This window comes from Achromobacter sp. UMC71 (assembly GCF_014170305.1).
Classification (GTDB): Bacteria; Pseudomonadota; Gammaproteobacteria; order Burkholderiales; family Burkholderiaceae_B; genus Achromobacter.
The window spans coordinates 1-41449 of record NZ_LZZT01000016.1 but is presented as its reverse complement, the minus strand read 5'-3'; the positions used below and the strand labels follow the sequence as shown (position 1 = coordinate 41449).

The following is a 41449-nucleotide window of genomic DNA, read 5'->3' as shown; positions in this document are numbered from 1 at the left end:
GGCGGGGGCGGGACGGTCGCCCGGGATGTCGGGCAGGCGGCGGGCCAGCGCGGGACTGACCTCGACCGTCATGTCCAGCAAGCGGAAAGACAGGCTCTTGCCGTGGGCATCCAGATTCAGCGCGTCGTTGACGCCGCCGTCCAGCACGCCTTCCAGCACGAAGTTCATGGCGTGCAGGGTGGGCAGCAGGTAGCGGGTGACGCGAACGGGATGGCGGTAGGCGAACCAGGCGGCCACGCGCGCCTCGGTTACCTGCTCGGCCAGCACGGCGTAGCACTCGGGGTCCCAGGCGATCAGGCTGAGGTTGGAGATGTCGCCCTTGTCGCCGGAACGGCTATGTCCCAGGCGATACAAGGGGACGGCGATCGGGGTTGCGGCGGCCTGTGCCGGGGATGCTGAAGACGTGCTCATGACTCGATCTCTTCCAGGAAGCGCCAGCCGCTGCGCACGGCGTCGCGGGCAATGGTGCAGGACACCATGTTCAGGCGCGGGCGCAGCGCGGTGCGCACGCCGCCGCCGCCCGCCGGTCCGCAGGTGTACAGCGCGGTGACTTCGCGCAGCACGCGTTCGGCCGTCGCGCGGTCGGCGTGTTCGCCGGCGATGCGCAGGCGCACGTCGCGGCCCCGGCCTTCGGCCTGCGCGCCACGCAAGGCGCCCGCGTCGTTGTCCAGGATGCTGAGGGTGCCGATCAGGTCGGCGCGCAGCCGCAGCGCCGATCCCAGGCGCTTTTGCACGATGTCGGCCGCCAGCCGCGCGCGGGCCTCGGCCTGGACGCCGGCGTAGGAAATCTCGGCTTCGGCCAGCCAGCCGCCGTGGTAGCAGACGTTGACCTTCAGTTCGTCGGGCCGCGCGTGGCCGGTGATGCCGCGCACCGCCACGCGGTTGCCGCCCAGGTCTTCGACGCGGGCCTGGCTCAGGTCGGCCACGACGTCGGGGGTCAAATAACGGGCGGGATCATGCACTTCGTACAGCAGTTGTTCCTTGACGGTGCGCGCGTCCACCGCGCCGCCGGTGTCGGCCGCCTTGCCGATGACGAATTCGCCGTCGGCCTGGATTTCGGCGATGGGAAAGCCGGCCGCGTGCACGTCGGGCACCTCTTTCAAACCCGGCACGCAGAAGTAGCCGCCGGTGACCTGCAGGCCGCATTCCAGCATGTGGCCGGCCATGGTGGCGCGGCCCAGGCGCGGCCAGTCGGCCAGGTCCCAGCCGAAGTGCGCCAGCGCCGGGCCCAGAGTCAAGGAGGGGTCGGCGACGCGGCCGGCCACCACGATCTGGGCGCCGGCGGCCAGGGCTTGGGCGATTTCGACGGCGCCCAGGTAGGCGGTGGCGCTGACCACGTCCACGCCGTCCAGCGCCGTGCCCAGGCGTTGGCGCAGCAGGTCGCGTTGAGCGGCGGAGTCCAGCGCGTCGCCGTGGATGACGGCGATGCGGGGGGCGGGCAAGCCCTGGCGCGCGGCCAGTTCGGCGATGCGGCGCGCGGCGGCCACCGGATTGGCGGCGCCGAAGTTGCTGACGATATTGATGCCATGGCGCAGGCAGTCGGCCAGTACCGGGTCCACCAGTGCGTCCAGCAGCGGCTCGTAGCCGCGGCGCGGGTCTTCGTTGCGCGCCAGCTGGGCCAGCGCCAGGGTGCGCTCGGCCAGCGTTTCAAAGATCAGCGTGCCGCCGCCTTGGGCGGCCAGCGTGCGCACCACGGCGGCGGCGCCGTCGCTGCGGTCGCCGGAAAAGCCGGAGGCGCAGCCGATGAGCAAGGGAGTAGCAGACATGAATGGTCCAGGCAGGGCGCGGGGCATCTCGCGATGGCACCGCGCGGGGAAAACCGGAGCCTCACTATAGGGAGCGTCCGATCATCCGTAAAATAGAAATATCGGATCAATTCATAAAGAAAAGCCATGAATCTGTCTGCCCGCCAATTGCGCGCTTTCGTGGCCCTGGCCGACGAAAAGCACTTCACCCGCGCCGCGCAGCGCTGCCATCTGACGCAGCCCGCCTTCAGCGCCCTGATCCGGCAGCTGGAAGATAGCGCCGGGCTGCGCCTGTTCGACCGCAATACCCGCAACGTCGAGCTGACGGCGGAGGGCAGGGTGCTGGACGCGTCAGCGCGGCGCCTGCTGGCGGACATGGACCTGGTGATGGAAGACCTGCGCGATCACGCGGCCCGGCGGCGCGGCCGGGTGGCGCTGGCGGCGCTGCCGTCCTTGGCGGCCGGGTGGCTGCCAGGCCTGCTGGCGCGGTTCCGCGAACAGCATCCCGGCATCCTGGTGGACTTGCGCGACGCTTTGCTGGATCCGTGCCTGGACATGGTGCGCGACGGCCAGGTGGATTTCGCGGTGGCCTCGCGCCGGCCGGACATGAACGACCTGGACAGCGAGTTCCTGCATGCCGACCGCTACTTCCTGGTGTGCCGCGCGGACCATCCTCTGGCGCAACTGCCGCGGGTGCGGCTGCGCGACGTGGCGCGGCATCCAGTGATCCAGCTGGCGCGCGGCAGCAGCGTGCGCAAGCACCTGGACGCCGCGTTCGGCGCCGAGGCGCCGCCGCCGGTCTTCGAGGTCGAACACCTGGCCACCGTCACCGGCCTGGTCCGGGCGGGGTTGGGCGTGGCGGTGGTGCCGGCCATGACGCTGTTCCATTTCGGCGGCGGCGACCTGCGCATCGTGCCCCTGGCGGGCAAGGCGCTGCTGCGGCCGCTGTATCTGGTCTGGCGTCAGGGGCGCAGCCTGCCGCTGGCCGCGCAGGCGCTGTACGACCTGCTGTGGGCCAGCCGGGCGGAGATCGGCGGCCCCCCGTGAGTGCGGGGCCGCCATTGCCAGGCCGTCAGAGTGTCGAGGGCTGGGCCCGGTGCGCGTCGTCCACCTGCTGCACGACTCGCGCCAGCAGTTCGGCGTGGCGATGCGTGATCTCCGCTTTGGCGTTGTCGACGCGTTCGCCGCGGGCCTCTGTGCCGATGGCGGTTGCCAGCGCGTCGCCTTCGAAGCTGAAGTGGCGGTCGATGTCGGCCAGCGCGTCGGCATGGACGGCCATGTCGCTGTAGGCCGCTACGACCGGCACGCCCCGATGCTCGCCGATCTTGACCAGGACCTGCCCGACCGCCATGTGCTCTCCTTCCGCGCGTGCCAGGTCGTTGTTCTTGCTGTGGGGAAAAACGAAGGCATCGTCGACGGAAATGACGTACATGGAGGGGGCCAGTGCTGCCAGCTTGTCAGTGACCGAGAGCACGCCGGCATCCGTGACGGGCACGGGCTTGGCCTCGGAGTCGGGTCCGATCTCCTCCATGTCGAGCGTTCTGAGCAATTCGGCGTTGTGGTCATTGGTAGCCAAGGTGCGCGCGTACACCCCGTGCTTGTCCGCCGGCGTAACAGGCACTGCCAGCACCCGCAGTTCCAGCCCCGCGATCAGCTTTTCCTTAGGCGTGTCCGGCGTGTCGCGGCTGCGGCCCGCGCCCGGGGTCAAGGGCGTATCGCCGCGCAACGCCTGATTGAAGTCGCGGCCGGTGAACGGATAGGGCGCCTGGGTATCATCCGCGCTGCCGCCTTCGGTGGGGGCTTGCTGGTACATCGTCATGGCCAATTCGGTTTCGGGTGGAAACTGATTGGCCAAGGCGGCGGGCACGCCGATCTCATTGGCGAGTCGTCGAGCGGACGTCTCGTAGCTGCGGTAGGTATCGACGGGGGAGCGTTGCCGCTCGGCGGGCAAATGACCTTGGTCGGGAAGATAGGCAGTGATCTGCCTGGCGCGTTCGGCGGATACGGTCGGTGAGGCAGATCCCGAGCCCAGCCCGAACAAGTTCGCCAGCGCATTCAGCGCCGTGCCCATCGTTGCGAGAAAGCCGGGGCCTTGCGACGGGGGCGTGCGGTGGTTCGACGTGCCCGAGGTACTGGCGGAGCGGACCCGGCCAGACGCGTTCTGGGTCATGTGCCCCGTGGGGGGGCGGTTGCCGCCGGTGGCTGTGGACATAGAACGGCGCGGCGCGGTCGCGCCGGAGTAGGCGCGAACGCGAACGGGGGTGGCCGGGGGGCGGGTGCGGGAGCTGGAGGTGAAGCTGCGTACGAATGGCTTTGCGGCGTCGCGCAGCGTGTTGCTGCGCAGGACGCGTGTCGTGCTGGCGAAGACTCTGGGCGTGTGGGTGGTGGCGATACGGGCGGTAATGCTCTGCATGGCGGCTCTCCTGGGTGTCAGGCGCGCATGGCGCCGTGGGGCAGGCCGGCCGGCTCTGCGACGGCGACGGCGACGGCAGGATCCGCCTCGATGGGCAGGGCATTGCGATAGGCCTCCAGCGCCCTGTCCGCCATCACAGCGAAATTGCCCAGCACGTTCTGGAAGGTGGTGTCGTCCATGCCAGGCAGATCCACCGTCCAGCGGTACAGCACGATCTGTTCCTGCGGTTCCAGGGCGAAGGCGCCAGGCAGCAGGTCGGGTTCGCAATTGAGTTGCAGCACATTGCGCAGCAGCGTCGGGTGCGCGTTGGCATCCAGTGCGTCGATCTGGACGGCCAGAACAAAAACCTCACTGTTTTCCGGTGGATGGGCCAGGATGATGGCCTCGGCGAACGGGGTGACGCTGAGTACGGCGAGGCCGGTCTGTTCAAACTCGGAGGCGTCTTCCGCGCTGGTTGCCTGACGAATCCAATCCTTGATGGTGACGCGATAGTCCTGGGCCATGATGATTTCCTCAGATAGGTGCCGATGAGCAATGCCTGGACGGGCTGCAATGCGTTTACCCGTGCCGAAGTGTGGGTAACATGGAAGGTTCCGAGGTTCCTTTCGCGACTAGCCTTTCGCAAAACCCTATTGCCGATTAAAATCCGATAGTTGTAGCTATTATCCGTCACCTGAAGGATTCCGCCCATGAGCAAGCAAATCATCCATACCGACGCCGCGCCCGCCGCCGTTGGCCCTTACTCGCAAGCGGTTGCCGCTACCGGCGCCAAGACTGTGTACCTGTCCGGCCAGATCGGGCTGGAGCCCGGCACGGGCGACCTGGTTTCCGAGAACTTCGATGCCCAGGTGCGCCAGGCATTCGCCAATATGGAAGCCGTGGTCGCGGCCGCCGGCGGCACGCTGAACGATGTGGTCAAGCTGACGCTGTTCCTGACCGACCTGGGCAAGTTCACGGCCGCCAATGCCATCATGGCCGAACTGATTCCGCAGCCGTTCCCGGCGCGTTCGACCGTCGGCGTGGCCAGCCTGCCCAAGGGCGCGCAGTTCGAAGTCGAAGCGATCCTGGTCCTGTAAAGCCCGACCACGCGCGATTTGCCAGGGGTTTCATCCCATATGCCGGCCGCGGCCGTGGCAACCAAGCGATCCGGCGCCGATACCAAAGGCGCCGGCAAAGCCATGACGGATACGGAGCGCAAGCTCCGCAACCTGGGTTTGGTGCTGCCCGAGGACTTCGTGCTGCACCTGCCGCTGCGCTACGAGGACGAAACCCGCATCGTGCCGATCAGCGACCTGCGGCCCGGCTTTCCCGGCCAGGTCGAAGGCGAGATCACCAAATCCGAGGTCCTGTACCGGCCTCGGCGCCAGCTCACCGCTACCCTGGTGGACGACAGCGGCGAACTGCAATTGCGCTGGCTGAATTTCTATCCCAGCCAGCAAAAACAAGTCAGCGTGGGCAAGCGGCTGCGCGCCCGCGGCGAGGTCCGCGGCGGTCTGTTCGGGCGCCAGATGGTGCACCCGCGCATGACCAACGCCGACGCGCCTCTGCCCACGGCGCTGACGCCCGTCTATCCCAGCACCGAAGGGCTGCCGCAGCTGACGCTGCGGCGCGCCATCGCCCAGGCGCTGGACCGGGCCGATCTGTCCGATACTTTGCCGGCCGACGCCTTGGCGCGTTACGACCTGCCGCCGTTCGAGCCCGCGATCCGCGCGCTGCATACGCCCGGGCAGGGCGAATCCGAAGCCGCGCTGCTGGACCGCGTGCATCCGGCCTGGCGCCGTATCAAGTTCGATGAATTGCTGGCCCAGCAGCTGTCGCTGGCCGCCGCCCGCGCCGCGCGGCGTATCAAAGAGGCCGAGGCGCTGCCCGTGCGCAACGAGGCCGGCGGCCTGGTCGACCGGCTTTACCAGGCGCTGCCCTTCAAGCTGACCGGCGCGCAGCAGCGCGTGGTCGCCGAGATATCCGCCGACCTGGCCAAGTCCTACCCCATGCACCGCCTGCTGCAGGGCGACGTAGGCAGCGGCAAGACGGTGGTGGCCGCCATCGCGGCGGCCCAGGCCATCGCCGGGGGCTCGCAAGTGGCGCTGATGGCGCCCACCGAAATCCTGGCTGAGCAGCATTTCCGCAAGCTGGTGTCATGGCTGCAGCCGCTGGGCGTGAACGTGGCCTGGCTGAGCGGCAGCCTGACGGCCAAGGCGCGCCGCGAGGCCGCCGCCGCGGCGGCCGACGGCAGCGTGCAACTGGTGGTGGGCACCCAGGCCCTGATCCAGGACCATGTCGAATTCCACCGCCTGGGGCTGTCCATCGTCGACGAGCAGCACCGCTTCGGCGTGGGTCAGCGCCTGGCGCTGACCCGCAAGGGCGAGACCGTGCGCGGCCGCATCGTGCCGCACCAACTCAACATGAGCGCCACACCCATCCCGCGCACGTTGGCCATGACCTTCTTCGCCGACCTGGATGTGTCGGTCATCGATGAACTGCCGCCGGGGCGCACGCCAGTGCTCACCAAGCTGGTGTCGGAGGCGCGGCGCGAAGAAGTCATCGCGCATATCGCGCAGGCCGCGCGCGGGGGGCAGCAAGCCTATTGGGTTTGTCCGCTGGTCGAGGAAAGCGAGGCGTTGGAATTGCAGACCGCCGTCGATACCTACGAAGGGATGCGCGTGGACCTGCCGGACCTGCGCATCGGTCTGGTGCACGGCCGTTTGCCGCAGACGGAAAAGGCCGCGGTGATGCAGGCCTTCCGCGAAGGGCAGATCGACCTGCTGGTGGCCACCACCGTGATCGAGGTCGGGGTGGATGTGCCCAACGCCTCGCTGATGGTCATCGAACACGCCGAGCGTTTCGGTCTGGCCCAGCTGCACCAGTTGCGCGGACGGGTAGGGCGCGGCACGGCCGAATCGGTCTGCGTGCTGCTCTACCAGACGCCGCTGTCGCAGGTGGCGCGTGAACGCCTGCGTGCCATGTTCGAAACGTCGGATGGCTTTGAAATCGCGCGCCGTGACCTGGAGCAGCGCGGTCCGGGTGAATTCCTGGGCACGCGCCAGTCGGGCATGGCGCTGTTGCGCTTTGCCGACCTGGAAACCGACGCCGAAATCGCCGAACAGGCGCGCGATGCCGCAGTCTGGCTGCGCGCCGAACACCCCGCCGCCGTCGAGGCGCACCTGGCCCGCTGGATGCGGGGCAGGGAAGACTTCCTGCGCACCTAGCGGATGGGACCCACCATGACCTTCCCATTTTCCAGCGCCGCCCGCCGGGCCGGCGCTCAACTCACGGGGGCGTAGCCACCATGACTCTGACTGAACTCAAATACATCGTCGCGGTGGCGCGCGAGCGGCACTTCGGTCGCGCGGCCGAGGCCTGTTTCGTCAGCCAGCCCACGCTGTCGGTGGCGATCCGCAAGCTCGAGGACGAACTGGGCGTGACGCTGTTCGAACGCGGCGGCGCCGAAGTCGGCGTGACGCCCATCGGCCAGCGCATCGTGGCGCAGGCCCAGAAGGTGCTGGAGGAAAGCGCCAGCATCAAGGAAATCGCGCGCCAGGGGCATGACCCGCTGGCCGGGCCGCTGCGCGTCGGCGTGATCCATACGATCGGCCCCTACCTGCTGCCGCGCCTGGTGCCGGTGCAGATCGGCCGCACGCCGCAGATGCCGCTGCTGTTGCAGGAGAACTTCACGGTCCGCCTGGTCGAGCTGCTGCGCCAGGGCGAGATCGACTGCGCCATCATGGCGCTGCCATTGCCCGAGGCTGGGCTGGTGATGCAGCCGCTGTACGACGAGCCCTTCGTGGTGGCGGTGCCGCAGGACCACGAACTGGCGCAGCGCACGTCCATCGACGCACAGGACCTGAAGCAGCAGACCATGCTGCTGCTGGGCAGCGGCCACTGTTTCCGCGACCAGGTGCTGGAGGTGTGTCCCGAGCTGTCGCGCTTCTCGGCGGCCAGCGACGGTATCCAGCGCACGTTTGAAGGGTCGTCGCTTGAAACCATCCGCCACATGGTCGCGGCCGGCATCGGCGTGACGGTGCTGCCGGTGACGGCGGTGCCGCAACCGCCGCCGTCCAACAGCCTGTTGCGTTATCTGCCGTTCGAAGGCCATGTGCCTGAGCGCCGCGTGGTGCTGGCCTGGCGCCGCAGCTTCCCGCGCCTGGCGGCGATCGAAGCGCTGGCCCAGGCGGTGTACGAATGCGAGCTGCCGGGCGTGCGGATGCTGACCGATGAAACCGCCGCGGTGCAGGATTGATCCGGGCAGTGTTTGCGTTCGGTCAAGCTATCGCCAAGTCGTTGATTGGCCTGCCTTTTTGCCGCGAAATTGCCGGTTTCGCGGTGTTATCCTAGTTTTGTCCACCAACCCCTCAGGGAGCTAGCAATGGCAAAGACCTCCAAGAAGACCTCCACCAGCGCACCGCGCATCAATATCGGCATCTCGGACAAGGACCGGGCCGCGGTCGCCGGCGAATTGTCCAAGCTGCTGGCCGATTCGTACACCCTGTACCTGATGACGCACAACTTCCACTGGAACGTCACGGGGCCGATGTTCAACACGCTGCATCTGATGTTCATGACGCAGTACACCGAAGAGTGGAACGCGCTGGACAGCATCGCCGAGCGCATCCGTGCCCTGGGCCACTACGCGCCGGGTACGTACCGCGAGTATTCCAAGCTGTCGTCCATCTCCGAACCCGAGTCCGTGCCGGAAGCGCTGGAAATGGTGCGCCTCTTGGTCAGCGCCAACGAGTCGGTCGCCAAGACCGCGCGTTCGGCCTTCGAGAAGGCAGATGCCGCCAATGACCAGCCCACGGCCGACCTGCTGACGCAGCGCCTGGACGTGCACGAAAAGAACGCCTGGATGCTGCGCAGCCTGCTGCAGTGATCCCCACGGCGCCGTAACCGGCGCCGTCAGCAACCCGCCCCCGGCGCCGCGCAAGGAGCCGGGGGCTTTTTCATGCGCGCGCTGCGCGCGGCGCCCATCCGCGCCATTCCCATGCCGCGCGGATGATAAATGGTCAATAGGTTTTGATTTTTCCTGATACACGGCTGGCACGATATTTTTCGGTGATTCCGACGCGATCAGTGACGTGAGGTTGCAATACCGAGCAGTCTCCGGGGGCATTTACAGATAACCCCTGATTCCATACTCATTCCTTGCGGTTTTATTAAATCAAGATAAGAAAACGACTTTATATATTTGCTAACAAAACAAACGATCTAATCTATTTCTATTTGTACGGATAAAGGGGTTATCTGAGGGATTTCCCCTGGTTTATTGCAATATTTCCGATTTATTTCCACAGCGATGCAAACTTTTAGAAAGAAATTCGCTGTCGGCGGGGCCTACCATTCGTTGGCTCGCTACCCACGCGTATAACGGGGTATCGAGATGTAATTAATTCTGATCGGCGCGTCCACCCCAGGCGGGAATAGTCATTCGATTCCCCATCGATTAATCGGTTCCTGGGTGTCGGTCTTTTTATGTACTCGACACGACGAAAACAGTGAGGTCCCCCGTGGTAAAGAGAATCGCAGTATGCGGTCTTGGATATGTCGGCCTGCCCGTGGCCGTGGCATTTTCCAGGCGCTTTGATGTCGTCGGCTTTGATGTAGACAAGCGGCGGATCGCCAGCCTGAAGCAGGGAGAGGACTGGACTGGCGAGATCGAACGCGAAGCATTGCTGGCTTCCCCCATGCAGTTCACTGACCAGGTTTCCGAGCTGGACGGTTGCGATTTCTTCGTCGTTGCCGTGCCGACGCCCGTCGACGAAAAGAACAATCCCGATTTTTCCCTGCTGGTGCGGGCCTGCCATTCGATCGGCCCCGTGCTACGCCCCGGTTGCATCGTGGTCTTTGAATCCACCGTGCACCCCGGCGCGACCGAGGAAATCTGCGGACCGGAGCTTGAAAAGGTATCGGGCCTGCGTTGCGGCATCGACTTCAAGCTCGGCTACAGCCCCGAACGGATCAATCCGGGCGACCGCGAGCATCCGCTGGAGAAGATCGTCAAGATCGTGTCCGGCCAGGATGCGGAATCGCTATCGATCATCGCGGGCGTCTACGAACAGATCATCGACGCGGGCGTGCATCGCGCCTCCTCGATCAAGGTGGCCGAAGCGGCCAAGGTACTCGAAAACACGCAACGCGACATCAACATCGCGCTGATGAACGAGATGTCGAAGATCTGCGATCTGGTTGGCATCCGCACCGCGGAAGTACTGGCGGCCGCAGGCACCAAGTGGAACTTCCTCAAGTTCACGCCCGGTCTGGTCGGCGGCCACTGCATCGGCGTCGATCCCTACTACCTGACATCCAAAGCGCAGGAACTGGGCTACCACCCCGAAGTCATCCTGTCGGGCCGCCGGATCAACGACGGCATGGCCAGCCATGTGGCCTCGCGCGTGGTGCAGACCCTGGCCCGCAACGGCCGTCTGAACGCCTCGACCCGGGTCGGCATTCTGGGCATGACGTTCAAGGAAAACGTGCCGGACATCCGCAATTCGAAGGTGGTGGACCTGTATCGCGCCCTGGGCGATTACGGCATTACGCCGGTGGCCTGCGATCCGATGGTCGACGTTGAACAGATGCAGCATGAGTACGGCATCAGCCTCGTGGATCGCGACCAATTCCGTGACATGGATGTGCTGATCCTGGCGGTGCCGCATCGCGAAACCATGGACACCATCTGGGAAGACCTGCCGCAGCTGGTCAAGAGCGGCGGCATGGTGTGCGATCTGAAGTCCGTGCTGGATAGCCGCCGGCTGCAGCCCGATCTCTTGTACTGGACGCTCTGAGTCCAGGTTCCCGCAATCCATCTACACAGGAGAGGCCCGCAATGACCGCCTTTACCATCGCTCCGATTGGCACCTGCCGCATCCATACGCCGTTGCGTGATGCCGTGGGACGCTACCCGATCAAGCAGCAGCTCGGCCGCAATTACGGTTTTGTCCACACCAGCGCGGAGGCGCTGCAGCAGGCCCGCTTCATGTTCGGCCAGGCCGAGATTCCCGCCGACGTGCAGCGCCTGATCTTCCGCCCGTCCAATGGCGAGCAGGCCCGCCGCGGCACGCACAAGCCGGCCGACCTGTACATGGTCGAGCTGTCCTCGCGCAAGCTGCTGACCATCGACGGCCTGCCCATCCAGTCCAACTACCTGGTGCGCTTCTTCAGCGAATTCTTCGCCGACCGTGCCCGCACCCGCATGTTCTGGTCCCAGGCCAGCGACGACCGGCTCGCCGAGCGGCGCGCATGGCTGGACAAAGACCCCGTCTTCAAGAGCCTGTCGCCGGACAACCGCGACCTGCTCGCCCGCATCGTCAAGCGTGAACAGCCGGACGACGAGATCGAGCAGCAAATGCATGAGCTGGTCGACCTGCTGGGCCGGGACAAAGTCGTGTTCGTCACCCACGTCAATGCCATGACGCCCGACAATGTGCCGATCGAACAGCGGGCGCAGCTGATTGCCGCGGTGGCCGCCGGCGCGCAGCGCATCGGCGTGCCTTGCTACGACCCGACGCCGCTGATGAACAAAATCGGGCAGGCCGACGCGATGGAAGACGGCGGGCTGGACCTGACGCACTACACCCCGCTGTTCGCCGAACGCCTGTACACCGAATGGTTCAAGACCTTCGTGCGTCCGCGCATGAGCGCCTCGACGCCGCAGCCCTCCGTGCCCAAGCTGGGCGCCGACGAAAGCGCCGAGCGCATCGAGAAGATCTGGGACGCCGGCGATCTGCGCGAAGCTTCGCGCCGCCTGCGCGACGTGCTGCGTCGTCATCCGGGCCTGCCCGATCACACGTTGCTGTTCGCACGGATCCAGGAAGAGCTGGGCGACTACGAAGGGTCGCTGGCGCTGCTGGGCAGCGCGGATGGCACGCTGGCCACCGGCAGCAAGGCCGAGCAGATACTGATGCGCAACCAGTTCAAGCTGGGCCGCCATGATGTGGCCCACTCGCTGGCCGCCGGCCTCTTGGGCGACGAAATCGAGACCCCGGAAATCGTGCGCATCGCGGCGATCTCCGCCGGCCATCTGGGATTCGTGGACGAAGCCCTGGGCAATTGGAAGCAGCTGTTCCGCATTTCCTCGCCGCAGGATGCGACGGCCACGGAAGCCGCCGACATCGTGCTGTCGCTGCTGCAGGCCGGCAGCGACATGGACGCGACCTTGCGCTGGGTCCATGAAGTGCGCGCGGCCATTCCGTCTCACGGCCGCAGCTTCGCCACGCTGTGGCGCGACCGGCTGATCGCGGGCGACCGCTCGGGCCTGCGCGCGCTGGCGGCCGAAGCGCCGACGCTCAAGGATGTCGAGGCGCTGGAATTGGTCAAGGAAGCGTCTTGGCGCGGTTGCATCATGGCCGCGGCCGCGCTGGCCGTGTCGTGCAATCTGGCCGGCAGCGAGCAGGAAGACATTGCCGCCTGGCTGAGCACGCAGTCCGCGGCCTGGTCCGAGGAGGGCGCGCAGGCGCTGGAGGAAGGCCGTCTGCGCGATGCCGCCGAGCGCATCTGCGCGCACCGCCTGCTCAACCCCGATGCCCTGGCCGGCGTGCGCGCCAAGCGCGCCTTCGAGCGTGCGATGCGCCTGGGTGTGCGCGCCGCGCTGGTGGCGGGCAACCACAAGGAAGTGATCGACCTGACCGACATCGCGCTGGACACCGAGGTCGAGTTCCCCGAACTGCACGCCATGCGCGGCCGCGCGGCCGACGCGCTGGGCGACAAGCAGACCGCCATGCGGCACCTGGAGCAGGCCGCCGCCAACGAGTCCGCGCCGTTCAGCACGCAGCTGCATTTTGCGCGGGTGGCGTTCAACGGCGGCTGGTATGGCGAAGCCATCGACGCCTACAAGATGGTCCTGGCGAATCCGTCGGCCGACCAGGGCGCCAAGGAAGAGGCCGAGCGCCAGCTCGGCAGGCTCGGACCGCGCGCCATCCGCGGCGCCCGGGAAATCCTGTCCGCAGGCGATCCCAAGGCCGCCTGGAACCTGCTGGAGCGCGTTGCGCAATCCTGGCCGGCGATGACGGAAGTCGATCACGAAAAGCGGCGCATCCTGGCCGTCCTGTACGCCGAGTCGCGCGCGCTGGATGCGTCCAGCACCACCGAGCGCCTGGCGTTGGGCGAGCGCATCCTGCAACTGGTGGCGGACGATCCCATCGGCCTGCGCCTGGCCGCCGTCGGCGCCATGCGCCTGCACCGCTTCGAGCAGGCCCTGCCTTACTGGCGCGCACTTAAGGAACGTTCCGACAATCCGGCCCAGTACGACCACTACATCCAGCGCTGCCTGGTGTGGATCGACAAGGTCAACCGTAGGAAGGCCGCATGAATCCGCCCCTGATCACCGAACGCACGGACGCCGCGTCCGACCTCCAGGCGGTGCAGGCGCGGCTGGAGGAAATCGTCGCGGCGTCGGGAAGGGTGCAAGTCGCGCAGACGAACCTGGCCGATGCGCAGGCGCTGGCGCGCGGCCACCTGGACGACTCCAAGGTCCGCTTCCTGCTGCTCCGGCTGAAGGAAGCGGCCGGCCTGAACGAGGGCATGGCCGAACAGTGGGCTACGCTGTTGCAGGAGTGCCCCGATGACCTGGAGATCGTCCGCTATTGCGCGACCCGCCTGGTCAAGGAGCGTCACCTTGCCGACGCGCTGGCCCTGGTCGAGCGCCACCTGCCCGAGTCCACGGACAACCCCGCGCGGCTGTTCGCCCGCGCCAAGCTGCTGAGCGATATCCGCGCGTACGAGCAGTCGGACGAGCTGTTCCGCCGGCTGATCCTGCAACACACGGATCGCAACATCCGCGTGGAATTCGCCAAGCGCCTGCGCAAACGCGGGCTGCTGGCCGACGCATTCGACGTGATTGCGCCCGTGGCGCGGCACCTTGCGCCGGGCAGCAAGGCGGCGGAACTGGCCAATGGCCTGGCCAACGACTATGCCTTCTATCAGCGCCTGGAGCCCGAGGCCGCCCTGGCCGGAAAAGACATCCGGATCGTGTCGATGAAGCACGCCATTCTGCACTTCCGCAACCGGCAGATCCCGGAATACTCGCCCGACAAACCCGTTTCGGTGGCGCTGGTGACGGGCAGCCTGGGGCCGGGCGGCGCCGAGCGGCAGCTGACGCGGCTTGCCGGCGAACTGGCCCGCATGGCGGACGCGCCCAATCCCCGTCCCGCCGATGTGCCGTTGAAACCCGAGAAAGTCGAAGTGCTGGTCAAGCAGCACACCGAGCCCGCGGGTTCCACCAAAAAGCAGGGCCTGGACTTCTTCCTGTCCGTGCTGGTCAAGGCGCAGATTCCGGTCACGGAAATCAACAAGCTGCCGGCGATCTCGGTGGCCCACCAATCCGTGCCGGACGGCAGCCTGGGCCGCCTGCTGGAGCAGTTGCCGCCGCCGGTCCACTATGGCGTGACGCGCCTGGCGCCCGTCTTGCGCGCGAGCACCTTCGACGTGGTGAGCCTGTGGCAGGACGGCACATGCCTGTTCGGCGCCCTGGCGGCCTTGCTGGCCGGCGCACCGACCATCCACCTGGTGTTCCGCGGCTTGCCGCCGAACATCCGCAAGGATCGCTTCCGCGAAGAATATCCCGAGCTGTACCAGGCCCTGGCCCAGGTGCCCGGCGTGCATTTCGTCAGCAACAGCCGCAAGGCCGCCGAGGCCTACGCGGAATGGCTCGGCATTCCCATCGTGCGTTTCCATGTGCTGTACAACGGCGTGCCGGACTTGAACACCGATGCCTCGGCGACGGACCAGGAAAAGTGGCTGGCCTTCCAGGAAAGCACGGCCGACGCCACGGAAACCATCGGCGGCGTGTTCCGCCTGGAGCCGGACAAACGGCCGCAACTGTGGATCAAGCTCGCGGCGCTCTACCTGAAGCAGCGGCCGCAGGCGCGCTTCGTCATCGTCGGCGACGGCCGGCTGCACGACAACATCGTGGCGCTGGCAGAAGAGCTATGCGTGATGGACCGCTTGCTGCTCGTCGGCTTGTCGAACCACGTGGGCTACTGGTATTCGCAAATGGATGCCAAGGTCCTGTTGTCACGCTACGAAGGCCTGCCCAACGTGCTGATCGAAGCCCAGCTGCTGGGCGTGCCGGTCGTCTCGACGCCGGCCGGCGGTGCAGGGGAGTGCTTCGAGGAAGACCAGACGGGCCACCTGCTGGGCGATGTCGAACACCCCGACCTGCACGAGGCTTGCGGCAAGGTCGCTTCGATCGTGGACCGGGTGCGCGCCGACGAGAGCTTGAAGGGGCAAAGCCGCCATCGCGCGCAGACCTTGTTTTCGCTGGAGGCCATGCTGGCCAAGTTCCTGAGCCTGTGCATGCCGGTCATGGCGGTGTCGGAGAACGACGAAAGCATGGAATTGCCGCCGATGCGTCTGATGCAGGCTTGAACGGCCCTTGCGGCTGATCCTTGTTCTGAAAAAAAGGAAGTTATGCAAATGAACGTCCCGGCCGCGGGCCCGCGCCGCTTTGCGGCGCCGGCCTTGCTGCTGATTACCGTGCTGACACTGAGCGGCTGCCAATTGCCGCGTTCCGGGCCCATGCTGGCCGAGATGACCGGCGCGCATGACGCCAAGGACGTCATCGTGATGCCTGCCTCGCGCGAGCTTGCGCGCGAGAGCCGGGTTCCGGAGGTCTCCGATTTTCCCGTGCGCTACCGCGATCTCACCGAGGCCGGTTTCGACAGCCTGGTGCCGGGCGACGGCATCAACGTCAAGGTCTGGGAACGCGGCGGACTGGGCGTGTTCGCGGCGGATCCGTCCGGCGTGAGCGACCTGGGCAACCAGGAACTGGACCGCAACGGCAATGTGTCGTTTCCCATCCTGGGCAAGTTCCAGGCCGGCGGCAAGACGCTGGGCCAGCTGCATGACGCCATCGTGGCGCGCCTGAGCCGGCTGGTGGCCGGGGCCGACGTCAGCGTGACGCGCGCGGCCGACGCCCGCGGGCAGATGGTGACGGTGCAGGGCAACCTGACCAAGCCGGGCATGTATCCCATCACGCAGACCGCCCAGCGGCTGAGCAGCGCGCTGGCGCAGGCCGCGCCGGTGCAGACCAATCCCGAGCAGCTCGTCGTCAGCCTGCGGCGCGACAACCAGGTGGCCTCGGTGCGCCTGTCGGACATCTACCGCAACCAGAACAACGACATCCTGCTGCGTTCGGGCGACGTTATTACCGCATACGAATCGCGCGAGTTCCTGACGGTGCTGGGCGCGGCGGGCAACCAGGGCCGCGTGGCCATCAGCAAGCGCAATTACAGCGTGCTGGACGCGTTGGCCGATTCCAAGGGCCTGGATGACCAGACGGCGGACCCGCGCTCGGTCTTCCTGTTCACGCCCGCGCAGGCGGGGGTGGACGGCAAGCCCGACCTGCTGCCAGTGGTGTACCAGTTCGATCTCACGCGCCCGGAGCAGGTGGCGTTGGCGCGCGAATTCACTGTGCGGGAGGGGCAGGCGATCTATATCTCGGATGCGCCGTTCACGCAGGTGCAGAAGGTGCTGTCCGCGTTCCGCGTGACCATGAGCGCCGGCTTCAGCGCCACGCGAGCCATCGATTCGAACTCCGGCGGCTCCTCGAGCGGCGTCAGCCAGTAGCGTGTCGATGAGTAACGAGGATCGGATCAAGGGTTGGCGCGCGCGCAAGAAAGACAGCAGCTACGCGGTGGGATCAGGTGTCGACGCCTGGCGCCTGGACCCCGCCAAGCTGTTCGAGGCCAAGGCCGAGCCGGCCGTCCTGTTCAAGCCCTTGCTGGCGCGCCTGCAGGGCGAGCCGCATGATTCCGTGGCCGCCCGGCGGGCGGTCTACGAGGCCGTGCAGGCCGAACTGGAAGCGGAGATCGAGCGCGGCAAGGTGGACGAGGCGCTGGCGGATTTTTCCCGGCGGCGCCTGCGCATCATCGTGCGCCTGCTGGAGCAGGACATCCGCGCGGGCATCGAGGTGTTCGCGCCCGGTTACATGCCTGCCCGGCTGGTGGCGGAAGACCAGCGCCTGGCCGAGGCGCACGCGCGGCGCGAGCAGCGGCGCAAGCAGGACGAGGCGCGCGATGCGCGGCGCCAGGCCTCGCGCGACGATGTTCCGCTGGAAATGGAACTGCCGCCGGGCGAGGCTGGCGACCTGGCGATCCTGCAGGATCGCTTGCGAGGCCTGCACGCCGGGCATCACCCGCGCGTCGCCGGCCGCGGCTGGCCGGGCGGGCGCACGCTGCTGGCGCTGTTCGTCTACCAGTTGAACGTGATGCATGGCGAAAGCCGGATCGCGCTGCTATGGGCGCTGGTGGGGCCGGTGGTGCTGCTGACGTTGATTTCGTCGCTGTACATCTTGATGGGCACGCACTACATCCTGGGGATGGACGTGCAGACCTTCTCGCTGTTGGGCGCGACGACCTGGATCATGTTCCGCCAGATCATCTTCCGCAGCAGCACGGCCTACGTCTCGGCGCGCGGCCTGTTGAATTTCCAGGGTGTATCGCCCTTGATGTGCGCGCTGGTGCAGGCGCTGCTGTATGTGTCGGTGTACCTGGTGGTGTTCGTGGTGCTGATCAGCGCCGGCCATGCGCTCGATCTCATCACGCTGCCCAAGAGCTGGCCGGGCTTCATGCTGTACGTGGCGCTGATGGCGTGCTGCGCCGCCGCGATGGGACTGCTGTTCGGCGCGATCGCGACGTTCTGGCACTTCTTCCTGCGGCTGGCGCCGGTGATCGAGCGCTTCCTGCAGATTTTCTCGGGCGTCTTTTTTGTCTCGGAACAACTGCCCGAGAATCTGCGGCCCTGGATGCTGTGGCTGCCGTTCTCGCATGGCATGCAGTTGCTGCGCTCCGCCTATTTCGACGCCTATACGTCGACGGATGCCAGCCTGGGTTACTTCCTGACCAGCCTGGTTTTCCTGATGGCGGTTGCGCTGGCGGCAGAGCGGCTGGCCCGTCCCAACATCCAGCCCATGTGAGGAACGACGATGATCCATCTCAATGGTGTAACGGACGATCCCACGGCCTTCGGCAGCCGGCAGGCGCTGCTGTCCCAAGCGCATCTCGACATTCCCGTCGGCCGCTATGCCTTGTTGTCGCCCGCGCCGGAGCTGCATCGGCAGATCATCGATCTGCTGTGCGGCTTGCGCCCGCCGCGCCAGGGGTTTGTCCACCACGAGGGCAATGTGTCCTGGGCGATCGGCCGGCAGGGCTTCATCCGCGGCAAAGCCAGCGGCGTGAGCATGATCGAGCTGGTCAGCCAGTTGTACGAGATCGACGCCGACGCCACGTACGAACTGGTGGCGGACCTGATCAGCGATCCCAAGGTCCTGGCCCGGCCGATGGAACATTGGCCGCTGTTTGCGCGGCAGGAGTTTTCGTTCGCGCTGGCCCTGGCGCCGGCGTTCGACGTCTACGTGATCGAGGGTGCCATTCCCTTCGAACCCTGCCGTTTCACCCGTCTCTGGCTGGCGCTCTTCGAAGAGCGTCTGGTCGGCAGGACGCTCATTCTTTCCAGTTACCGCCAGAATCAGTTGGCGGACTATTGCCTCAAGGGCCTGATTTATGAACGAAGCGCACTCCGCATCGAAGACGACCTCGACCAGTGCATCCAGAAGTTCCCTCCGCGACGATCAAGAAGCGATTCAGGAACAGGCGACGACGTCCTCGGCGGCTTCGATGAGGGACAGCTCGGCTTCTGAGAGCGGGTCCGAGATCGAACGCCGGCGGCGCGAACGGCAGGCCGCGCTGGACGAGCGCCGCCGGCGCCGCTGGATCAATGCCTTCATCGTCGTTGCCCCGGTGGCCCTGGCGCTGGTCTACGCGCTCTGCATCGCGACGCCGCGCTACGAGGCGGAATCGCGCTTCTTCGTGCAGTCGGGGTCCGGCCAGCAGGGCGGCGGCGGCATGGCGGCCAGCCTGCTCACCACGGGCAATTCGGGCGGCATGCTCGGCGGCTTCGTCGACGGCTGGGCGGTCAGCGATTTCCTCAAGTCGCGCGACTGCATGCGGCAGCTGGACAAGAAGGTCGGTCTGCGCCATTACCTGCTGAATGCGGGCATGGACCCCGCTAACCACCTGTCCGAGAACTCGAGCGAGGACGATCTCTATCGCGCCTACCAGGCGTCTGTGCAGGTTTCCTTCAATGCGCTGGAGCAGATCGACGTGCTGCGCGTGCGCGCCTATTCGCCGGAAGACGCCGAAACCCTGTCCAAGGCCCTGATCGGCCTGGCGGAAGAGTTCGTCAGCTCCATGAACGAAAAGGGCGTGGCCGATAAGCTGAAGGTCAGCGAGGAGTCGGTCAGGCAGGCCGAACAGAAGGCGCTGGGCGCGCGCGAAGCGCTGACGGCATGGCGCGTCACGCACGGCAACATCGACCCGACGGCCACGGTGGCCATGCTGCTGAACCTGTCCAGCCAGCTCGAAGGGGAACTGAGCAGCGCCCAGGTCAACCTGGACAAGATCCGCGCGCTGAACAACAAAGACCACTTCATGCTCAAGCCGGCCGAAATGCAGGTCGTGGCCCTGAAGAAGCGGCTCGCCACCTTGCGCCAGCGCTTGAGCGGCGAGGGCAACACGGAAGCGACGCAGCTGAAATCGTACGAAGCGCTGCGCAATACCCAGGCCTTCGCCGATTCGAACCTGACGCTGGCGCAGCAGTCGTACCAGCAGGCCGTGACGGACGCCCTGCGCCTGCAACGCTATCTGTCCATCATCGCGCAGCCGGTATCCACCGACCGGCCGAGCAGCCCGCGCACGTCCGTGTTGCTGTTGCAGGCGCTGGCGCTGGGTTTCGTGCTCATGTTCGTCCTGCGCGCGGCGATGGCCCTGCTACGAGGATTGCGCCATGGTTGATACGACGTTGGAACGACCCGCGGCCGCCGCGGATGATGCCACCTCCCGCCTGCGCGCGGTCATCCAGCAGATCCTGGAAGCGGACGATCCGTCGTCGGCGCTGGCCGCGTTCGGGCCGGCGCTGGCGCGGGTAGAAGAGGGCTGGCGCGATGCGCGCCGCCTGCTGGTGTCGCCGCTGGTGCGGGCGGGCCGGCTGGAACGGGCGATCGCCGCGCTGGAGCGGCTGGTCGAGGCCTATCCCGCGCGCACCGACGACCGCCGGCTGCTTGCCAGCCTGTTGGGCCGCACTGAACAGTGGGACCGCGCCATCGCCCAGGCGGATGCCGCCGCCGCTATCTCGCCCGATGCCGGGGCGCTGCAGGCCGCGCGCATACAGCTGCGCGTGCAGGCCGGACGCATTCCGCAGGCCGCCGAGATCGCGCGCCAGACTCATGCGCTGGCGCTCGTCGGCCCCGGCGACGCGCACTGGTGGATGCTGGCCTATTCGCGCAACGGCGACGCGGCCGAGGCGGCCGCCATTGCCATGGCCCTGCAGGCCGAGGACTTGCCGAACGCGCGCGTGGCGACGGTGGCCGTGCGCGTCCTGCTGGACGACGACCGGGTCGAGGCGGCGATCCTGCTGGGCAGTGCCGCGCTGGCGGCGGGACACGATGCCCCGGCGCTGCGCGCATCGCTGGGGCTGGCGCATTTGCGGCGCGCCACCGAAGACGACCGCAAGGTGCATGCCCTGGCGCACTTCGAGGCGGGCTTGGCCGCGGCGCCTGCCGACGTCCGGCTGTTGACGCTGCATGGCGAAACCCTGCTGCGCGCCGGCCGCTACAAGGAAGCGGTGGCGCCGCTGCGGCAGGCCATGGAGCTGGCGCCCGACCTGGAACAGACCCGCGCCCTGTATGCGCGCGCGCTGCGCTACACGCTGCAATACGGCGAGGCTGCCGATCAGCTGCTGCATCTGGTCGAGAAATCGCCCGACAAGCGGCTCTGGCAGCGCGCCGCCATTGGCGCGCTGTCGCAGGCGGGCCGCAAGCAGGAGGCCGAAACCCTGTTCGAGCGCTATGTCGCGCAACGCGGCCAGGCGCTGCCTTCGACCTTCCAGCAAGCGCTGGATCAGCTTGAGCAAAAGCTGGATACCGCGCCGATCCCGCAGGCCCGCCTGGACTGGGCCTGGTCGCTGCGCGGCGACGCCGCGGCAGACCGTGTGCAATGGGAACGGCGCGCGCGTTGGGGCCACCTGGTGGACCACCTGCTGTTCGATTGGCTCGAATGCCGCGAAGATAGCGTCGAGGAAGCCATGCAGGTGCTGGGCGAGCTGGACACCGGCGAGCGCTTCTTCGCGCCGCTGCTGGCATCGGGCCGGGGCGTGGTGGTCGCCACGGCGCACGTGGGGCCGATGTATGCGGGCTTGATGGCGCTGGAGCTGCTGGGCATCCCGTCCCGCTGGCTGGCGACGGCGCCCAGCATCGCCCAGAGCAGCTATGCCGCGGCGCTGATTTCCACCGCCGATCAGACCGAAGCGCAGGTCGCCAAGGCCTGCATGCGCGCGTTGGGCGCGGGCCAGGTGCTGTGCCTGGCCGTGGATGGCGCGGCCAACCCCGCCGCCCCGCGCACCGACTTCGAAGGGCAGGCGGTGACCTATTCCAGTTTCGCGGCCCACCTGGCCCATCGCCAGGGTGTGCCTTCGGTGTTCTACACGCCGCGTTGGGAAAACGGCCAGGTGGCATATACGCTGGAAATGCTGCCCGCGGTGGAACCCGGCGAGAGCGCCGATGCCTATGCGCGACGTTGGCAAGAGGCGTATTTCAAGCACCTGAAGGCGCATGTAGCCGGTCCGCCGGAGAACCTGCGCCTGAGTGGCGGCATCTGGCGCCACGTGCAGTCCGCGGACAGGTCCGCGCAGCGTTAAGGAGTGAATCCCCATGAAATCCCTATCGAATCGGCCGGCCTATCGCAGGCTGCTGCGCGCGCTGCCCTGGCTGCCGGCCCTGGGCGTGCTGGCGGGCGGCACGGCCGCCGCCAGTGAGTCCTGCGCCAGCCCGGACGAGCGTTGCGCTTTCGTTTCGGCGCTCTTGCAGCAGCGCGAAGGCTATGGGGCCCAGGCCACGGGCGGGCTGGGCGGCCGCTTCATCGAGGTCACGTCCGACCAGGACAGCGGGCCCGGCACGCTGCGCGCCGCGCTGGCGCAGGCCAAGAAGGGGCCCACCTGGATACGCTTCGCCTCCGACATGACGATCGTGCTGGACTCGCAGTTGCGGGTGCCGTCGAACACAACGATTGACGGCCGGGGCAAGCATGTGGCCCTGATCGACGACGGGCTGGGCGTGTACGGCAGCAAGAACGTCATCCTGACGCACCTCACCATCGATGGCCGCCTGAACCGGCTGACGCAGGCCGTGAACATCGCCAACGGCAGCCGCGACGTGTGGGTGGACCATATGGATCTGTCGCGCATGTCCGACCGGCTGCTCAACGTGAAGAACGGTTCCACGGACGTCACGATCTCGTGGACGAAGTTCCACAACTCGAACAAGGTCATGCTGCTGAACAACATCACCTCGAAGAACCTGTTCGCGAACTACGAGCGTGATTCGATTGCGCGGGTGACGCTGCACCACAATTATTTCTTCAACACCGTGCAGCGCAATCCTCGAGGGCAGTTCGGCACGTTTCATCTCTTCAACAACCTGCTGGAGAACTGGGATTTCTATGGCATGAGTTTCAGCCTGGAGGCCAAGGCGCTGGTCGAAGGCAACATCTTCAACAACGACGCGGCGCGCCAATGCGTGGAACCGGAATTCTTTCCCACGGTGGAAGGCGTGAAGGTGAATTACTGCCGCTACATTCCCACGGCCGCCAAGCGCAGCGCACTGGACAACGGCGCGTCCGACGAGGGCGCCTACCAGGAGTTGAAGGCCGAGCACGGCTATACGCGCGACTTCAAGGCGTTCCTGCGCCTGAAAGACAACCTCTACCTGGGGGACGCGAAACCCGTGTTGCAGGACTACCGCCCGGAAGCCGCGCCGACGCCGCCTTATTGCTACGGATACGAGAAGCCCTCGGCGGAACTGGCGGACAAGATCCGCAAGCACGCGGGCAATACCAGCGGCGATACGCCGTTGCCCGCCGCGCGGACGGGGCAGGGCTGCCCGCGATGACCGGCGGCGGGACGCCGCGCGGCCTCAGGCCTGGTGCGACAAGGGCCGGTCGGGAATCGGCGCGATGCGCTCGGGCGGCGGTGATACGCGCCACGAGGCCCGCCGGCGCAGTGCGCCGAACAATTTGAGGCCTTGCGGCCAGTCTTGCAGGCCGCTATCGGCGTTGAGGTGGCCAGCGCCGGGAATGACGACGACGCGGCTGCCCCAATCCTCGGCGAAACGGCGGGCGCGTTCGAGTCGACAATACGGATCGTTGTCGCTGGCCACGACCACGCTCTGGAACGGCAGTGACTGCCGCGGCACCGGTGCGAAGCCGCGCAGGCAGTCCGGCGCGTCGGGGCGCTCGACGTCCGCCGGGGCCACCAGCAGGGCGCCGGCGACCTTGGCGCGCAGCGGCACGGGCAGGGCCGCGCTGATCAGGCAACCCAGGCTGTGGGCGATCAGCAGGACCGGGCTGCGGGCGCTGTCCACTTGCGCGGCAAGGGTGGAAATCCATTCCGCGCTGACGGGATTTTCCCAGTCGCGCTGCTGCACCCGCACCGCGTGCGGCAGCAGGGCAGCCCAGCGCGATTGCCAGTGCTCGGGTCCGGAGTTTTTCCATCCGGGGACGATGATCGGTTGGAGTCTCATGGCGGCCATGATGCCGCGCCGCCTTAGTAACGCAAACGAATAAATTGTCTTTTGCATATACGGTAGCGGGCATAAGGCCGGCGCCCGGGCAAAGGCTGGCTGGTGTGTCCGTCTATGCGGCACTGCAATAACGAAACGCCGCTTAAGTCGGGCCGGAACCCCTCCAAAAGACGCTATTTTTCAGTGTATGCTTGCCGTGCAAATGCAAAGTAACCGGGCGTGACCAACAGATTTCCGGCCGTCCGCCTGGTTCACAAACTAACGACGACAAGCCATTCGAGGAGTCCACTCATGAAGCAAGTATTTCGTCTGACCCCGGTCATCGCGGCGCTGAGCGTCGCCGCGGGTTTGACGTTTGCCGCGGGAGCGCAGGCGCAGACCATCAAGATCGGCGTGGTGGGTCCCACCACCGGCGCGGTCACCCAATATGGCGACATGGTCCGCGAAGGCGTCGACACCGCGGTTGAACGCATCAACGCCGCCGGCGGCGTGAACGGCAAGAAGCTCGAAACCGTGGTCATCGACGACGGCTGCGAACCCAAGCAGGGTCCGGTCGCTGCCAACCGCGTGGTCAACAGCAAGATCGGTTTCGTCGTGGGCCACGTGTGCTCGGGCGCCACCATCGCCGCCGCCGACATCTACAACAACGAAGGCGTGGTCATGGTCACGCCCTCGGCCACGTCGCCGGCCCTGACCGACGGCAAGAATTACGAGTTCATCTTCCGCACCATCGGCCGCGACGACCAGCAAGGTCCCGCCGCCGCCAAGTTCGTGCTGGAAAAGATCAAGCCCAAGAAGGCCGCCGTGCTGCACGACAAGCAGTCGTACGGCCAGGGCATCGCCACCGCGGTCAAGAACGACCTGGAGAAGGGCGGCGTGCCCGTCGCGATCTTCGAAGGCATCAACGCCGGCGACAGCGACTACTCCGCCGTCATCACCAAGCTCAAGAGCCAGGGCGTGGACTTCGTCTACTACGGTGGTTACCACCCTGAAATGGGTCTGCTGCTGCGCCAGGCGGCCGAGCAGGGCGTGAAGGCCAAGTGGATGGGTCCGGAAGGCGCGGGCAATCCCGACATCAACGCCATCGCCGGCGACGCCGTCGAAGGCATGTTGCTGACGCTGCCGGCCGACTTCACCCAGAACGCCGCCAACGCCGACATCGTCAAGGCCTTCGCCGCCAAGAAGCGCAACGCCGGCGGCGCCTTCCAGATGACGGCCTACACGGCCACCCAGGTCATCGCGGACGGCATCAAGGGCGCGGGCAGCGAAGATCCGTCCAAGGTCGCCAAGTACCTGCACGCCAATTCGTTCGACACCCCGATCGGCAAAGTGGCCTGGAACAAGCAGGGCGACCTGACCAACTTCCAGTTCGACGTCTTCGTGTGGCACAAGGACGGCTCCAAGTCGGTCTACAAGTAATGCGCTAACGGGCCCGCCCAGGGGGCTTTTCCCCAGGGCGGACCGCCAGGCGCCAGACCCCGAACCGGGCCGGAAGCGACGTCTTCCGGCCCGGTTTTTCCTTGCGCATCGCCCGCCGGGAACCGATCGCCTGGCCCGCCCGTCGAACGCCGCTGGCGCCGTTTTGCGTAGAATGCGCCCAAATCGACCTCCTTTTTTCTGTCCGGACACCATGACCAAGGCCTTGCTAGTCGAAGATGATCCGAAGCTGTCGCGCCTGATCGCGCAGTTTCTGGAGCAACACGGGTTCAATGTCGCCCAGGCCTACCGCGGCGACCACGCGGTGGAGGCTTTCCGCCGCCATGACCCCGCCATCACCATCCTGGACCTGATGCTGCCCGGACGGGACGGCCTGCAGGTTTGCCGCGACCTGCGCGCCTTTTCCTCGGCGCCCATCCTGATGCTGACGGCCCGAGAGGACGATCTGGACCAGATCCTGGGCCTGGAGTCCGGCGCCGACGACTACGTCATCAAGCCGGTCGAGCCGCGCGTCCTGCTGGCCCGTATCCGCGCGCTGCTGCGCCGCCACAGCCAGCTCGAGGAACCGCCGGAGCGCCTGGAGTTCGGCCCGCTGGTCATCGACCGGCGCACCCGGGCGGTGATCCATGCCGGGGCCGAGGTCGACCTGACGACCATGGAGTTCGAGATGCTCTGGGCGCTGGCCAGCCAGGCCGGCCAGGTGCTCACGCGCGACGACCTGCTCAATGCCGTGCGCGGCATCGAATTCAACGGCCTGGACCGCAGCGTCGACGTCTGCGTCAGCAAGCTGCGGCGCAAGCTGGACGACGATCCGCGCGATCCGGCGCGCATCAAGACCGTGTGGGGCAAGGGCTATCTGTTCTCGCCCAAGGCGCACGAGGGCAGCGATGATTAAGTTCGTCCTGCGGCTCTTCGTGGTGCTGGCGGTGGGCTTCGTGATTTCGAACGAAGTCGTGGACCGATCCGCCAACTACCTGTTCGAGCCGGTCAGCGACGCCTATACCCGCGAGTCGGTGCGCGGTCAGATCCACAGCCTGGTGCAGGAACTGTCCAAGGTCGATCCGGCCGCCCGCGCGGCTCACATCGAGCAGCAACTGGCCCCGTACTACGGCCTGGGGCTGCGGGTGTTCAATGCCTCGGACTACAACGCCAGCGACAAAGAGCGCCGCATCGCCGCCAGCGGTGATTTTTTCATCCGCGACAAGATGCAGACCTTCGTGGCGGCTATTCCCGGCCCCGGCCACCAGTGGCTGGAGGTCAAGCTGCCGCCCGAGCCGTCGTTCGGCCCCTGGGTGATCGCGGCGGTGTATTCGGCCCTGGGCCTGCTGCTGTGCGCGTTCATGCTGGTGTGGGCGCTGCCCATCTGGCGCGACCTGGAAGCCCTGAAGACGGCCGCGCTGCGCATGGGGCAGGGCGATCTGCAGGCCCGCGCCCGCCTGTCGCGCCATTCCAGCATCGGCAACCTGGGCGACACCTTCAACCTGATGTCCGAGCGCATCGCCGCGCTGATCGGCAACCAGCGCGAGCTGACTAACGCCGTCTCGCACGAGCTGCGCACGCCCATCGCGCGGCTGACGTTCGAACTCGACATGATCGGCCGGGCCGACGAGCCGGCCGAGCGCAAGCGCCTGATCGACGACATGAAAAGCGACGTGGCCGAGCTGGACAGCATGGCCTCCGAACTGCTGATGTACGCACGCCTGGAGCACAAGAGCGACGGCGTGGCGCTGCAGCCGCAGGACGCGCGCAGCTGGCTGGATTCGGTGGTGCAGCACGCGGGTTTCGAGGCCGGGCAATCCGGCGTGCGCCTTGAAGTCGTGCTGTGCCAGGTCACCGAAGTGCACCTGCACCAGCGCTACATGACGCGGGCGCTCCTGAACCTGCTGCAGAACGCCATCCGCTACGCCGGCGGCCGGGTCCAGGTCAGCCTGGTTTCGCCAGCGCCGAAGGAGTACGTGCTGATGGTCGACGACGACGGCCCGGGCATTCCGCCGGCCGACCGGGTCCGCATTTTCGAGCCTTTCATCCGCCTGGACGAAAGCCGCGACCGCGTCACCGGTGGCACCGGGCTGGGCCTGGCCATCGTGAACCGGGTCGCGCGCTGGCACAACGGCACCGCCGAGGCGGCCGACAGCCCCCTGGGCGGCGCCCGTTTCATCGTCAGCTGGAAGGCCGCCTGAGCCTTCCTGACGGGCTGGGCTGCCGGGCAGGCGGCGCCACGTTAACAAACTTCACAATCTGCCCGGCCATTCTTCACAAACTCCCTACAAAGCGGGAAAGATCGCTGCGGCGTCCCTGACTAGCATGACGGCAGTTCTTCCAAGAGGAAATTGCGCCCGTCATGTTTTCGCTTACCCGCCTGGCCGCCGTCGCCATGCTCCTGATCGCCGCAGGCGGTTGCCAGGGCATGGCCCCGGCCGCGCCGCCCGCCATCGCCAAGGGCGATTACCCGGCGGTGGTGGCGTACCTGAAGCAGCGCATCGCCCACGACATGGGCGAGCAACGGGTGCCGGGCCTGTCGATCGCCATCGTCGACGATCAGCGCATCGTCTGGGCCACGGGCTTCGGCTACGCCGATGCCGCGCGCCACCGCAGCGCCACCGGTGACACGCTGTACCGGGTCGGCGCGTTGTCCAAGGTCGTGACCGCCGCCGGCGTGCTGCGCGCCGCCGAGGATGGCCGCCTGTCGCTCGACAGCCCGGCCGGCGACGCGCTGCCGCAATGGGAATTCGAACCGCGCCGCGCCGCCATGCAGTGGATGGGCTCGTATCCGTTCACCGCGCGGCGCCTGCTGGCGCTGCGCCCGGACACGCTGGAAGACACCATGGGCCGGGCCCGCGCCGATATGGGCTATGCCTTGCTGGGCGACATGATCGCGCATGCGGCCGACGAGCCCTTTGACACCTATGTGCGGCGCACGCTGCTGCAACCCCTGAACATTCCCCGCACGGGCTTCCGGCTCGCCGTCGAGCACGACGAGTCGCGCGAGCTGCGCGCGTCCGGCTACCGCCGCGGCGTGCCCTGGGTGGAAGCGCCGCAGTCCAACGAGGCCGCCGACGGCCTGTGGGCCAGCTCCGCCGAGATGGCGCGCTTTTCCAGCATGTTGTTCGCTGGCGGCACCTACAAGGGCCGCCGTGTCCTGAAAGACGAGTCCGCCAGCGCCGTGCTGAACCTCGAAACCGTGGCCAACGGCATGGACCTGGAGTGCCGCTTGGCGCTGTCCTGGCTGGCCGCGCCGTGCGACGCCGACTACATCGCCGGCGACGCGCTGCGCGAGCACAGCGGCGCGACCGAAGCGTTCCATGCGCGCTGGGTGCTGGCACCGCGCGAAAAGCTGGCGGTGCTGGTGATGAGCAATGCCGACACGTCCGAACCCCTGGTGGCCTCGGTCTCCAGCCTGGCGATGAATCTGATGCGCCAGGCCAAGCAAGGCCCGGCGCAAGAGTAAATTCGCGCCGCGTGGCCGCGGCGCACCCGAGTTTTTCCCCTCAACCTCGTTTCCTGGATGTACTTATGAAGCGATATCCCGCTCTGTCCTCGTTGCCGCGCCGCGCCGGCGCAGTGTGTTTGCTGGCGTGTCTGCCGGCCGTGTCGTCCGCCGCCGGCGAATTGGTCGCCGACAACTCGGTCTACAGCTCGCGCGGCGCCAGTTCGCGCGGCATCGATGTGCCTACCGGCACGGACAAGCCGGCCGACGAATGGAAGTTCTACGGCACCCTGGGCGTGGGCTATGCGCCGCGCTACAGCGGCAGCGATGAAAGCTCGGCGCTGCCGGTGTTCGGGCTGGGCATCCGCAGCCCGGGCGGTTTCTTCCTGGACACGGCGCACGGCCTGGGCTGGGAAACGCAGGCGCTCAGCAGCACCTTCCGCTTCTACGTCGCGCCCAGTGCATCGCGCAAGGACCACAAGAGCGGCTTCCAGGGCTCGAACAAGCTTCGCGGCCTGGGTGACATCAAGAGCCGTGCCCAGATCGGCATGGACGCCGAGACCACGCTCGGCCCGGTCACGCTGTCGGCCACCGTGGCGCACGCCTTCAAGAAGGGCGATGACCGCGACGTGGGCAGCGCCTACACGCTGTTCAACCTGGGCGCCAGCACCACGGTGTACGAAGGTTCGGCCGGCTCGCTGTCGCTGGCATTGACGGGCAACTTCGGCGATGGCAATTACATGCGCACCTGGTACGGCGTGAGCGACCGCCAGTCGCAGAAATCGGGCTATCGCCGCTACAACCCCAAGGGCGGGCTGGAAAGCGTGGGCCTGGGCGCGACCTGGGCGCTGCCGCTCAGCAAGGAATGGTCGTGGTCGGTCATGGCCGAAGCGCGCCGCCTTTACGGCGACGCGGCCGACAGCCCGATCGTGAAGGACCGCAACCAGTATTCGGTTGGCACGGCGGTGACGTACACGTACTAAGAGTAAGGACCTTGCCCGGAGGGGGGAAGGGGAGGCGGCCCCGGCGGGCAGTATGCCGCGGGCGCCGCCAGGAAGGACTTACAGGCCTTGCACGCGGCGGCCGGTATCGGCCTCGAACCAGTGCAGCGGGTGACGGCCGTCCGGGCCGACGTTGACGCGATCGCCCACCTTGGCCGAGGACTCGGACAACTGGCGGGTGGTGCAGCGCACGACCAGCGTGGTCTTGCCGCAGCGGCAGTGCACCAGCTGTTCGGAACCCAGCGTTTCGACCATCTCGACTTCAGCCGGCACGCCCTGCGTGTTCAGCAGCATGTGCTCGGGGCGCATGCCCATGATGATCTTGCGGCCGCGCACCTGCGCCGGCACCTGCAGCGGCGAGATCTCCAGCGCCAGGCCGTCGGCGGTCTGTACCGTACCGTCGCCGGACACGTTCACTTCCATCAGGTTCATGGGCGGTGAGCCGATGAAGCCGGCCACGAAGGTCGAGGCGGGCTTTTCGAACACTTCCATGGGGGTGCCGATCTGCTCGGGCACGCCCTGGTACATGACGATCATGCGATGCGCCAGCGTCATGGCTTCGACCTGGTCGTGCGTGACGTACAGGCTGGTGGTGCCCAGGCGGCGATGCAGCTTCATGATTTCCAGGCGCATCGCCACGCGCAGCTTGGCGTCCAGGTTCGACAGCGGTTCGTCGAACAGGAAGACCTTGGGTTCACGCACGATGGCGCGGCCCATGGCCACGCGCTGGCGCTGGCCGCCGGACAGGGCGCGTGGGCGGCGGTCCAGCAGGTGGCCCAGCTCCAGGATCTGCGCGGCGATGTCCACGCGCTTCTTGATCTCGTCCTTGGAGAACTTGCGGATCTTCAAGCCGTAGGCCATGTTCTCGAACACGGTCATGTGCGGGTAGAGCGCGTAGTTCTGGAACACCATCGCGATATCGCGTTCGGCCGGCTCCAGGGTGTTGACGACCTTGTCATCGATCACGATCTCGCCGCTGGTCACGGTTTCCAGGCCGGCGACCATGCGCATCAGCGTGGACTTGCCGCAGCCGGACGGACCGACGATGACGATGAATTCGCCGTCTTTCACATCCATGTCGATGCCATGGATGACCGGCACATTGCCGGCATAGGTTTTCTTTACGTTGCGAAAGCTGAGAGTAGCCATGAGTTATTCGTATTCGGAGTCGTTGTCGGGTGGGCGATAGCGGGCGAGCGTCACTTTTCAGTGTCGACCAGACCCTTGACGAACCATTTCTGCATCAGGATGACGACCAGCGCCGGCGGAATCATGGCCAGCATGGCGGTGGCCATGGTGATGTTCCATTCGGTGACGCTGTCGCCGCCGCTGATCATCCGCTTGATGCCGATGACGACGGGGTACATGTCTTCCTGCGTGGTCACCAGCAGCGGCCACAGGTATTGGTTCCAGCCGTAGATGAACTGGATCACGAACAGCGCGGCGATGCTGGTCTTGGACAGCGGCAGCAGCACATCGCGGAAGAACCGCACGGGCCCGGCGCCGTCGATGCGCGCGGCTTCGATGAGTTCGTCCGGCACCGTCAGGAAGAACTGGCGGAACAGGAACGTGGCCGTGGCCGACGCGATCAGCGGCAGGGTCAGGCCCGCGTAGCTGTTGAGCAGGCCCAGGTCGGCCACCACCTTGTAGGTGGGCGCGATCCGCACTTCGACCGGCAGCATCAGCGTGACGAAGATCATCCAGAAAAAGAACATGCGGCCGGGGAAGCGGAAATACACCACCGCGAAGGCAGACAGCAGCGAGATCGCGATCTTGCCGATGGAAATCGCCAGCGCCATGATCAGGCTGACGTACATCATGCGGCCGACCGGCGCGCCGGACGAACCGCCCGACGAGCCGCCGAACAGCGCCTGCATGTAGTTGTCGACGAAATGCGGACCGGGGATCAGCGACATCGGCGCTTGCGCGACTTCCTGGGCGGTCTGGGTGGACGCGACGAAAGTGACGTAAAGCGGAAATGCCACCATCGCCACGCCGCAGAGCAGGATGACGTGGGCCAGAATATCCAGCCAGGGACGGCGTTCAACCATTGTTATTAGCCTCGAACAAAATCAATACTGCACTTTGCGGTCGACGTAGCGGAACTGCACGACCGTCAAGGCAACCACAATGAACATCAGCACCACCGACTGGGCCGCGGACGAGCCGAGGTCCAGGCCGCGGAAGCCGTCGCTGTACACCTTGTAGACCAGGATCGAGGTCGACGTGCCCGGACCGCCCTGCGTGGTGGTGTCCACCACTGCGAAGGTGTCGAAGAAGGCATAGATGATGTTGACCACCAGCAGGAAGAACGTGGTGGGCGAGAGCAGCGGGAACACGATGCTCCAGAAGCGGCGCGCGGGGCTGGCGCCATCGATCGCGGCGGCTTCGATGAGCGAGCGCGGAATCGATTGCAGGCCGGCCAGGAAGAACAGGAAGTTGTACGAGACCTGCTTCCACACGGCGGCGACCAGCACCAGGATCATGGCCTGGTTGCCGTCCAGGCGCGGGTTCCAGTCTACGCCGGACTTGCGCAGCGCCACGGCCAGGATGCCCACGGAAGGCGAGAACATGAACAGCCACAGCACGCCGACGACGGCGGGCGCCACGGCGTAGGGCCAGATGAGCAGCGTCTTGTAGAGCCCGGCGCCGCGGATCACGCGGTCCGCCATGACGGCCAGCAGCAAGGACACGCCCAGGCCGACCACCGCCACCAGGATCGAGAACACGGCGGTGACGCGGAAGGAATCGAGATAGGCCTGTTGCGAGAACAGTTCCATGAAGTTGTCGAAGCCGACGAACTCGGACGACAAGCCGAAAGCATCTTCCAGGCGCATGGACTGCCACATGGCTTGTCCGGCGGGAAGGAAGAAGAAGACCACGGTAATGATGAGCTGCGGCAGGAGCAGCAGATAGGGCAAGGTCTTATGCCCGAAGACAACACGTTTTTCCATTGGGGGGACCTAATGGGTACTCATGAAAACACGATAGGCTTAAAGCCCTAAAAAAACCAGGGCTTTAAGCCTCGTTCGCTAGTGCCGGGCGCCTTGCAAGTCCTTGTCGCGAAAGCAAAATTCGCAAGCAAAGGGCGCGTCAAGGGCCCGGAAAGGGCGTTACTTTACACTCTTCTCGAACTTTTCCAGCAGTTCATTGCCACGCTTGACGATGTTTTCGGCGCCGTCCTTGGCCGCAACCTTGCCGGACACGATGCGTTCGATTTCAGCGTCTTCGATTTCACGGATCTGCGGCAGGAAGCCCAGGCGCAGGCCACGCGATTGCGCGGTGGTTTCGACGTTCAGCTGCTTGACGCCGACTTCGGTGCCCGGGTTCTTGTCATAGAAACCGTCTTTCTTGGTCAGCTCGTAGGCAGCCTTGGTGACCGGCACATAGCCGGTCTGCTGGTGCCAGCGGGCGGCGATTTCGGGGCTGGCCAGGAACTTGAAGAACGCGGTCACGCCCTTGTAGGTTTCCGGCTTCTTGTTGGCGAAGACCCACAGCGAAGCGCCGCCGATGATGGTGTTCTGCGGCGCGCCTTGCACGTCGGCGTAGTAGGGCACGGTCGAGGTGCCGAACTCGAACTTGGCGTTCTTGGCGATGTTGGCGCGCAGGCCGGACGAACCGGTGATCATGGCGCACTTGCCGCTGATGAACAGCGAGTTCGGCTCGTCGCCGCGCCCGCCGTACATGAAGATGCCTTCCTTGCCGAGCTTGGCCAGGTTTTCCAGGTGGCGCACGTGCAGCGGGGTGTTGATGGCGATGCGGGCGTCCAGGCCGCCGAAACCGTTGTCCTTGGTGGCGTACGGCACGTTATGCCAGGCCGAGAACGTTTCCAGCTGGACCCACGACGGCCACGACGTGGTGTAGCCGCATTCCTGACCGGCGGCCTTCAGCTTCTGGCCGGCGGCGGCCAGCTCTTCCCAGGTCTTGGGCGGCTTGTCGGCGTCCAGGCCGGCCTTCTTGAAGGCGTCCTTGTTGTAGTAGAACACCACGGTCGAGCTGTTGAAGGGCATCGACACCAGCTTGCCGTCGGCCGACGAGTAGTAGCCGGCCACGGCGCCGATGAATTCCTTCGGATCGATCGGGTTGCCGACTTCTTCCGACATCTGCTGCACCGGCTTGATGGCGCCCTTGGCGTACATCATGGTGGCGGTGCCGACTTCGAATACCTGGAGGATGTCCGGAGCATTGCCGGCGCGGAACGCGGCGATGCCGGCGTTCATCGATTCGCCGTAGTTGCCCTTGTAGACGGCCTTGACCTGGTAGTCGGGGTTCTTCTTGTTGAACTCTTCGACCAGGCCGTTCACGCGGTCGCCCAGCGCGCCTTCCATCGAGTGCCAGAACGTGATTTCGGTAGCTGCCTGCGCGGAAGCGCCGGAAAACGCCGCCATGACGGCGGCGAAGGTGAGGGCAATTCGGTGGGATCGCATGAGAGGTTTCCTCCAGTTGGGCGTGTATCGCGCAAGGGGTTGTCCCGGCGCGGAAAACACGTCACCTTATGAATTGTTTGTGACAAAACCGTGACTTTCACATCACTTAAAACGCCTGTCAAATTGCGCGTTTTAGGCGCGAACGAACATTTTCTTTTTTTTCCAGGGTGAGCCTGCCGGTTTACAATCGCTTCCTATGAAAAACGAACTTTCGATTGCGTTCATCGGCGGTGGCAATATGGCCTCCGCTCTGGCCTCCGGACTGGCTGGCAAAGTATGCCCCGCCGGCAGCATCCATGTCATTGACATTAACCAGGATTCCCACGCCTCCTGGCAGGCCCGCGGCATGACCACCGCGACGGCTCCCGGCGAGGCCCTGGCGGCCTGCCGCGTATGGGTGTTCGCGGTCAAGCCACAGAACATGAAAGACGTTGTGGCTTCCACGCGTCAGTGGTTGCGAGACGACACGTTGGTGGTAAGCGTGGCAGCCGGCATCCGCGCCGATACACTGGCCGGATGGCTGGGGTCGCCGGGCGCGCCGTGGCGCCGTCTGGTGCGTTGCATGCCCAATACGCCGGCGCTGGTCGGCGCCGGCATCACCGGCCTGGCCGCGCTGGACGGAGTGGGCCAGGAAGACCGCGAACTGGCCGCGACCCTGCTGGGCAGCGTGGGCGAGGTGGTCTGGGTGGCCGACGACGCCGCGCTGGATGCCGTCACCGCCTTGTCCGGCAGCGGCCCGGCCTATGTGTTCCTGTTTCTCGAAGCCCTGATCGCGGGCGGCCAGAAAGTCGGCCTGACCGCCGAGCAGGCCCGCCAACTGGCGTTGGGCACGTTTGCCGGCGCCACGAAATTGGCGGCGGAATCGTCCGACCCGCCTTCGCTCCTGCGCGAACGGGTCACGTCCAAGGGCGGCACCACCGCCGCGGCGCTGGCCGCGTTCAATGCCGCAGGCTTTGCCGGCATCGTCGAAGACGCCATGGCCGCGGCCGCACGCCGCTCGCGCGAGCTGGCCGAGGAGTTCGGCAAATGAACCAGGCGGTCTCGCGCTTCGCGCCCATGAGCCGGGCGCAGTTCGGCATTGCCGTGCTGTGCATGCTGCTGGTGGTAGTGGGCTCGAACATCCTGGTGCAGGTGCCGCTGAACAATTGGCTGACCTGGGGCGGCCTGTCGTATCCGGTTGCCTTCCTGGTGACCGACGTGCTGAACCGCCGTTTCGGCCCGGCCGCCGCGCGGCGCGTGGCGTGGTTCGGTTTCGCCGCGGCCCTGGCGGTGTCGGTGTGGGTCGCCTCGCCGCGCATCGCGCTGGCCTCGGGCCTGGCGTACATTTGCGCGCAACTGGTCGACATCCAGGTGTTCGACCGCCTGCGCGACCAGCGCTGGTGGCGCGCGCCGCTGGTATCCGGGGTGCTGGGTGCGGTGCTGGACACGGCCGTGTTCTTCAGCGTGGCGTTTGCCGCCACCGGCGCGCCGTGGGTCACCTGGATGGCGGGCGACCTGGCCGTGAAGCTGGCGGTCAACATCAGCATGCTGGCGCCATTCCGCGCTCTGATGTGGAATCTGGCCAAACCGGCCAACGCCTGATTTTATTGTCGAAAATCGTCCGGGATTATTAACGGGATAATCATTATCCGTAAGGCTCGCGTAAGTACTGTGTGAAAACGCGCGATCAAACGGCGTATCAATGATTATTCATATAAATCACCCGCCACGATTTACCCGCTGGCGCCAGTGGCTTTCCAAGGCGTCACGCGGATTTCTCCTGCGTTTTCACGGACTTGTCGCACCAATGCGTCACGATTAAAAGTTTGCCGTGAAATATTGGGGATTACACGCAGTGACAGTATGTCTGCTTGCTTCCAGAATACCGCCCACACTGTGTTTTTGCCCAAGAAGCCGGCGACGGGCGATGCGGATTTCGGGGTATCCACCTGATAGACCGGGTCGAACAGAGCCGCTCACAACCTTGCTGGAGAATTCCGCATGAAGTTTCTGCATCGCCTTACCCCGGTAGCTATGGCATTTGGGGCGCTTGCCCTGGCAGGTTCCGTGCACGCCGCCGATACGATCAAGATCGGCATCCCGCAACCCATGACGGGTCCCAACACGCAGTACGGCGACCAGATCCAAGCTGGCGCGCTGACTGCCATCGAGACCATCAACGCCAAGGGCGGCGTCAAGGGCAAGAAGCTCGAACCCATCCTCATCGACGACGGCTGCGAACCCAAGCAAGCCGTGCCGGCCGCCAACCGCGTGGTCAACTCCGGCGCCAAGTTCGCCGTAGCCCATGCATGCTCGGGCGTGACCGTGGCCGCGGTGAACGTGTACGAACAGGAAGGTATCGTCGGCATCACTCCGGGCGCCACGTCGCCCCTGGTCACCGACACCATCAAGCCGCACTTCTTCTTCCGCACGATCGGCCGCGACGACCAGCAAGGTCCGTACGCTGCCCGCTACATCGCCAACACCCTCAAGCCCAAGAAGGTCGCCGTGCTGCACGACAAGCAGACCTACGGCTCGGGCGTGGCCACCCAGGTCAAGGACACCCTGACCAAGGAAGGCGTGAACGTCGCGCTGTTCGAAGGCATCAACGTCGGCGACAGCGACTACTCGGCCATCATCACCAAGCTCAAGTCGGCCGGCGTCGACCTGGTCTACTTCGGCGGCTACCACCCCGAGCTGGGCCTCCTGCTGCGCCAGTCGCGCGAGCAAGGCCTGAAGGTCCAGTTCATGGGTCCGGAAGGCACGGCCAACCAGGATCTGGTGGCCATCGCCGGTCCGGCCATCGAAGGCCTGTTGGTCACGCTGCCGGCTGACTTCACCAAGCTGCCGGGCAACGAAAGCATCGTCAAGGCCTTCAAGGACGCCAAGCGCGATCCGGACGGCGCCTTCCAGATGCCGGCCTATGCCGCCGTCCAGATCCTGGCCGACAGCATCACCGCGGTGGGCGAAGACCCCGCCAAGGTGGCCGACTACATGCACAAGACCACGTTCAACACCGGCATCGGCAAGGTCGAGTACGACGCCAAGGGCGATCTGAAGAACTTCGAGTTCGCCGTTTACAAATGGGATAAGAACGGCAAGAAGACCCAGCTGTAAACTCCCGCGATTGTCGCCGGCGCGGTTGCCGGCGTGAAGGGCCTGTCGTTGTCGTTGTGCCGTAATCCGCGTAGCGATGCGCCAAAAGCGCTGTGCGGCCGGCAGACGCTGATGACAGGCCCTTATAAAATACGCCCAGGTTTCCGGCTCCGGGTCTCTCTACCGGAGCCGGAACTATTTGGAGCAAGAGAAATAATGTCCGACCTCATACCCCAACTTACCCAGCAATTCTTCAATGGATTGTCTCTGGGCGCGATCTACGCGTTGATTGCCATCGGCTACACAATGGTCTACGGCATCATCGGTATGATCAACTTCGCTCACGGCGAAATCTACATGATCGGCGCCTATGTCGGCCTGGTCACCCTGACGGCCATCGGCACGGGCAGCGGCCTGCCGGTACCGTTCATCATCGCGGCCATGCTGCTCGTGGCTATTACCGTTACCGGCATCTACGGTTTCTCGGTCGAACGCGTGGCCTACCGGCCCGTGCGAGGCAGCCCCCGCCTGGTGGCGCTGATCTCGGCCATCGGCATGTCGATCTTCCTGCAGAACTGGGTTGCCCTGGGCCAGGGGGCACGCGACATGGCGGTGCCGTCGCTGGTGTCCGGCGCGGTGCAATTCCACATGGGATCCGACTTCGACGTGACGGTGCCGTATTCGCGCATCATGATCATCGTGGTGACGGTGGTGCTGATGGTGGCGCTGACGCTGTTCATCAAGTATTCCCGCATGGGCCGTGCGTCCCGCGCCTGCTCGCAGGACATGCACATGGCCAACCTGCTGGGGATCGACACCAACCGCGTCATCTCCTTCACGTTCGTGATGGGCGCGATTCTGGCGGCCGTGGGCGGCGTGCTGATCGCCATCACCATCGGCAAGCTCAATCCCTTCATCGGCTTTCTGGCCGGCATCAAGGCCTTCACGGCGGCGGTGCTGGGCGGCATCGGCAGCATCCCCGGCGCAATGCTGGGCGGCGTGTTGCTGGGCCTGGCCGAAACGTTCGCGGCAGCCTATATCTCGTCGCAGTACAAGGACATCGTGGCGTTCTCGCTGCTGGTCCTGATCCTGCTGTTCCGTCCCACCGGGCTGTTGGGCAAACCTGAGGTGGAAAAAGTCTGATGTCGAACAACAACCTGAAAAACGCCACGATGGCGGCGGTGCTGACCGCTGTCATCGTCACCCCCGTCTTCGGCCTGCAACTGATCCGTCAGGGCGCGCGCACGTCGATGGAATCGCATTGGTCGCTGGTGGCCCTGGCCGCCGCGGTCGTGTTCGTGTTCCAGCTGCTGCGTCCCTGGATCGCCAAGCCGTTCCAGAAATTGAAGACGGGCCTGCCGACGCTGCCGTCGGCGCCGGCCAAGAGCAACAAGCTCCTGATGTTCCTGATCCTGGCGGTGGCGGTCACGTGGCCGTTCTTCGCCGGCCGCAGCTCGGTGGACATCGCCACGCTGGTGCTGATCTACGTGATGCTGGGCCTGGGCCTGAACATCGTGGTCGGTTTCGCCGGCCTGCTCGATCTGGGCTTCGTGGGCTTTTACGCCGTCGGCGCCTACACCTACGCCTTGCTGTACCACTGGGGCGGCTGGAGCTTCTGGGAAGCGCTGCCGTTCTCGGGCGCGATGGCCGCGCTGTTCGGCTTCGTGCTGGGCTTTCCGGTGCTGCGCCTGCGCGGCGACTACCTGGCCATCGTGACGCTGGGCTTCGGTGAAATGATCCGCCTGTTGCTGATCAACCTGAACACGCTGACGGGCGGTCCGGACGGCATCTCGGGCATTCCGAAGCCGTCGGTGTTCGGTCTGGAAATGACGCGCCGCGCCAGCACGGAGGGGGGCACGACGTTCCATGACTTCTTTGGCCTGACGTTCCAGAACCAGCACATGGTCATCTATCTGTACATGATGGCGCTGCTGTTGGCCTTGGTGACGCTGTTTGTGTCCACGCGCCTGATCCGCATGCCGGTCGGCCGCGCCTGGGAGGCGTTGCGCGAGGACGAGATCGCCTGCCGTTCGCTGGGGTTGAACCCGACCCGCATCAAGCTGTCGGCGTTCACGCTGGGCGCCACCTTCGCCGGTTTCGGCGGCGCGTTCTTCGCGGCCCGCCAGGGCATGGTGAACCCGGAATCCTTCACCTTCATCGAGTCCGCGCTGATCCTGGCGATCGTGGTGCTGGGCGGCATGGGGTCGCAGGTGGGCGTGATTCTGGCGGCCATCCTGCTGACGGTGTTGCCCGAGCTGGCGCGCGAGTTCGCCGAGTACCGGATGCTGATGTTCGGTCTGGTGATGGTATTGATGATGATGTGGCGTCCGCAGGGGTTGTTGCCCATGAAGCGTCCCCACGTGGAGCTGGCTAAATGAGCGAGGCATTGCTGAAGGTATCCGGACTGACCATGCGTTTTGGCGGCCTGTTGGCCGTGGACAGCGTGGCGTTCGAAGTCAAATCCGACGAGGTGTTCGCCATCATCGGCCCGAACGGGGCCGGCAAGACCACGGTGTTCAACTGCGTGGGCGGGTTCTACGCGCCCACGGCAGGCGATATCGTGATGGATGGCAAGTCCATCACGGGCCTGCCCAGCCACAAGGTGGCGCGCCACGGGCTGGTGCGCACGTTCCAGAACGTGCGGCTGTTCAAGCAGCTCACGGTGCTGGAAAACCTGCTGGTGGCACAGCACACGCAGGTGGAGTCGCGGCTGCTGCCGGGGCTGCTCAAGCTGAAGTCCTACCGCCAGTCCGAGGCCGATGCGCTGTCGCGCGCGGCGCAGTGGCTGGATTTCATGGGGCTGCGCGAGTATGCCAACCGCGAGGCGGGCAACCTGGCCTACGGCCACCAACGCCGGCTGGAGATCGCGCGCTGCATGATCACCAAGCCGCGCCTGTTGATGTTGGACGAGCCGGCGGCGGGTCTGAACCCGCAGGAAAAGCGCGACCTGCAGTCGCTGATCGACCAGCTGCGCCGCGAGTTCGGCGTGGCGGTGCTGCTGATCGAGCACGATATGAGCCTGATCATGGGCATTTCGGACCGCATTCTGGTGATGGAGCACGGCAAGCCGATTACGACCGGCACCCCCGAGCAGGTGCGCAACGACGAGCGCGTCATCAAGGCGTATCTGGGGGAGGAATGATGCTTAAGCTGGAAAACATACACACGTTCTACGGCGCGATCCAGGCGCTGAACGGGGTATCGGTGGACGTCAACCAGGGCGAGATCGTGACGCTGATCGGCGCGAACGGCGCCGGCAAGACGACGCTGCTGATGACGGTCTGCGGCAATCCGCGAGCCAAGGAAGGCAGGATCACGTTCGAGGGCGAGGACATCACGAACAAGGATACCCACCACATCATGCGCAATGGCATCGCCATTTCGCCTGAAGGGCGGCGGGTGTTCAAGGACCTGACGGTGGCCGAGAACCTGATGATGGGCGGCTTTTTCCTGAAGCGCGACGAGATCCAGGCGGGCATCGATCATGTCTATGGTCTGTTTCCGCGCTTGAAGGAGCGCTCGGCGCAACGGGCGGGGCTGATGTCGGGGGGCGAGCAGCAGATGCTGGCGATCGGGCGGGCGTTGATGACGCGGCCGCGGTTGTTGCTGCTGGATGAGCCTACGCTGGGCTTGGCGCCGCTGGTGATCGCGCAGATTTTCGACATCATTCGCGAGATCCGGGAGCAAGGCGTGACGGTGTTCCTGGTGGAGCAGAATGCCAATAAGGCGCTGCAGGTGGCGGATCGTGGCTACGTGTTGGAGAACGGGCGCGTCGTACTGCAGGATACCGGGGCGAATCTGTTGGTCAATGATCAGGTGCGTAAGGCTTATCTGGGCGGCTGATCGGTTTGGTTTATTCCCCGCGAAGGGAAATTGGGCGTATCTCGTGAGAGTGCGCCTTTTTTTTGCTTGTTTGGTTTGTTTGTGTTGCCTGTTGTTCTTCGTAGGTCGCCCAGGGGGGCCGGCGTACCGCGATCGCGCGCCAACGATTGCGGTCCGGAGCCTTCGCTCCGGACTTGCCTCGGCGGCCCCCCCCTGCGTCATCCTCGTGGCCGCCTGCCGGCGGCTGCCTTCGGATTCCCTTGGGCGCATCGACGGCGCGCGATCGCGGTACGCCGGCCCCCCTGGGCTACGGGTTTCGAGGATTGTGGCGCTGCCAGACGGGCTACGAAGAACAACAGGCAACACAAACAAACCAAACAAGCAAAAAAAAGGCGCACTCTCACGAGATACGCCCAATTTCCCTTCGCGGGGAATAAACCAAACCGATCAGCCGCCCAGATAAGCCTTACGCACCTGATCATTGACCAACAGATTCGCCCCGGTATCCTGCAGTACGACGCGCCCGTTCTCCAACACGTAG

At 65.8% G+C, this 41449-nt stretch carries 35 protein-coding genes and 1 pseudogene; 26 read left to right on the top strand and 10 right to left on the bottom strand.

The window, feature by feature from the left end; translation table 11 throughout:
* Together A9974_RS08620 and A9974_RS08615 are read right to left on the bottom strand one after the other, a co-directional pair.
* Window positions 1-411, bottom strand: a 411-nt coding sequence (locus tag A9974_RS08620; RefSeq protein ID WP_183003698.1) for a hypothetical protein, incomplete at its 3' end; no start/stop codon positions are given.
* Window positions 408-1766, bottom strand: a complete 1359-nt coding sequence (locus A9974_RS08615) for an acyclic terpene utilization AtuA family protein (RefSeq protein WP_183003697.1) — start codon at window positions 1764-1766, stop codon at window positions 408-410. The genes A9974_RS08620 and A9974_RS08615, both read right to left, overlap by 4 nt.
* A 126-nt stretch (window positions 1767-1892) precedes the next feature.
* Between A9974_RS08615 and A9974_RS08610 the strand changes: the two genes are divergently transcribed.
* On the top strand, window positions 1893-2792 hold the full coding sequence (locus tag A9974_RS08610; RefSeq protein ID WP_183003696.1) for a LysR family transcriptional regulator: 900 nt from the start codon (window positions 1893-1895) through the stop codon (window positions 2790-2792).
* A gap of 25 nt (window positions 2793-2817) precedes the next feature.
* On the opposite strand, the gene A9974_RS08605 is transcribed toward A9974_RS08610, so the two are convergent.
* Window positions 2818-4158 carry a hypothetical protein gene (locus A9974_RS08605; protein ID WP_183003695.1) on the bottom strand — a complete coding sequence of 447 codons (1341 nt, stop codon included), beginning with the start codon at window positions 4156-4158 and terminating at the stop codon, window positions 2818-2820.
* A gap of 17 nt (window positions 4159-4175) precedes the next feature.
* The gene (locus tag A9974_RS08600; protein ID WP_183003694.1) at window positions 4176-4661 is read right to left on the bottom strand and encodes a YbjN domain-containing protein; all 486 of its coding nucleotides are present in this window, start codon (window positions 4659-4661) and stop codon (window positions 4176-4178) included.
* A 186-nt stretch (window positions 4662-4847) separates the two neighbouring features.
* On the opposite strand from A9974_RS08600, the gene A9974_RS08595 reads away from it, so the two are divergent.
* The 13 genes from A9974_RS08595 (at window position 4848) to A9974_RS08535 (ending at window position 23089) form a co-directional block, all read left to right on the top strand.
* Entirely contained in the window at window positions 4848-5234 is a 387-nt protein-coding gene (locus A9974_RS08595) for a Rid family detoxifying hydrolase (protein ID WP_183003693.1), read from the top strand.
* Between the two features lie 39 nt (window positions 5235-5273).
* Window positions 5274-7364, top strand: a complete 2091-nt coding sequence (gene recG / locus A9974_RS08590) for an ATP-dependent DNA helicase RecG (protein WP_183003692.1) — start codon at window positions 5274-5276, stop codon at window positions 7362-7364.
* A gap of 80 nt (window positions 7365-7444) precedes the next feature.
* Window positions 7445-8395, top strand: coding sequence for a LysR substrate-binding domain-containing protein (locus tag A9974_RS08585; protein ID WP_183003691.1), 951 nt, complete (start codon window positions 7445-7447; stop codon window positions 8393-8395).
* 126 nt (window positions 8396-8521) lie between these two features.
* Window positions 8522-9025, top strand: a complete 504-nt coding sequence (locus tag A9974_RS08580; RefSeq protein WP_183003690.1) for a Dps family protein — start codon at window positions 8522-8524, stop codon at window positions 9023-9025.
* Between the two features lie 634 nt (window positions 9026-9659).
* A complete protein-coding gene (locus A9974_RS08575; protein ID WP_183003689.1) occupies window positions 9660-10937 on the top strand; it encodes a nucleotide sugar dehydrogenase in 1278 nt (425 codons plus the stop codon).
* Window positions 10938-10978: 41 nt separating this feature from the next.
* On the top strand, window positions 10979-13459 hold the full coding sequence (locus A9974_RS08570) for a hypothetical protein (protein WP_183003688.1): 2481 nt from the start codon (window positions 10979-10981) through the stop codon (window positions 13457-13459).
* Entirely contained in the window at window positions 13456-15516 is a 2061-nt protein-coding gene (locus A9974_RS08565; protein WP_183003687.1) for a glycosyltransferase, read from the top strand. The genes A9974_RS08570 and A9974_RS08565 overlap by 4 nt, the downstream gene beginning before the upstream one ends.
* Before the next feature lie 42 nt (window positions 15517-15558).
* Window positions 15559-16716, top strand: coding sequence for a polysaccharide biosynthesis/export family protein (locus tag A9974_RS08560; RefSeq protein WP_183003686.1), 1158 nt, complete (start codon window positions 15559-15561; stop codon window positions 16714-16716).
* Window positions 16717-16723: 7 nt separating this feature from the next.
* Window positions 16724-18064: an ABC transporter permease gene (locus A9974_RS08555; RefSeq protein ID WP_183003685.1), complete on the top strand. Its 1341-nt coding sequence runs from the start codon at window positions 16724-16726 to the stop codon at window positions 18062-18064.
* A gap of 9 nt (window positions 18065-18073) precedes the next feature.
* Window positions 18074-18787, top strand: a complete 714-nt coding sequence (locus tag A9974_RS08550) for an ATPase (RefSeq protein WP_183003684.1) — start codon at window positions 18074-18076, stop codon at window positions 18785-18787.
* Entirely contained in the window at window positions 18765-19940 is a 1176-nt protein-coding gene (locus A9974_RS08545) for a sugar ABC transporter (RefSeq protein WP_255468099.1), read from the top strand. Before A9974_RS08550 ends, A9974_RS08545 begins: the two co-directional genes overlap by 23 nt.
* Complete coding sequence (locus A9974_RS08540; protein WP_183003683.1) at window positions 19933-21840, top strand: Vi polysaccharide transport protein VexE; 1908 nt, start codon at window positions 19933-19935, stop codon at window positions 21838-21840. The genes A9974_RS08545 and A9974_RS08540 overlap by 8 nt, the downstream gene beginning before the upstream one ends.
* Before the next feature lie 13 nt (window positions 21841-21853).
* Complete coding sequence (locus A9974_RS08535) at window positions 21854-23089, top strand: polysaccharide lyase family 1 protein (RefSeq protein ID WP_183003682.1); 1236 nt, start codon at window positions 21854-21856, stop codon at window positions 23087-23089.
* Between the two features lie 24 nt (window positions 23090-23113).
* Here the strand turns inward: A9974_RS08535 and A9974_RS08530 are convergent, their stop codons facing one another.
* A complete protein-coding gene (locus A9974_RS08530) occupies window positions 23114-23719 on the bottom strand; it encodes an alpha/beta hydrolase (RefSeq protein ID WP_183003681.1) in 606 nt (201 codons plus the stop codon).
* A gap of 291 nt (window positions 23720-24010) precedes the next feature.
* Here A9974_RS08530 and A9974_RS08525 point away from each other — a divergent pair, with 291 nt between their 5' ends.
* The 5 genes from A9974_RS08525 to A9974_RS08505 all read left to right on the top strand — a co-directional run bounded on the left by A9974_RS08525 (window position 24011) and on the right by A9974_RS08505 (window position 29566).
* Window positions 24011-25138, top strand: coding sequence for a branched-chain amino acid ABC transporter substrate-binding protein (locus A9974_RS08525; RefSeq protein ID WP_183003680.1), 1128 nt, complete (start codon window positions 24011-24013; stop codon window positions 25136-25138).
* Window positions 25139-25349: 211 nt separating this feature from the next.
* On the top strand, window positions 25350-26051 hold the full coding sequence (locus A9974_RS08520) for a response regulator (protein WP_183003679.1): 702 nt from the start codon (window positions 25350-25352) through the stop codon (window positions 26049-26051).
* Window positions 26044-27336, top strand: a complete 1293-nt coding sequence (locus tag A9974_RS08515; RefSeq protein WP_183003678.1) for an ATP-binding protein — start codon at window positions 26044-26046, stop codon at window positions 27334-27336. The genes A9974_RS08520 and A9974_RS08515 overlap by 8 nt, the downstream gene beginning before the upstream one ends.
* A 161-nt stretch (window positions 27337-27497) precedes the next feature.
* Window positions 27498-28604 (top strand): serine hydrolase, encoded by a 1107-nt coding sequence (locus A9974_RS08510; protein ID WP_183003677.1) that lies wholly within the window; start codon window positions 27498-27500, stop codon window positions 28602-28604.
* 65 nt (window positions 28605-28669) lie between these two features.
* On the top strand, window positions 28670-29566 hold the full coding sequence (locus A9974_RS08505) for a MipA/OmpV family protein (RefSeq protein WP_255468098.1): 897 nt from the start codon (window positions 28670-28672) through the stop codon (window positions 29564-29566).
* 78 nt (window positions 29567-29644) lie between these two features.
* Here the strand turns inward: A9974_RS08505 and A9974_RS08500 are convergent, their stop codons facing one another.
* The 4 genes from A9974_RS08500 to ugpB form a co-directional block, all read right to left on the bottom strand.
* Window positions 29645-30733, bottom strand: a complete 1089-nt coding sequence (locus A9974_RS08500; RefSeq protein ID WP_183003676.1) for a sn-glycerol-3-phosphate import ATP-binding protein UgpC — start codon at window positions 30731-30733, stop codon at window positions 29645-29647.
* A 50-nt stretch (window positions 30734-30783) separates the two neighbouring features.
* Entirely contained in the window at window positions 30784-31635 is an 852-nt protein-coding gene (ugpE, locus tag A9974_RS08495) for a sn-glycerol-3-phosphate ABC transporter permease UgpE (RefSeq protein WP_056561049.1), read from the bottom strand.
* A gap of 21 nt (window positions 31636-31656) precedes the next feature.
* Entirely contained in the window at window positions 31657-32538 is an 882-nt protein-coding gene (ugpA, locus tag A9974_RS08490; RefSeq protein ID WP_183003675.1) for a sn-glycerol-3-phosphate ABC transporter permease UgpA, read from the bottom strand.
* 159 nt (window positions 32539-32697) lie between these two features.
* Window positions 32698-34011, bottom strand: a complete 1314-nt coding sequence (gene ugpB, locus A9974_RS08485; RefSeq protein ID WP_183003674.1) for a sn-glycerol-3-phosphate ABC transporter substrate-binding protein UgpB — start codon at window positions 34009-34011, stop codon at window positions 32698-32700.
* Between the two features lie 196 nt (window positions 34012-34207).
* Here ugpB and proC point away from each other — a divergent pair, with 196 nt between their 5' ends.
* The 7 genes from proC (at window position 34208) to A9974_RS08450 (ending at window position 40929) form a co-directional block, all read left to right on the top strand.
* On the top strand, window positions 34208-35041 hold the full coding sequence (proC, locus tag A9974_RS08480; protein ID WP_183003673.1) for a pyrroline-5-carboxylate reductase: 834 nt from the start codon (window positions 34208-34210) through the stop codon (window positions 35039-35041).
* The gene (locus A9974_RS08475; protein WP_183003672.1) at window positions 35038-35592 is read left to right on the top strand and encodes a queuosine precursor transporter; all 555 of its coding nucleotides are present in this window, start codon (window positions 35038-35040) and stop codon (window positions 35590-35592) included. The genes proC and A9974_RS08475 overlap by 4 nt, the downstream gene beginning before the upstream one ends.
* Window positions 35593-35991: 399 nt before the next feature.
* Entirely contained in the window at window positions 35992-37107 is a 1116-nt protein-coding gene (locus A9974_RS08470) for a branched-chain amino acid ABC transporter substrate-binding protein (protein WP_183003671.1), read from the top strand.
* Between the two features lie 195 nt (window positions 37108-37302).
* A complete protein-coding gene (gene livH / locus A9974_RS08465) occupies window positions 37303-38229 on the top strand; it encodes a high-affinity branched-chain amino acid ABC transporter permease LivH (protein ID WP_175193503.1) in 927 nt (308 codons plus the stop codon).
* Window positions 38229-39464, top strand: a complete 1236-nt coding sequence (locus tag A9974_RS08460) for a high-affinity branched-chain amino acid ABC transporter permease LivM (protein ID WP_025140818.1) — start codon at window positions 38229-38231, stop codon at window positions 39462-39464. The genes livH and A9974_RS08460 overlap by 1 nt, the downstream gene beginning before the upstream one ends.
* On the top strand, window positions 39461-40228 hold the full coding sequence (gene livG, locus A9974_RS08455) for a high-affinity branched-chain amino acid ABC transporter ATP-binding protein LivG (protein ID WP_049073551.1): 768 nt from the start codon (window positions 39461-39463) through the stop codon (window positions 40226-40228). Before A9974_RS08460 ends, livG begins: the two co-directional genes overlap by 4 nt.
* Window positions 40228-40929: an ABC transporter ATP-binding protein gene (locus A9974_RS08450; RefSeq protein ID WP_183003670.1), complete on the top strand. Its 702-nt coding sequence runs from the start codon at window positions 40228-40230 to the stop codon at window positions 40927-40929. Before livG ends, A9974_RS08450 begins: the two co-directional genes overlap by 1 nt.
* 426 nt (window positions 40930-41355) lie before the next feature.
* Here A9974_RS08450 and A9974_RS08445 read toward each other — a convergent pair.
* Window positions 41356-41449: pseudogene (locus A9974_RS08445) on the bottom strand (branched-chain amino acid ABC transporter ATP-binding protein); the annotation flags it as partial.

What these genes read in the sequence shown, in the direction of transcription:
- A9974_RS08580 (WP_183003690.1), top strand. Translation starts at nt 8,522, where the DNA reads ATGGCAAAGACCTCCAAGAAGACCTCCACCAGCGCACCGCGCATCAAT.
- A9974_RS08510 (WP_183003677.1), top strand. Translation starts at nt 27,498, where the DNA reads ATGTTTTCGCTTACCCGCCTGGCCGCCGTCGCCATGCTCCTGATCGCC.
- A9974_RS08570 (WP_183003688.1), top strand. Translation starts at nt 10,979, where the DNA reads ATGACCGCCTTTACCATCGCTCCGATTGGCACCTGCCGCATCCATACG.
- A9974_RS08615 (WP_183003697.1), bottom strand. Translation starts at nt 1,766, where the DNA reads ATGTCTGCTACTCCCTTGCTCATCGGCTGCGCCTCCGGCTTTTCCGGC.
- A9974_RS08565 (WP_183003687.1), top strand. Translation starts at nt 13,456, where the DNA reads ATGAATCCGCCCCTGATCACCGAACGCACGGACGCCGCGTCCGACCTC.
- ugpE (WP_056561049.1), bottom strand. Translation starts at nt 31,635, where the DNA reads ATGGTTGAACGCCGTCCCTGGCTGGATATTCTGGCCCACGTCATCCTG.
- A9974_RS08525 (WP_183003680.1), top strand. Translation starts at nt 24,011, where the DNA reads ATGAAGCAAGTATTTCGTCTGACCCCGGTCATCGCGGCGCTGAGCGTC.
- A9974_RS08530 (WP_183003681.1), bottom strand. Translation starts at nt 23,719, where the DNA reads ATGAGACTCCAACCGATCATCGTCCCCGGATGGAAAAACTCCGGACCC.
- ugpB (WP_183003674.1), bottom strand. Translation starts at nt 34,011, where the DNA reads ATGCGATCCCACCGAATTGCCCTCACCTTCGCCGCCGTCATGGCGGCG.
- ugpA (WP_183003675.1), bottom strand. Translation starts at nt 32,538, where the DNA reads ATGGAAAAACGTGTTGTCTTCGGGCATAAGACCTTGCCCTATCTGCTG.
- A9974_RS08555 (WP_183003685.1), top strand. Translation starts at nt 16,724, where the DNA reads ATGAGTAACGAGGATCGGATCAAGGGTTGGCGCGCGCGCAAGAAAGAC.
- livH (WP_175193503.1), top strand. Translation starts at nt 37,303, where the DNA reads ATGTCCGACCTCATACCCCAACTTACCCAGCAATTCTTCAATGGATTG.
- A9974_RS08550 (WP_183003684.1), top strand. Translation starts at nt 18,074, where the DNA reads ATGATCCATCTCAATGGTGTAACGGACGATCCCACGGCCTTCGGCAGC.
- livG (WP_049073551.1), top strand. Translation starts at nt 39,461, where the DNA reads ATGAGCGAGGCATTGCTGAAGGTATCCGGACTGACCATGCGTTTTGGC.
- A9974_RS08475 (WP_183003672.1), top strand. Translation starts at nt 35,038, where the DNA reads ATGAACCAGGCGGTCTCGCGCTTCGCGCCCATGAGCCGGGCGCAGTTC.
- A9974_RS08450 (WP_183003670.1), top strand. Translation starts at nt 40,228, where the DNA reads ATGCTTAAGCTGGAAAACATACACACGTTCTACGGCGCGATCCAGGCG.
- A9974_RS08610 (WP_183003696.1), top strand. Translation starts at nt 1,893, where the DNA reads ATGAATCTGTCTGCCCGCCAATTGCGCGCTTTCGTGGCCCTGGCCGAC.
- A9974_RS08535 (WP_183003682.1), top strand. Translation starts at nt 21,854, where the DNA reads ATGAAATCCCTATCGAATCGGCCGGCCTATCGCAGGCTGCTGCGCGCG.
- A9974_RS08600 (WP_183003694.1), bottom strand. Translation starts at nt 4,661, where the DNA reads ATGGCCCAGGACTATCGCGTCACCATCAAGGATTGGATTCGTCAGGCA.
- A9974_RS08605 (WP_183003695.1), bottom strand. Translation starts at nt 4,158, where the DNA reads ATGCAGAGCATTACCGCCCGTATCGCCACCACCCACACGCCCAGAGTC.
- A9974_RS08500 (WP_183003676.1), bottom strand. Translation starts at nt 30,733, where the DNA reads ATGGCTACTCTCAGCTTTCGCAACGTAAAGAAAACCTATGCCGGCAAT.
- A9974_RS08515 (WP_183003678.1), top strand. Translation starts at nt 26,044, where the DNA reads ATGATTAAGTTCGTCCTGCGGCTCTTCGTGGTGCTGGCGGTGGGCTTC.
- A9974_RS08505 (WP_255468098.1), top strand. Translation starts at nt 28,670, where the DNA reads ATGAAGCGATATCCCGCTCTGTCCTCGTTGCCGCGCCGCGCCGGCGCA.
- A9974_RS08585 (WP_183003691.1), top strand. Translation starts at nt 7,445, where the DNA reads ATGACTCTGACTGAACTCAAATACATCGTCGCGGTGGCGCGCGAGCGG.
- recG (WP_183003692.1), top strand. Translation starts at nt 5,274, where the DNA reads ATGCCGGCCGCGGCCGTGGCAACCAAGCGATCCGGCGCCGATACCAAA.
- A9974_RS08540 (WP_183003683.1), top strand. Translation starts at nt 19,933, where the DNA reads ATGGTTGATACGACGTTGGAACGACCCGCGGCCGCCGCGGATGATGCC.
- A9974_RS08595 (WP_183003693.1), top strand. Translation starts at nt 4,848, where the DNA reads ATGAGCAAGCAAATCATCCATACCGACGCCGCGCCCGCCGCCGTTGGC.
- A9974_RS08460 (WP_025140818.1), top strand. Translation starts at nt 38,229, where the DNA reads ATGTCGAACAACAACCTGAAAAACGCCACGATGGCGGCGGTGCTGACC.
- A9974_RS08545 (WP_255468099.1), top strand. Translation starts at nt 18,765, where the DNA reads ATGAGGGACAGCTCGGCTTCTGAGAGCGGGTCCGAGATCGAACGCCGG.
- proC (WP_183003673.1), top strand. Translation starts at nt 34,208, where the DNA reads ATGAAAAACGAACTTTCGATTGCGTTCATCGGCGGTGGCAATATGGCC.
- A9974_RS08470 (WP_183003671.1), top strand. Translation starts at nt 35,992, where the DNA reads ATGAAGTTTCTGCATCGCCTTACCCCGGTAGCTATGGCATTTGGGGCG.
- A9974_RS08560 (WP_183003686.1), top strand. Translation starts at nt 15,559, where the DNA reads ATGCAAATGAACGTCCCGGCCGCGGGCCCGCGCCGCTTTGCGGCGCCG.
- A9974_RS08520 (WP_183003679.1), top strand. Translation starts at nt 25,350, where the DNA reads ATGACCAAGGCCTTGCTAGTCGAAGATGATCCGAAGCTGTCGCGCCTG.